The 57,671-nt window shown below is 58.7% G+C and carries 49 protein-coding genes and 1 pseudogene (1 of these 50 running past the window's edge); 37 read left to right on the top strand and 13 right to left on the bottom strand.

Annotated features, from left to right (window positions below; genetic code table 11):
* The 3 genes from ACEW8N_RS12325 to ACEW8N_RS12315 all read left to right on the top strand — a co-directional run.
* Window positions 1-1,087, top strand: partial view of a PilW family protein gene (locus ACEW8N_RS12325; protein WP_373500127.1) — the 3' portion only. It extends 134 nt beyond the left edge of the window; only the last 1,087 of its 1,221 coding nucleotides appear in the window; its start codon lies beyond the left edge, outside the window; its stop codon occupies window positions 1,085-1,087.
* Between the two features lie 103 nt (window positions 1,088-1,190).
* Entirely contained in the window at window positions 1,191-1,835 is a 645-nt protein-coding gene (locus tag ACEW8N_RS12320) for a pilus assembly PilX N-terminal domain-containing protein (protein ID WP_373500126.1), read from the top strand.
* A gap of 71 nt (window positions 1,836-1,906) precedes the next feature.
* Window positions 1,907-5,620, top strand: a complete 3,714-nt coding sequence (locus ACEW8N_RS12315; protein ID WP_373500125.1) for a pilus assembly protein — start codon at window positions 1,907-1,909, stop codon at window positions 5,618-5,620.
* A 334-nt stretch (window positions 5,621-5,954) separates the two neighbouring features.
* Here the strand turns inward: ACEW8N_RS12315 and ACEW8N_RS12310 are convergent, their stop codons facing one another.
* From ACEW8N_RS12310 to ACEW8N_RS12290, 5 genes are all read right to left on the bottom strand, one after another.
* The gene (locus ACEW8N_RS12310; protein WP_373500124.1) at window positions 5,955-6,989 is read right to left on the bottom strand and encodes a LysM peptidoglycan-binding domain-containing protein; all 1,035 of its coding nucleotides are present in this window, start codon (window positions 6,987-6,989) and stop codon (window positions 5,955-5,957) included.
* 348 nt (window positions 6,990-7,337) lie between these two features.
* Window positions 7,338-8,987 carry a chaperonin GroEL gene (gene groL, locus ACEW8N_RS12305; RefSeq protein WP_373500123.1) on the bottom strand — a complete coding sequence of 550 codons (1,650 nt, stop codon included), beginning with the start codon at window positions 8,985-8,987 and terminating at the stop codon, window positions 7,338-7,340.
* Window positions 8,988-9,047: 60 nt separating this feature from the next.
* Window positions 9,048-9,335, bottom strand: a complete 288-nt coding sequence (gene groES / locus ACEW8N_RS12300; protein WP_373500122.1) for a co-chaperone GroES — start codon at window positions 9,333-9,335, stop codon at window positions 9,048-9,050.
* Window positions 9,336-9,582: 247 nt separating this feature from the next.
* Window positions 9,583-9,867: an FmdB family zinc ribbon protein gene (locus ACEW8N_RS12295; protein ID WP_373500121.1), complete on the bottom strand. Its 285-nt coding sequence runs from the start codon at window positions 9,865-9,867 to the stop codon at window positions 9,583-9,585.
* A 144-nt stretch (window positions 9,868-10,011) separates the two neighbouring features.
* The gene (locus ACEW8N_RS12290; RefSeq protein ID WP_373500120.1) at window positions 10,012-10,590 is read right to left on the bottom strand and encodes a hypothetical protein; all 579 of its coding nucleotides are present in this window, start codon (window positions 10,588-10,590) and stop codon (window positions 10,012-10,014) included.
* Between the two features lie 107 nt (window positions 10,591-10,697).
* Here ACEW8N_RS12290 and ACEW8N_RS12285 point away from each other — a divergent pair, with 107 nt between their 5' ends.
* Window positions 10,698-10,796 carry a 30S ribosomal protein bS22 gene (locus ACEW8N_RS12285; RefSeq protein ID WP_073474648.1) on the top strand — a complete coding sequence of 33 codons (99 nt, stop codon included), beginning with the start codon at window positions 10,698-10,700 and terminating at the stop codon, window positions 10,794-10,796.
* Between the two features lie 68 nt (window positions 10,797-10,864).
* Here ACEW8N_RS12285 and hflC read toward each other — a convergent pair whose 3' ends face one another.
* The 3 genes from hflC to ACEW8N_RS12270 all read right to left on the bottom strand — a co-directional run bounded on the left by hflC (window position 10,865) and on the right by ACEW8N_RS12270 (window position 13,989).
* Window positions 10,865-11,827: a protease modulator HflC gene (gene hflC / locus ACEW8N_RS12280; RefSeq protein WP_373500119.1), complete on the bottom strand. Its 963-nt coding sequence runs from the start codon at window positions 11,825-11,827 to the stop codon at window positions 10,865-10,867.
* A complete protein-coding gene (gene hflK / locus ACEW8N_RS12275) occupies window positions 11,824-12,843 on the bottom strand; it encodes an FtsH protease activity modulator HflK (protein WP_373500118.1) in 1,020 nt (339 codons plus the stop codon). The genes hflC and hflK overlap by 4 nt, the downstream gene beginning before the upstream one ends.
* A gap of 84 nt (window positions 12,844-12,927) precedes the next feature.
* Complete coding sequence (locus ACEW8N_RS12270; RefSeq protein WP_373500117.1) at window positions 12,928-13,989, bottom strand: tRNA 4-thiouridine(8) synthase ThiI; 1,062 nt, start codon at window positions 13,987-13,989, stop codon at window positions 12,928-12,930.
* 82 nt (window positions 13,990-14,071) lie between these two features.
* On the opposite strand from ACEW8N_RS12270, the gene nth reads away from it, so the two are divergent.
* The 16 genes from nth to mgtE all read left to right on the top strand — a co-directional run bounded on the left by nth (window position 14,072) and on the right by mgtE (window position 29,717).
* The gene (nth, locus tag ACEW8N_RS12265) at window positions 14,072-14,707 is read left to right on the top strand and encodes an endonuclease III (protein WP_373500116.1); all 636 of its coding nucleotides are present in this window, start codon (window positions 14,072-14,074) and stop codon (window positions 14,705-14,707) included.
* Between the two features lie 104 nt (window positions 14,708-14,811).
* Window positions 14,812-15,771 carry a Smr/MutS family protein gene (locus ACEW8N_RS12260; protein ID WP_373500115.1) on the top strand — a complete coding sequence of 320 codons (960 nt, stop codon included), beginning with the start codon at window positions 14,812-14,814 and terminating at the stop codon, window positions 15,769-15,771.
* A gap of 11 nt (window positions 15,772-15,782) precedes the next feature.
* Window positions 15,783-16,622: an alpha/beta fold hydrolase gene (locus ACEW8N_RS12255; RefSeq protein WP_373500114.1), complete on the top strand. Its 840-nt coding sequence runs from the start codon at window positions 15,783-15,785 to the stop codon at window positions 16,620-16,622.
* 187 nt (window positions 16,623-16,809) lie between these two features.
* Window positions 16,810-17,631, top strand: a complete 822-nt coding sequence (locus ACEW8N_RS12250) for a phosphate ABC transporter substrate-binding protein (protein WP_373500113.1) — start codon at window positions 16,810-16,812, stop codon at window positions 17,629-17,631.
* A gap of 93 nt (window positions 17,632-17,724) precedes the next feature.
* A complete protein-coding gene (pstC, locus tag ACEW8N_RS12245; protein WP_373500112.1) occupies window positions 17,725-18,618 on the top strand; it encodes a phosphate ABC transporter permease subunit PstC in 894 nt (297 codons plus the stop codon).
* A 34-nt stretch (window positions 18,619-18,652) separates the two neighbouring features.
* Window positions 18,653-19,609, top strand: a complete 957-nt coding sequence (gene pstA, locus ACEW8N_RS12240; protein ID WP_373500111.1) for a phosphate ABC transporter permease PstA — start codon at window positions 18,653-18,655, stop codon at window positions 19,607-19,609.
* A gap of 92 nt (window positions 19,610-19,701) precedes the next feature.
* Window positions 19,702-20,463: a phosphate ABC transporter ATP-binding protein PstB gene (gene pstB, locus ACEW8N_RS12235; RefSeq protein WP_373500110.1), complete on the top strand. Its 762-nt coding sequence runs from the start codon at window positions 19,702-19,704 to the stop codon at window positions 20,461-20,463.
* 15 nt (window positions 20,464-20,478) lie between these two features.
* Window positions 20,479-21,138: a phosphate signaling complex protein PhoU gene (gene phoU / locus ACEW8N_RS12230; RefSeq protein ID WP_373500109.1), complete on the top strand. Its 660-nt coding sequence runs from the start codon at window positions 20,479-20,481 to the stop codon at window positions 21,136-21,138.
* A gap of 98 nt (window positions 21,139-21,236) precedes the next feature.
* Window positions 21,237-21,800, top strand: coding sequence for a GAK system XXXCH domain-containing protein (locus ACEW8N_RS12225; RefSeq protein WP_373500108.1), 564 nt, complete (start codon window positions 21,237-21,239; stop codon window positions 21,798-21,800).
* 31 nt (window positions 21,801-21,831) lie between these two features.
* Complete coding sequence (locus tag ACEW8N_RS12220) at window positions 21,832-22,995, top strand: hypothetical protein (RefSeq protein ID WP_373500107.1); 1,164 nt, start codon at window positions 21,832-21,834, stop codon at window positions 22,993-22,995.
* A gap of 92 nt (window positions 22,996-23,087) precedes the next feature.
* A complete protein-coding gene (locus tag ACEW8N_RS12215; RefSeq protein WP_373500106.1) occupies window positions 23,088-23,357 on the top strand; it encodes an amphi-Trp domain-containing protein in 270 nt (89 codons plus the stop codon).
* 9 nt (window positions 23,358-23,366) lie between these two features.
* The gene (locus ACEW8N_RS12210) at window positions 23,367-25,001 is read left to right on the top strand and encodes a PhoU domain-containing protein (protein WP_373500105.1); all 1,635 of its coding nucleotides are present in this window, start codon (window positions 23,367-23,369) and stop codon (window positions 24,999-25,001) included.
* Between the two features lie 103 nt (window positions 25,002-25,104).
* Entirely contained in the window at window positions 25,105-25,974 is an 870-nt protein-coding gene (locus ACEW8N_RS12205) for a GAK system ATP-grasp enzyme (RefSeq protein ID WP_373500104.1), read from the top strand.
* A 5-nt stretch (window positions 25,975-25,979) separates the two neighbouring features.
* Window positions 25,980-27,074 (top strand): HprK-related kinase B, encoded by a 1,095-nt coding sequence (locus ACEW8N_RS12200; RefSeq protein ID WP_373500103.1) that lies wholly within the window; start codon window positions 25,980-25,982, stop codon window positions 27,072-27,074.
* Between the two features lie 29 nt (window positions 27,075-27,103).
* Complete coding sequence (locus ACEW8N_RS12195; protein ID WP_373500102.1) at window positions 27,104-28,297, top strand: GAK system CofD-like protein; 1,194 nt, start codon at window positions 27,104-27,106, stop codon at window positions 28,295-28,297.
* Between the two features lie 67 nt (window positions 28,298-28,364).
* Window positions 28,365-29,717, top strand: a complete 1,353-nt coding sequence (gene mgtE / locus ACEW8N_RS12190; RefSeq protein ID WP_373500101.1) for a magnesium transporter — start codon at window positions 28,365-28,367, stop codon at window positions 29,715-29,717.
* 88 nt (window positions 29,718-29,805) lie between these two features.
* Here mgtE and ACEW8N_RS12185 read toward each other — a convergent pair whose 3' ends face one another.
* Together ACEW8N_RS12185 and ACEW8N_RS12180 are read right to left on the bottom strand one after the other, a co-directional pair.
* A complete protein-coding gene (locus tag ACEW8N_RS12185) occupies window positions 29,806-30,135 on the bottom strand; it encodes an amphi-Trp domain-containing protein (RefSeq protein ID WP_373500100.1) in 330 nt (109 codons plus the stop codon).
* A gap of 31 nt (window positions 30,136-30,166) precedes the next feature.
* Window positions 30,167-30,466, bottom strand: a complete 300-nt coding sequence (locus ACEW8N_RS12180; RefSeq protein WP_373500099.1) for a hypothetical protein — start codon at window positions 30,464-30,466, stop codon at window positions 30,167-30,169.
* A 235-nt stretch (window positions 30,467-30,701) separates the two neighbouring features.
* Between ACEW8N_RS12180 and ACEW8N_RS12175 the strand changes: the two genes are divergently transcribed.
* The 6 genes from ACEW8N_RS12175 to ACEW8N_RS12150 all read left to right on the top strand — a co-directional run bounded on the left by ACEW8N_RS12175 (window position 30,702) and on the right by ACEW8N_RS12150 (window position 37,194).
* Window positions 30,702-31,409 carry a PAS domain S-box protein gene (locus tag ACEW8N_RS12175; RefSeq protein WP_373500098.1) on the top strand — a complete coding sequence of 236 codons (708 nt, stop codon included), beginning with the start codon at window positions 30,702-30,704 and terminating at the stop codon, window positions 31,407-31,409.
* 38 nt (window positions 31,410-31,447) lie between these two features.
* Complete coding sequence (locus ACEW8N_RS12170) at window positions 31,448-32,362, top strand: hypothetical protein (RefSeq protein WP_373500097.1); 915 nt, start codon at window positions 31,448-31,450, stop codon at window positions 32,360-32,362.
* A gap of 144 nt (window positions 32,363-32,506) precedes the next feature.
* On the top strand, window positions 32,507-32,683 hold the full coding sequence (locus ACEW8N_RS12165; protein WP_373500096.1) for a hypothetical protein: 177 nt from the start codon (window positions 32,507-32,509) through the stop codon (window positions 32,681-32,683).
* Window positions 32,684-32,925: 242 nt separating this feature from the next.
* The gene (locus ACEW8N_RS12160; protein WP_373500095.1) at window positions 32,926-35,379 is read left to right on the top strand and encodes a glycosyltransferase; all 2,454 of its coding nucleotides are present in this window, start codon (window positions 32,926-32,928) and stop codon (window positions 35,377-35,379) included.
* Window positions 35,376-36,662 (top strand): radical SAM protein, encoded by a 1,287-nt coding sequence (locus tag ACEW8N_RS12155; protein ID WP_373500094.1) that lies wholly within the window; start codon window positions 35,376-35,378, stop codon window positions 36,660-36,662. Before ACEW8N_RS12160 ends, ACEW8N_RS12155 begins: the two co-directional genes overlap by 4 nt.
* Before the next feature lie 73 nt (window positions 36,663-36,735).
* Window positions 36,736-37,194 (top strand): DUF2062 domain-containing protein, encoded by a 459-nt coding sequence (locus ACEW8N_RS12150; protein ID WP_373500093.1) that lies wholly within the window; start codon window positions 36,736-36,738, stop codon window positions 37,192-37,194.
* A 9-nt stretch (window positions 37,195-37,203) separates the two neighbouring features.
* Here the strand turns inward: ACEW8N_RS12150 and ACEW8N_RS12145 are convergent, their stop codons facing one another.
* Entirely contained in the window at window positions 37,204-39,567 is a 2,364-nt protein-coding gene (locus tag ACEW8N_RS12145) for a response regulator (protein WP_373500092.1), read from the bottom strand.
* Window positions 39,568-39,829: 262 nt separating this feature from the next.
* Between ACEW8N_RS12145 and ACEW8N_RS12140 the strand changes: the two genes are divergently transcribed.
* The 10 genes from ACEW8N_RS12140 (at window position 39,830) to ACEW8N_RS12095 (ending at window position 54,257) form a co-directional block, all read left to right on the top strand.
* On the top strand, window positions 39,830-41,269 hold the full coding sequence (locus ACEW8N_RS12140) for a serine/threonine protein kinase (protein ID WP_373500091.1): 1,440 nt from the start codon (window positions 39,830-39,832) through the stop codon (window positions 41,267-41,269).
* Between the two features lie 24 nt (window positions 41,270-41,293).
* Window positions 41,294-43,549 (top strand): hypothetical protein, encoded by a 2,256-nt coding sequence (locus tag ACEW8N_RS12135; protein WP_373500090.1) that lies wholly within the window; start codon window positions 41,294-41,296, stop codon window positions 43,547-43,549.
* A gap of 137 nt (window positions 43,550-43,686) precedes the next feature.
* Window positions 43,687-44,172, top strand: a complete 486-nt coding sequence (locus ACEW8N_RS12130; RefSeq protein ID WP_373500089.1) for a metallophosphoesterase family protein — start codon at window positions 43,687-43,689, stop codon at window positions 44,170-44,172.
* 8 nt (window positions 44,173-44,180) lie between these two features.
* Window positions 44,181-44,882: a PTS sugar transporter subunit IIA gene (locus ACEW8N_RS12125; RefSeq protein ID WP_373500088.1), complete on the top strand. Its 702-nt coding sequence runs from the start codon at window positions 44,181-44,183 to the stop codon at window positions 44,880-44,882.
* A 68-nt stretch (window positions 44,883-44,950) separates the two neighbouring features.
* A complete protein-coding gene (locus ACEW8N_RS12120) occupies window positions 44,951-46,612 on the top strand; it encodes a chloride channel protein (RefSeq protein ID WP_373500087.1) in 1,662 nt (553 codons plus the stop codon).
* A gap of 66 nt (window positions 46,613-46,678) precedes the next feature.
* Complete coding sequence (locus ACEW8N_RS12115; protein WP_373500086.1) at window positions 46,679-47,104, top strand: hypothetical protein; 426 nt, start codon at window positions 46,679-46,681, stop codon at window positions 47,102-47,104.
* Complete coding sequence (locus ACEW8N_RS12110; protein ID WP_373500085.1) at window positions 47,101-48,411, top strand: KGGVGR-motif variant AAA ATPase; 1,311 nt, start codon at window positions 47,101-47,103, stop codon at window positions 48,409-48,411. The genes ACEW8N_RS12115 and ACEW8N_RS12110 overlap by 4 nt, the downstream gene beginning before the upstream one ends.
* The gene (locus tag ACEW8N_RS12105; protein WP_373500084.1) at window positions 48,408-49,862 is read left to right on the top strand and encodes a hypothetical protein; all 1,455 of its coding nucleotides are present in this window, start codon (window positions 48,408-48,410) and stop codon (window positions 49,860-49,862) included. The genes ACEW8N_RS12110 and ACEW8N_RS12105 overlap by 4 nt, the downstream gene beginning before the upstream one ends.
* Before the next feature lie 135 nt (window positions 49,863-49,997).
* Window positions 49,998-52,739: a hypothetical protein gene (locus ACEW8N_RS12100; protein ID WP_373500083.1), complete on the top strand. Its 2,742-nt coding sequence runs from the start codon at window positions 49,998-50,000 to the stop codon at window positions 52,737-52,739.
* A gap of 9 nt (window positions 52,740-52,748) precedes the next feature.
* The gene (locus tag ACEW8N_RS12095) at window positions 52,749-54,257 is read left to right on the top strand and encodes an alpha-amylase family glycosyl hydrolase (RefSeq protein WP_373500082.1); all 1,509 of its coding nucleotides are present in this window, start codon (window positions 52,749-52,751) and stop codon (window positions 54,255-54,257) included.
* Window positions 54,258-54,294: 37 nt separating this feature from the next.
* On the opposite strand, the gene ACEW8N_RS12090 is transcribed toward ACEW8N_RS12095, so the two are convergent.
* Window positions 54,295-55,644, bottom strand: coding sequence for a glycoside hydrolase family 15 protein (locus ACEW8N_RS12090; protein WP_373500081.1), 1,350 nt, complete (start codon window positions 55,642-55,644; stop codon window positions 54,295-54,297).
* Window positions 55,645-55,767: 123 nt separating this feature from the next.
* Window positions 55,768-56,823 (bottom strand): ribosome small subunit-dependent GTPase A, encoded by a 1,056-nt coding sequence (gene rsgA, locus ACEW8N_RS12085; RefSeq protein WP_373500080.1) that lies wholly within the window; start codon window positions 56,821-56,823, stop codon window positions 55,768-55,770.
* Window positions 56,824-57,458: 635 nt separating this feature from the next.
* On the opposite strand from rsgA, the pseudogene ACEW8N_RS12080 reads away from it, so the two are divergent.
* Window positions 57,459-57,671 (top strand): annotated as a pseudogene (locus ACEW8N_RS12080) (IS1380 family transposase); the annotation flags it as partial.

Genomic DNA, 57,671 nt, shown 5'->3' with positions numbered 1-57,671 from the left:
GGATGTCGCCGCTATGCAGCAGGACCTTCGCATCGCCAAATCCTTCATTGAAAGGGATGTGCGCATGGCCGGGGCCGGGTTTGCGGATTATCCACGACTATCGGATATTGCAGCGGAGAACTTTTTGGTTCTGGATTTCGAGAATAACGGCGGTGCGGGCGAAAGTGATACGCTGACTGTACGTTATTTCGTTCCAATACCCGATCCATGCGGAACGCCTCCCTCCGGGGAAGTATCCTGCTCCGCATTGCCGGAATTGACGCTTAAAAATTTGCTGAGTGACGGGAGCGAAACGACCGATCCTATCGATGTTGATTCAACCACCCTGTTTGTCAATGAGGATTTAGCGTCGACGGCGCCGAATTTCAACCTTTGGAACGGATCCTGCTATTGTCGGGGAGGTGAGCAGAACGGGACTTCAGGGACGCCGATCATCGGCGTGATCATCCATCCCGACGCTGATCGGGCCGACAGGATTGCCATCACAAGTGTCGATTCGGGGGCAGGCAGTTTCACCAATACGCCGCTGAACGGTTCCTCGACGAATAGTTATCCAGCCGGAAGCAAGATAAAATTTTTCGACTCGGGACCCATATCGGAAATTCATTATTTTCTTCAGGACGGCATATTGATGCGGACTTTTGATCCGAATATCTCTACCGGCGGGGGGGAGACGACCGATCCCGTGGCCGAACACATTGAAGACCTGCAGTTCGCATTCGGGCTGGACAACGATGACGACAATGTGGTGGATGAGTGGATCGACGGCTCGGACGACACCGACCTGAATGCCGACGATTTGACGGACGCCAACAAGGCCATGGTCCGGGCCATCCGCATCAGCGTCCTGGGTCGGACCGACCGGGCCCGCAAGGAACTGGAGGCGAACGGCCGCCCCGCCGTCGAGGATCACCTTGCCGCAGACGGAACGGACTATTTCCGCCGCAGGCTCTCCCAGGTCACGGTCGAGGTTCGGAATATGACTCTGGAATCCCCCGAGGACGCCACGGGAGGCGGCGGGGGGGAAGATACGGAAGACGACGATGCGGACGACGACAGTGCGGAGGGTGACGACACGGAGGAATGATTTTTCGGAACGGCGATAGAAAATGCGCCCGAAGCGCCTGCGATGAAACGGGAACGGTGGTACGGGCGTTCCATTCACCAAAACAACTCAGGGGAGACAGGATATGAAGCCATATCGACAGTCATTCATGCGCATCGGATGCTCCGAAGACGGCTCCGCCCTGGTGGTCACCATGCTGCTCTTGGTGGTGCTCACCATCATCGGCGTGGCGGCCACCAATACATCGGTGCTCGAAATTCTCACCAGCAACTCGAACAAAAAGAAACAGGCGGCCTTCTACGCGGCGGAATCGGGCATTCAGCACGGGAAAAAACTGCTGGGTCAGATGATCGACGACCACAATGCCGACCCGGACGCCAACGCCGGCAAGACGGTGGATAGCTGGGCTTTTCTGTTTGACGGCTCCAGCACCCTGGCGGATGTTTCGGATCCCATTTATCCGGGAGAGAAATATCTTCTTAATAACAACACCTTTGGGGATCACACCTACACGGTAACGGTCTTCGACAACCAGTCAACCACGGACGGGGTCGTCTTCCTCCGGTCTGTCGCGAGCGGTCCGGACGGCGGTTTTTCCGGCGTGGAGATCAGCGTTTCGGGTCAGTACACGACGGAAGAGAGCAAAAAGCCCGTCCACACCTACACGGCCCAGCAGAACTTCGGGCCGGACAAGGCCAACAAGGGCGTCGATCTCGAAGGTATCGACTCGGGAGATCTGGCCCAGACGCAGCTCGACCAGGGGATTTAGCGGAATGAACCCACCAGGGGCCTTTTCATTTCCCGACCATGAACATTGAACACTGTTATGGAGAAGAAAACATGAGCGTGAAAAACACAGCGCCATTCCACAGGGGATTGATCCTGTTGGTCGCCGCCGTCATCCTCTGCCTGGCTTCCGCCGGGTCCGCAGTTGCGGACGGGGATACGGTGATCGCCGGGTGCGCACTGCCGGTGACCTCGCCGGATTACAGCGAGGGGTTCGTCCTGGAGGATTTTGATGTGACGGGGATCATCCTGAACGACAACGGCGACCTGCAACTAGACACCCAGAGCAAGCAGCTCGATCCCTCCAATATTGAGATTCCCATCGACCAGGAGGTCTCCGTGACCTTCCTGTATGAGGGCGCAGGCTTTACCCACAGCCGGTTCGGCTGGATGTACGAGACTGATGTGACCGGAACCGGCGGTCCGGATGTCACCAAGATCCGCTGGCTCTATACACGAATCAACGACAACGACAATGACGGCGCCCTCGATTTCCCCGCGGAGGTGGATGCCAATGGCGACGGCGCAGTCAACGCCAAGGACAACAAGAAATTCCTCGTCGATGCGGAAGGGAAGCCGATCGTGTTCAAGGCGGGATCAAAGCTGGTTTTTGTCCTCGATTCCCGCCTGATGTACGGCACGGCGAATCCCGCCTGCAGCAATGCCTGGTGCGGCGGCCTGTTTTATACCAAACAGGATTGGAATGAAAATCTCGGTGAGTACGGGAACTGCGCAACCACATATGGCGGCGTAAGCCGGATCGTCAGGTTGTATCAAAACGGAAACGAAGGGAACACCAACTGCTACAACTATTTTGCGGACTGCTCAGCGGCGGGCGCGGCCTGTCATACGCAGGGATGGATGGACCAGGCCGCCATCGACCGTCTGAAGGCCCTTTACGGATATGAATTTCGGGATCCCGCGACCGGTGACCCCGCGGGTTTCAACGAGGTCGAGCTGCAGATGGTCGCGGGCCGTCCGTCCATTCATGCCATCCTGGGGGCGCCCAATAACACGCCCAATGCCTGGATATTGGGGTTTGACGACACCAAGCTGGACGGGACATCGACCAACGACTTCGACTTCAACGACTTGGTTTTCCTCATCGAGCGCATAACCGGCGGGATGGCAAGCCTCAAGCAGACCAAGACCATCAGCCCGGCCGATGACGACGCCTTCTATACCCGGATCGAATTCGAGGTCGAAGACGCCATGCCCTGTCCAGGGGTCACCGGCATCGATTACTTTTATTCCGTCAACTACGAAAAGGATGCCGAAGGCAATTATCTGCTCGATGAGGTCGGCGCGAAAAAACCTATCTGGTACAAGATCGGCACCGAGGAAAACCCATGGGTCACCGTTTACAGCTTCACCGACGAAGACGGCGGTCCGAGCCTGACGGAGGGCGAGCCGAATATCAGCCAGAGCGAGAACCTCGCCGGTACCTGGAAAGCCGGCTATCCGGCCTATACCTACCGCAAGGCCGAGATCGACCTGGTGGCCGGAAACAATGTCGGTCGGGACCTGCTGTGGAAAGCGGAGCTCCGGAGCGAAAGCGAACTGTGCGCTCCCGTGGTCCTCGACGTGAAGCTCAATGGGACGGTGGCCCGGCATGCCTTCTTCTCCCGCTCCTCGCCCATCATCCAGACGAATCTCATCTACTCGGGAAGTTACGAAACCCCCGATCCGCTGGATAACGCCTGGATGAGCGATCCCGAGCTGCGGGGGCATCTGAAGGCCGTTCAGATCTACGACCCGGACACCCTCGAGACAACTTTAGGCACCGACGGCGCCAACGTCAAATGGGATGCCGGCCAGGTGCTGAAGAACAGAGACCTGACGTCCGATCCCCGGACGATCTATTTCCCGAACATGACGGCAGCCGTCCATACCGTCACCATCACGGACGGCGTGGACGGGACAACCAAGGATTTCACCGGGACCATCGAGAACTATCCCGTCCTGGACGGAACCTTCGTCGTCGGCGCCCAGACGGAGGACGAGGAGGGGATCATCCGGTCCGAGACGCTGAAGGATGTCTATACCAACGATGTCCTGGACACAGAGACCCCCGGCGCCAGCGGAAAAGTCAACCGGTTTACCGGGGCGTACGAGATTCATTTCAGCCATCCGCCCAAGGCGGATACCGGGATCGTCCTGACCTACACCTCCTATGAGACCACCGTCGGGACGCCGGAGATCCTGGGCACCGGCAACGCAAAGGTGACGGATGCCCTCCTGAACATCGGCGGAACGGGAATCAACAAGGAAAAGTTGATCAAATGGGTCCTCGGGTTCAAGGACGACGGCACCGAGCGGACCTGGCCCCTGGGGCCCGTCGACCACTCGGCCGCCGCCGTTATGACCCCGCCCGGGATCCCTGCATGGTATTATGTGGAAGAATTTTCAAGCGACCTGAAAAGCTCATTTTACGATCCCGATCCGAACAACACCTCGACCTTTGCGGCGACCCATAAGAATCGGAAGGTGACGGTATTCGTCGGGTCCCTCGACGGGATGCTCCACGCCTTCGACGGCGGAACGTTCAGTTGGGAAGACAATAAGAAGACCACGCAGAAGGAGGAGCGGGGGCACTTCGTCTGGTCCGGAGAGGCATCGTCGACGGCCCAGTACGGCACGGGGGAAGAACTCTGGGCGTATATCCCCGGCAACCTGGTCTCGAAAATGAAAAACAACTACTCCAAGCAGGATTTGAGCAAGGCCCTGGTGGATGCCTCCCCCGCCATATCCGACGTTTACATCGGGGGGTCCTGGCGGACGGTCCTGATTTTCGCCCAGGGGAGCGGCGGACACATGATCACCTGCCTGGATGTGACCGAGCCCGAGCTGCCGACGCTGCTCTGGGAATTCGGCGACCCCGGCCTGTTCCGCAGCCAGTCATCTCCTTCCATCGGCATGGTCAAGGATTCCGGGGGCGGCGCCAAGTGGGTCTCCTTCTGGGTCTCCGGCTATACCGACCCCGGCGAGCATCCCGGCGTCTATATGGTGGATGTGGCGGACGGCACGCTCGTGGGCGGCGCGAAAATGACCCTGGACGCCGCGGGTTCGGAGGGCATGGGCGGCATCGGCAGCGGGCAGCCCGCCCTCGTCGATTCGGACGGCGACGGATTTGCCGACCGCTTCTATGTGGGCACCGACAAGGGCTATATGTACCGCGTCGATATCTCCAACATCGCGAGTCCCTCGGACAGCGTGATCAACGGCAGCGAACGGGATGCCGAAAGAGGCATCTACGGATCCCCGGCAGTAGTGGTGGAGGAGGACGGCGTGCGGATCCTCTTCGGCACGGGGGGAGACGCCGCGACGGATGACAGCTTCAGCTATAAATTCTATGCCTACCTGGATACCAAAGATGGGGCGAGCCTCGACTGGTCTTATACCCTGGACGCCCAGGAACGGGTATACACCTCTGCATTCGTCGCGGCGGGCCAGGTCTATTTCGGCACGACCACGGCAACCTCGGAGGACCCCTGCGCCGCCGGCGGCGACAACACCGGGAACCTGTATGCCTTCAGTACAAAGCTGGAGACGCCCGACAGCACGCCGGCCCCGTTGAGTAAAATCCCCCTGCCGACCGGGAGCGGGCGGGTTTCGCCCATCGTTGATGACGAGCATGTCTACATCAAAACCACCAACGGCCTGCTGAAGTCCTATGGCGGGGCGGGTTACAACAACGCCGCCGCAGGGGTGGCCTCGGAGGATTGGGGGTCGAAGGTCTTCATGCGGTCCTGGCGGGAGATTTTTTAATCACCGGTTGCGGCTGAAAGGCCGCGCAATGCAACCCAAGGGCTCGGACACCGTCCGGGCCCTTGCTGTTCCGGGCGGATGCGTATCGGCGCGCATGATGCCGAAAGATGGCGGGTCGCTGCGGACCCCGGACCCCGGCGCGACGGATGCCATGCCTCTGGGGGAAGGGCGTCGATGTCATAGGGGAGACCCTGCGCCGGACGCCGCCGCCATTGGCGGGGGTCGGGCGGGGAGGGGTAGATCGAGGGAGCGGCGGATCGCTGAAGAGAACAACTGCCCGGAGAGGAGCTCTCCGGGCATGGCGCATGGGGTGGCGGGTGATGCGCCGGTGAGGCTAGTTCCCCGGAAAATCGACGGTGAGGCCGGACTGAAGGCTTCTCTCGGAATAGGTGATAAGGCAGGTCGCGGTCGTGGGGCGGGTCAGCAATACCAGAACCTTGCCCACCTCGATGGGAACGACGATGTCACTTGCTTTCTCCTTTCCGGAGCCATTGGGGGGGGAGACGCGCTCCACCTCGAAGATGCTGTATTCCTGGCCGGTGCGAACACCGTCCTGTTCCCCCTTGTCGATAAAGGCGATATCGTGTTCCCCCATGATGTAGGTACGCTCCTCGGAGGTGATGATCCTGGCGGAAAGCCCGGGCGTGCCGTCGGTGAGAGGAATGTCCGCGGTGCGCTCCTCACGGTCCATGAGCTGATCGCCGATGCGAATAACCCGAAAGGATTGTGTCACGATGCCGACGGTATAGCCGTCCATCTTCTCGGTGATTTCAACGGTACCGGTGATCAGGTGCTGGATCCCCAAAAGGGTTTCCTTCTCACGGTCGTAGATGGGGACCGAAGGCCGGAAGATGCTCAACAGATCGCCTGGCACCAAAGGCTTTTCGCCGGATTCATGAATATAGACGACGTCGTCCATGCTGATCATTTCCTTGTCGTCACGGACCTTGAAAATGACGCCCTTGGATTTTTCGGGGTCTTTCTGGATAAAGCCGATGCGGTTGATCAGGGGGTAATGATAATACCGGAGGGCGGCGATCTGCGGGGGCTCCGCAGGTGCTCCAGGCAGTGACAGGACTTCAGGCGCCTCTTTCCAGCCAAAGAGCCGCAGGCGTTGTCCGGGGAAGATGAGGTGGGGGTTCAGGATGGGGATCTGGCTGTTGACCGACCAGATCTCCGGCCAGTACCAGGGAGACTGGAGAAAAAAATTTGAAATATCCCATAAAGTGTCTCCCTTCTGAACAACATAATAGGTTCCGGTCTCATCCTGAACGATGTTTTTTTCGTCTGCCGCGTTGATTGCAACCGGCGAGAATGACCAAAGCAGCATGAGCATCAGGGTCATTTTGATTTTCCATTTTTTTTTCATCACCTTGCTCCTTGATTGTCTTTGACGGGTAATAACACCTGGATAACCTTATAACACATATTATAGATGCTTACACAGCTTGGAGGATGTTTGTCAAGCAACCATTTCATTTTTTTTGCATGGCGGGAGGGGGTCCGGTTTCACGGCGGATGTTGAGCGGTGCCCGCGGAAACCCCGGACCTTGGCGGGAGGATTTCAGGGATTTTTTACAGAGCGCGCCGGAGGGGAGCGCCTGAATTTCCGCAGGGGTTGGAAACCTCGGGGAGCGGAAGGGGCGGCAAAAAAAAAGCCCCTGCGCCGAATCCTGACGCAGGGGCCTATCTCTATCGGTTCATGCGGTGGGGAGGATTACATCATGCCGCCCATGCCGCCCATGCCGCCCATGCCGCCGCCGGGCATGCCGCCGCCGGGCATGTCGCTCTTTTCCTCAGGCTTGTCGGCCACCATCGCTTCGGTGGTCAACATCAGGGAGGCAACGCTGCCGGCGTTCTGAAGCGCGAAGCGGGTGACCTTGGTCGGATCGATGACGCCCGCCTCGATCAGGTCTTCATAAGTGCCGGTTGCGGCGTTGAAGCCCATTGCGCCGGCGCTGTTCTTGACCTTGTCGATCACCACGGAGCCTTCAAAACCGGCATTGTTGGCGATCTGGCGCAGGGGTTCTTCGATGGCGCGCATCACAACCTTGACCCCCAGCTTCTCTTCGGCCTTGACATCGAGTTTCGCCAGGGCATCCAGGCAACGGACCAGCGCGACGCCGCCGCCCGGGACAATGCCTTCTTCAACCGCGGCGCGGGTGGCGTTCAGGGCATCCTCGACACGGGCCTTCTTCTCTTTCATTTCGGTCTCGGTCGCGGCGCCCACGTTGATGACGGCCACGCCGCCGATCAGTTTGGCCAGACGCTCCTGCAGTTTTTCGCGGTCGTAGTCGGAGGTGGTCTCATCGATCTGGGCGCGGATCTGCTTGACCCGGCCTTCCAGGGCGCCTCGGGCGCCTGCGCCGTCGACGATGGTGGTGTTGTCTTTGTCGATGCTGATGCGTTTGGCTTTGCCAAGATCGGCTACGGTGATATTCTCAAGTTTGACCCCGATATCCTCGGAGACGACCTGCCCGCCGGTCAGGATGGCGATATCTTCCAGCATCGCTTTTCTGCGGTCCCCGAATCCCGGCGCCTTGACTGCGGCGACCTGCAGGGTTCCCCTCAGTTTGTTGACGACCAGGGTGGCCAGCGCTTCGCCGTCGACATCCTCGGCGATGATGAGCAGCGGACGCCCCATTTTGGCGACCTGCTCGAGAACCGGCAGAAGATCCTTCATGTTGCTGATCTTCTTCTCATTGATCAGGATGAAGGGTTCGTCGAGGGATACGACCATTTTTTCGGAATCGGTGACAAAGTAGGGGGAAAGGTAGCCCCGGTCGAACTGCATGCCCTCCACCACGTCCAGGGTGGTTTCCATGCTCTTGGCCTCTTCAACGGTGATGACGCCTTCTTTTCCGACCTTGTTCATCGCCTCGGCAATGATATTCCCGATGGTTTCGTCGTTGTTGGCCGAGATGGTGCCGACCTGGGCGATTTCACGCTGATCCTTGGTCGGTTTGCTCATATTGTGAAGTTCCTTGACGGCGGCTTCAACGGCCTTGTCGATGCCTCGCTTGATGGACATGGGGTTGTTGCCTGCGGCCACAAGCTTCTGTCCTTCTTCGTAGATCGCCCGAGCCAGAACCGTTGCCGTGGTGGTGCCGTCACCCGCCATATCGCTGGTTTTGCTGGCGACTTCCTTCACCATCTGGGCGCCCATGTTCTCGAACCGGTTTTCCAGCTCGATTTCCTTGGCGACGGTCACGCCGTCTTTGGTGACGGTGGGGGAACCCCAGGATTTGTCGATGACGACATTTCGGCCCTTGGGTCCAAGTGTCACCACAACGGCGTCGGCAAGCGTCTTCACCCCTTTGAGCATCGCTTCCCGGGCTTTCATGTCATATTTGATCTCTTTGGCCATCTTTCAACTACCTCCGTATGCTTAAATAAGTCTCTTTTGTGTTGTTTTTGGTGTGCCGGATTATTCGATGATGCCCAGAACATCGTCTTCGCGCATGATCAGGTATTCTTCACCGTCCACCTTGACTTCCGTACCGGAATATTTTCCAAAAAGCACCCGATCCCCCACCTTGAGCTCGATGGCGATTCGTTTGCCGTCTTCGCCGATCTTGCCGTTGCCAACAGCAATCACCTTGCCTTCAGCGGGTTTTTCTTTGGCCGTGTCCGGAATGATGATTCCGCCCTTGGTCTTGTTTTCTTCCTCAACACGCTGAACCAGAATTCGATCCTGCAAGGGTTTCAACTTCATTGTTCATTCTCCTTTGGGTTTGGTCGTGGATTTAATATTAGTTAGGGATAATAGTATATTACAGAACCTGTAACAAAGCCCGACTCGCTTTCCTCAATTTTTGATGAAAACGATAATCACGCATTTTTTTTTGTAAAGAAAGATTCGAAAAATTTAAAGTGCGCCTGGATACCCGTCCGCCGCTACCCCCGCGGCCTGCGTTTCATCGCCTGATCCCTGAAGCGGGCGGCTGAAAGACCGCTCCATTTCAGGCGGACGTATCCGAAGAAGACGCCTTGGATGCATCGGACGCGGATGATTTGGCTTCACTTGTCTGGGGCTTGGGTGCTTCCGATTTGGCGTCGGACTTGGCCTTCTGCGCGTAATCCGTAACGTACCATCCGGAACCCTTGAGATGGAAGGTGCTGCTGGAAATCAATTTTTGAAGTCTCCCTGAACAGTGCCCACACGTGGCTAAAGGATCTTCAGATATTTTCTGCAAAACCTCCTCGACCTTTCCACATTGTTCGCACTTGTACTCGTAAATCGGCATTTCGTCGTGGCCTCCTCTTTTCTTGTTGCTCCAAAAAAGTTCCCGAAAAACACTTTGTTGCGCTGAAGCATGCCAAATATAGAGCACGTTTGGGGGATGTCAAGATTGCGGCATTTTTTTTCGGAGGGGCCAAAAAACAGGGGATCATCGAAGCATGTCCACCGGATCGCAATTCCCGCACCACCGGCGATAAAAGCGTAAGACCTCTTTTTTGCCGGGAACCTGAAGGTCCTCCAGAATTTCGCGGGTGTGCTGGTGGACGCGGATCTCTTCGGCCATCTTTTCATCATGGGAAGCATCAAAGCTCTGGAGGAATCTGCAGAATCGGACGATGTGGATCAGTTCGTGGGTTACGATATAGAGGCAGAAGGGGAACAGCGTGAGGCCGGCGGATTGCCCGATTGCCCTCAGAATGGCATGGTCCTGAAGGCAGATCTTATAGAAATCGTAGGTCGACGAGCCCAGGGCGGTGTCATCGCGCTTGGCTTCGTAACGGATGACCTGGGCAAATGGCCCCTCGACGATTTCATCCTCATGGAGGTGTTTCAGGGTCTTGATGTCGTAGCGCAACCGCTGCCACTGGGAGGCGGACATCTTATAATGATTGCTCACGAGATCCTCGGCCGTGGATACGGTATCGTTGACGAGCCGGAGCTCGTCCTGGTTGAACATGGCCAGGTGGCTTCGATCCACGGGCTGCTTCAGGGAAGACGTTTCCGTCATTGACTGGCTTCCAAATTAGCTGATAAAGTTGTGGACATCCGGTATGAATAAATGATAACAAAAATCGTTTAGCGTAAAAAAATACTGATGGAACAGGGGGTGATCTGTTGGGCAGTGTCATTAAAAAGCGTAGAAAGAAAATGCGAAAACATAAACATAGAAAACTGTTGGCTCGTACGCGACATCAGCGGAGAAAAGGCAAATAAACCCAGCCTTCGCCTGGCGGTAAGAATGGAAAAAGCACCCGACGTACGCCAGGTGCTTTTTCCATTTTTCAGGGGTGAGCCGGGTCGAGGTATCGCTTCAGGTATTTCAGGAAGTCGGAGTCCGTCGACATGATGATGGAGCTGTTCTGTTCCAGAGCAGTGCCGTAAACCTCCAGTGTCTGAACGAAAGAATAAAAATCGGGATCGATGCCGAATGCATCCGCATAGAGCTTGGTGGCCTCGGCATCCGCCCCTCCTTTGATTTCTTCCGCGGTCTTGTAGGCTTCGGAGGTGATCCGCTTCAGTTCCCGCTCCTTTTGACCCCGAATCTTCTGCGCCTCTCCCGTTCCCTCCGAGCGAATCTTCTCGGCAATCTGTTTTCGCTCGGCGATCATGCGGTTGTATACCGAATTTCTTACCGTATCCACATAGTCGATCCGCTTGATCTGGACGTCAACCAGCTCGATGCCGAATTGATCGACCTTGGGCTGTGCCTGCTTCAGGATGCCCTCGATCAGCTTTTTGCGGCCGATGGTGATCTCGGTCTGCTGTCGCTGTTTGCTCGCCTCCGCCCCCTGTTCCTGCCAGCCCGAATCCAGAGATGACAGCGGGCGGTTGCTCGTCCGCACCGCCTCGATCAGCCTGTAGGAGGTGATGGCGTTTCGGACGGCCGGGTCGATGATGTCGTTAAGCCGGCCGTTGGCGTTGAAAACGTCGGTGACGGACTGGAGAAATTTGATGGGATCGACGATCTTCCATCTCGCAAAGGAATCCACCCAGATGTAGGTTTTTTCCTTGGTGGGGATCTGTCCCGGATCGCCGTCCCACTGCATCAGGAGCTTCGGGAAGGAATTGGCCTGATCGACAAACGGCATCTTGAACTTCAGGCCGGGGGTGGTCTTGGCTTCGCCGATGATCTTGCCGAACCGGGTAATCACGACCTGTTCGCTCTCATCGACCACATAGGCGGAAGTGAACGCAATCATGGCGACCACCGCCACTGCCGCGATAATCAGATTTCTGGAGTTCATTTTACACCCCCGTCCTGTTTTCCTAAATTCAGCAAGGGAAGAACGTTCTTCTGGTCGTCATCCACGATGTATTTGTGTTCGAGTTTGGGGTAGAGTTCATTGATGGTTTCCAGGTAGAGCCGCCGGCGGGTGACATCCTTGGCCTTGGCATATTCTTCGTACAGCGCCGTGAACCGGGACGCGTCGCCCTTGGCCCGGTTGACTCGGTCCAGCGAGTATCCTTCGGCCGCCCGGATGGTTCTTTCCGCTTCGCCCTTGGCCGCCGGAATGGCCTTGTTGTAATCCTCCTTGGCCTGGTAGATCATCTGCTCCTTTTCCTGGGTCGCCTGGTTCACTTCGTTGAGGGAGGGCTGGACAGGCTCGGGAACGTCGGTTCTCTTCATCTCGACGGTGACGACCTGAATGCCCGTCTCGGCCTGGTCCAATTCCCGCTGGAGGGCCTCCTGGGAGGCAATGGCGATTTCATCCCGCTTGCTGATGATGTCGTCGATGCTCCGGTCGCCGACGACGAGACGCATGGAGGATTCGGACAGGTCCCGAAGGAGCTGCTGCACGTCCCTCACCTTGAACAGATAGTTGTAGGGATCTTTGATTCGGTACTGGACGATCCACGGAACGACGGCAACGTTCAGATCGCCGGTCAGCATGTGGCTGGCGGTGCTGGGGTCGCCACTGAATCGCGGCACTGCCGCCGATGCGCCTCCCCCGAATTCTTCGGTCTTGACCATCCGGACGTTGACCTTCCGCACTGTTTCGATGCCCATGGGCAGCTTGAACTGAAGCCCCGGCTGCGTGGTGCGGACGTAGCGGCCGAAGCGCTGAATCACGCCGACCTCGCTCGGTTTGACCGTGTAGAACATGGTCGATGCCAGGAAAAGAACCAGCCCGACGACAATGATCACCGGGCCGCCCGGAATTTTGATCGTGTTGAGTTTTTTCAGCAGGTCATCCATTTTTGGAGCGCCGTCGCCCCGTCGCTGCTGCTGCTCTTTGAGTTTTTCCCAGTCCCAGCTCATCTGATGGTTTACCTTTTGGGGTTGAATGGTTGTAATGAAAATGCGTTCATGACAGGGTTAATGGGTTAAGTACCATTAATTAAATTAAGGAATCAGGCCTATCAAGTCAAGCAAAAACGATTTGGGAGAGGAGAAGGCTCCCCCGGCCTCTGTTATGATCCATGGGCGCATTTCATCCTGCGGAAGGCCCTCGCAGCGCAATGTTTCGGCGCCTTCGGGGCGGATGACGTTTACCTCCTGGGCGGCGTGCCGGGGGGCACTGCTGTAGCCGATACATATGGATGCCGCAGCCAGAACCTCGTCTCTCGACGCGGGGCCGCACACCAGCACGACGGGCCCGGGGATGTGAACCGTCCGGATCAGCGTATCCTTGTCCGGGTCGTAGCGTCGAATGATGGCCTCATTGTCCTTCTGGTCCCGGCCGGTGACGATCTTGGTGCGGGGGCTGATGCGGAGGTGACGCCCATGCTTGAGAAGGTGAAGTTCGGCCTCCGTGCAGGTTTCCGCGTGGTCGAAGAGGTCCTGGAGGCGCGCGCAGTAGTTCTTTTCCGTCAGCAGACATCCGCCCGCCGGATTGGGGTAATCGGAGACATTGAACCGTTTGGCCAGGGCGATCTGGGGTTTCCGGGACCGGCCGGCAATGCCGTGGAGGGCCTCCCGGCGGATCCACCCGTTTATTTCGGGAATGGTTTCAGGGAGCCGCTGGGCGCTGAGGGGGCGCAGGATATATCCCTCGAAACCCGACTTTTTTTCGACGTATCGCAAGGAGGAGCGGGTCTGGGACATGGGGCGCTGACCCACGACCTCCCCGCTGAACAGAAAATCGAAACCGGCCGCCTGCAACATCTCTCCGGCCAATTGGAACATCAGGGCATGACAATCGAGGCAGGGATTCATATGTTGACCGTAACCGCATCGGGGGTCTCTGAGCATCTCCACATAGATCGGGGTGATGTTTCTGACCGTCAGGGGGATGCCCGTTGACTCGGAGGCTTTCCGTGCCTTGTCGGATGAGAAGAACGGGGTTTCGAAGCTGACCCAGGCCACGTCGATTCCCTGTTCCCGCAACACCAGGGCGGACAGGATGCTGTCCAGGCCGCCCGAGGAGAGGCCCAGTGCCCGGACTTTTTTTTGATGAAAAACCATGATACAGAAACCTTCCCGTGTCGATCAGACGCGCCCCCGCAAGGCGATTTGGCGATACCTTAAACAAGATTTTGAAAATATAATGAAAAACAAACAGCAAATCCTGCGGATATGTGAAATCCTAAGGAGCGCATATCCCGATGTCAAGACGCAGCTTCTGCACAGGAATCCATATGAGCTGCTGATTTCGACCATTTTGTCGGCCCAGTGCACCGACCGGCAGGTCAATGCCGTGACGCCGGCCCTGTTCACCGCCTTCCCGACCCCGGCGGCCCTGGCCGAGGCGCCTGTCCGCAAAATCGAAGGGTTTATCCGTTCCACGGGGTTTTTCCACAACAAGGCGAAGAACATCAAGGCCTGCGCCGCCGACCTTGCGACGCGGCACGGCGGCGTCGTCCCCGACCGCCTCGAAGCGCTCACGGCATTGCCCGGCGTGGGGCGAAAGACGGCCAACGTGGTGCGCAGCGCGGCCTTCGGACAGCGCGCGGTGGTCGTGGATACCCATGTGAAGCGGATTTCCCGCCGCCTCGGCCTGACCCGTCAGGAAGATCCGGTCAAGATCGAGTTTGAGCTGATGGAGACGGTCCCGGAAGCGGAGTGGAACGATCTGGGATTGCGCATGATCTATTTCGGGCGGCAGATCTGCCGGGCCAGAAAGCCGGACTGCCCCAACTGCCCCCTCTTCGATCTGTGCGATTATCCGGAGAAGACCGTTTGAGCCTGTCCGCCCGGCGGAGCCCTCGTCCGGGAAGAGCGACGGCATGGGGCATGCACCCTTTGCCTGCTTGGACGGACCCCTAACCCTGCAGAAATATCAGGCACATGTTTTCGATACTGAAAAGATTGTTTCGACGGCGGCGTCCGGAGGATCCCCGGAGCGCGCCCCATGAAGAGGCGCCCGTCCGTCCGGAAAAGGTCGAAGTCCGGCCGGTACCCCCGGCAGAAGAAGCCGACGCACTGTGCGAACCGGATGTGCCGCCACTCGGCGGCGCGCCGGAGCCGGGGCCTGCCCCCGGACGGCAGCCCGGGAAGCCCCCCGAAAACAGGCCAAAAGGGCGCAGCCTGCCGTCCTCCCGCAATCGCCACGGCATCCCCGTTTTCAAGCGGGACGCCGATATCCCCGCGCTGTTTGACATCCGGCGGGAAGTAAAGCCGGACGAGGCGGGAGACCCGCCCCGCGTCCCGCCGAAAGCGGCGCCCTCCCTCCGAAAGGGCCGGCGGATGCGGAACAGGCACGGCATCCCCCTGTTCGGAGAGAACACGGACTTCTCGATCCATTTCAAGGAGGCGCCGCCAAAGGCCCCGGAAGCTCGCGCGGGCGGGGGGAAGGGCGGGGAGGGCGGGAAGATGGATGGCGCCCGGCCGGAGCTTCGAAGCGACGACTTCAGGGACCTGCTGGAGTCTTCCCTCGCCGATAAAACCACGGAATTCCTTCTCCGTGAAAAAAACGGCGATTCGGCCGCCCGGATTTGCCTGACCCCGGAGCAGGCGATCCGAGGATATCCGCCTCCCCAGGAGGAACTCGACCTCCACGGCAAAACGTCCCAGGAGGCGATTGACGGCACCCGGGCGTTTGTGGAGAGATCGCGGTATCGGGGAAAGCGGACGCTTCTTATCATCGTTGGAAAAGGGCTCCACTCCGAGGGAAAGGCCATTTTACCGGATGTGGTTGAGGCGGAGTTGGTCCGCCTGAGGCAGGAGGGGAAGGTGCTGACCCACCGATGGGAACGGGGCGCCAAGCGGAAAAGCGGCGCCATTGTCGCCTACCTGAGTCCCATGTGACGGGGGGCTCGATGAACTGGGTCATGGAACACCGGCTCACGCCGGTGGGCGGCCGGCGGCTGGAAACGGTCCGGGTCCGCGTCAAATCCCCCCGGGGGCTGATCTTTGTGCCGCCGCTGATCGGTGGGGACGCGGCCCAGCAGGTCCGCTATTTCCGCCGGCTGATCCGCATGGGGTATGATTTCCTCTCGTTCAGCTATCCGGGGCATGGCCGCTCGACGGACCGTTTTTCCCACGCCGCGGCAGTGAGGAGCACGAAGGCGCTGCTCAGGCAGGTGGACCGGGAGAACCGAAGCGACGGTCTGCCCATGGCGGGGATCGCATGCTGTTACGGGGCCATACCGCTCATTTTCGGAAACAGCCGACTCGAATCCCCGCTGAAAAAGCTGGTGCTCATCAACGCCGTTTTCGACCTGAGCGCCAGGGCCGCCCTGACCTCTTTTTTGAGATACTGCCGTGAGATCCACGGCCGGCGAGGGGGCCTCCCGCCGTTCCGGGGGCTTCTCCAGCGTTACCTCGACTTCATGTTCCCCAACGTTCAGAAGAACCGGCATGCCTTCGGAAGTCTGCACCGACGCCGCATCCGCCTGTTCAGGACCTTCATGGACGTCCTGTTCTTAGAGCCGCTTGCGGCGGTCCGTCAGCACCGAACCCGGGCGCTTTGCCTGTACGGCCGGGAGGACAACATCCTGAGGCTTTACGGCGCAGGATATCCGGCATCCTACGAGGAGACGGTCCGGCGGATTTTCCCCGATGTGGCCTTCCAGCCCCTGCCCGGGGACCATTTTCTCTCCTGTCCCCGCACGCGCGACGAGACCCTGCTGCAGATCCGGTCCTTTTTCGAGCGTTAGCGGTTTCCGCCGACGTTTTTGCCAACTTTTAACACGTTCCTAACACGAATCTAACAAAAGGGCTTTACCATAGGTACGTTTGGATGGACGTGAATACGTTCATTCTGCAACCTCAGAAAACGATCCTTGTTCAACATCAAACGGGTGGCTCACCCAAGAAAAGCAACGGTTGGAGGAACAATCAAAAATGAAGAAGCAAAGCGGTCTGCTGGCCACGGTGTTGGGAATTGCGATGGTGTTTACCGTATCCGCAGCAACGGCGGGAAACATCGTCATGAAGGGCTCGACAACGGTGCTTCCCATCGCTCAGGAAGTTGCCGAAGCCTACATGAAGGAGAATCCGGACACCAAGATCACCCTCTCCGGCGGCGGTTCGGGTGACGGCATCAAGGCGATCATCGACGGCACCACCGATGTCGGCAACTCCTCCCGGTTCATCAAGGACAAGGAGGTGGCCTCCGCCCTTGAAAAGGGCGCCTACCCCGTGCCATTCGGCATCGCCTATGACTGCATCATCCCGGTCGTGCACCCGAGCAATTCGGTCGCCGACCTGACCCTGGCCCAACTGAAGGACCTCTACCAGGGCAAGATCCGCAATTGGAAAGAGATTGGCGGCCCCGACAAGGAGGTCGTGGTCATCTCCAGGGACACCTCCTCCGGAACCTATGAGGTGTGGGAGGAGAAGGTCATGAACAAGGAGCGGATCTATCCCGGCGCCCTGCTCCAGGCCTCCAACGGCGCGGTGGCGACGGGCGTCGCCAAGAACCCCAACGCCCTCGGATACATCGGGATCGGCTACCTGAACGACCAGGTCAAGCCCTTGACGGTGAACGGCATCGAGGGCACCAAAGAAACGACGCTGAACGGAAAATTCCCCATTTCCCGCGCGCTGTTCATGTTCACCCGCGGCTGGCCCACGGGGGAAACCGCCAAGTTCCTCAACTATGTCATGCACCCTGAAAAAGGTCAGAAGTTTGTTGAAAAGAGCGGCTACGTCCCCCTGTATTAAGATCCCATCCCAGAAGCCTTGTCCCCCATGATAAGGTCCGGAAGGGGCAGCTTCCGCGCTGCCCCTTTGCGCGTTTTGCCAAAGGATTTTCTTATGAAAACCAAGCGACAATCGGCTGAAAAGGTCATGCACCGGTTTTTCTTCTGCGTCGCAGGCGCCTCCATCGCCATCCTGTTGTTCATCATGGTCTTTCTCTTCATGGAAGGGCTGCCCATTTTCAAGATCGTGTCCGTAAGGGATTTCCTCTTCGGGCATTACTGGTATCCCACGTCCGATCCGGCCGACTTCGGCATCTTCCCGCTGATCATCGCATCCCTTTCCGTAACGGCGCTTTCGTCGGTGATCGCCATTCCCCTGGGGGTCATGACCGCCGTCTATCTGGCCGAGCTGGCCTCCAGGCGGGTGGCTGAAATCGTCAAGCCCATGGTCGAGCTTCTGGCGGCCCTGCCTTCCGTGGTCATCGGATTTTTCGGCATGGTGGTCGTGGCGCCTTTTCTTCAGAATGTCTTTGGGATCCCCACCGGCCTGAACCTGTTCAACTCCGCGATGATGCTGGCGTTCATGTCGATCCCCACCATCTGCAGCCTGTCCGAGGACGCCATCTACAGCGTTCCCTCCGTTCTCAAGGAAGGCTCCCTCGCCCTGGGCGCAACGCACTGGGAGACCATCCTGCGCGTCATCCTGCCGGCGTCCATATCCGGCATCAGCACCGCGGTCATTCTGGGGATGTCCCGGGCCATCGGCGAAACCATGGTGGTGCTCATGGTGGCCGGCGGCGCGGGGATGATCCCCGAATCGATCTTCAGCCCGGTGCGTCCCCTGCCCGCCAGCATCGCGGCGGAAATGGCGGAGGCCCCGTTTCGAAGCGACCATTACCATGCCCTGTTTGCCATCGGTATCGTTCTGTTTGTCTTCACGCTCCTGTTCAACCTGGTTGCCGATCAGATCGCTCACCGGTATCGCCAGGTGGGAGAGGCCTCTCTTTAGGGCGTTAATAGAGCAGCCATAGGAAATGGATAACATGGACATTACCAAGGATGAGTATGCCGAAAAACCGCTGAGCTTCGAAGACCCCGTGCGGAAGCGCGGGGAGGTATCGGTCATTCAGCGGGCCGTCGAAGCCGGATACCATCGGCGGAAGCGGATTGAAAAAGTGATCTTTGCCGGATTCAGGGGGGCGGCATTCATCAACGGCCTGGCCCTCTTCATCATCCTGTTTTTCATGTTGAAAAACGGCATCAGCGCCATCACCTGGGGATTCCTGACCGAGGTTCCGCGGGAGTCCATGACCCAGGGCGGCATTCTGCCATGCATCGTGGGCACGGCCCTCCTGGCCATAGGCGCCGTGGTCATCGCTCTGCCCGTCGGTGTGGCCTCGGCCGTCTACCTCAACGAGTACGCCACGCCCGGGCTCATCATTCGGATCATCCGCCTGGGCATCAACAACCTGGCCGGCATACCCTCGGTGGTCTTCGGACTTTTCGGCCTGGCCTTCTTTGTGATCTACCTGAAGATGGGCGTGAGCCTCGTCTCGGGATGCCTGACCCTGGCCGCCCTGAGCCTGCCCGTGATCATCGGCTCGACGGAGGAGGCCCTGAAGGCGGTGCCGGATACCTACCGCGAGGCCTCCCTGGGGCTCGGCGCCACCAAGTGGCAGACCATCTACCGCGTGGTGCTGCCGGCCTCGCTGCCGGGGATTCTCACGGGGGCCATCCTGGGCCTCAGCCGTGCCGCCGGTGAAACCGCGCCCATCATGTTCACGGCGGCGGTCTTCTACACCCCGGATCTGCCGGGATCGATCTTTGACGAGATCATGGCCCTGCCCTATCATATCTACGTGCTGGCAACGGCGGGAACCCATATCGAACAGACCCGGCACCTGCAGTACGGAACGGCCCTGGTCCTGATCGCCCTGGTGCTGGGCATGAACATGATCGCCATCGTGTGGCGCAGCCGCATGCGCAAAAAACTCAAATAATCCGGACGACGGATGATCCATCACAGGCGGAAGGTGCGGCGGGATGGCCAGGTCCGTCGGATGCGGGGCCGATGTGAAAAGGAAGCATTGCGATGTCTCCCAAGCTTAAGATAACGTCCAAGGAGTTGAATTTCTATTACGGGGATTTTCAGGCCCTCCATCAAGTGAACCTGAACTTTCAGGAATGTCAGGTGACCGCTCTCATCGGACCGTCCGGATGCGGGAAAAGCACCTTTTTACGTTGCCTCAACCGGATGAACGACCTCATCTCCATCAGCCGGGTTGAGGGAAAGATCATGCTCGACGATGCGGATATCTACGACCCGTCATTGGACGTGGTCATGCTCCGCCGACGGGTGGGAATGGTCTTTCAGAAGCCCAACCCCTTTCCCAAGAGCATCTTTGAGAATGCGGCCTACGGGCTCAGGGTCAACGGCATCCGGGACAAGGCCTTTCTCCAGAACCGGGTCGAGGAGAGCCTGAAGCGCGCCGCCCTGTGGGACGAGGTCAAAGACCGTCTCGACGACACCGCCCTGGGGCTTTCCGGCGGGCAGCAGCAGCGGCTCTGTATCGCAAGGGCCCTGGCCGTGGAGCCGGAGGTGCTCTTAATGGACGAACCGGCATCGGCCCTGGATCCCATTGCCACCCAGAAGATCGAGGACCTCATCCACGAGCTGAAGGCGCTCTATACGATCATCATCGTCACCCACAGCATGCAGCAGGCGGCACGGGTATCGGACATGACCGCTTTCTTTTACATGGGCAAACTGATCGAGGTCGGCGAGACGGATGCCATGTTCACCCGGCCGAAATTGAAACAAACCGAAGATTACATTACCGGCCGATTTGGTTGATGAAAAGGACGCGACATGCCCAAACATTTTCAGAAAGAATTGGAAAAATTGAAAAAGCGGGTACTGGGTCTCGGGGCTCAGGTGGAAGACCGCGTACGTCTGGCGGGAAGAGCCATCGAGTCCCGGGAAATATTCGATGCGGAACGGATCATCAAGTCGGATTACCTCATCGACGACGAGGAGGTCGAGATCGAGGAGGAGTGCCTCAAGATTCTGGCCCTGTACCAGCCGGTGGCGGTGGATCTCCGGTTTCTCGTCGCCACCATCAAGATCAACAGCGATCTGGAGAGAATCGCCGACGAGGCGACAAATATCGCCCATCGCCTGAAAAAGATCATGGAGTGCCACAACGGTTCCAAGATCCATTATGACTACAGCGACCAGGTCAATCGGGTCCGGGCCATGCTGAACAAGAGTCTGGATGCCATGATCAATCTGGATGTGGACCTGGCCTTCAAGGTGCTCCTTCTGGATGACGAGGTGGACGAGATCCATCACGAAATGTACCGGCGGGTCAAACAGGATATGCTCGCGGAGCCCGCCAATGTAGAATACCTCATGAACACGTTCCTGATCTCGCGGCATCTGGAGCGGATCGGCGACCATGTCACCAATATCGCCGAAGAGGTGATCTACCTGGTGGAAGGGGAGATCATCCGCCACAAGGACTATTGAGCTGAACCCCCAAGCGGATCCGGCCTGAAAGCGACGTGACGCATGCGGCGAATCGATGACCGCCCTACCAAGCACGGAAATAAACAGGAGGCAGACCGATGAGCGGTGATAAACTCTATCTCGAAGACCTGACTCAAGCCCAACTGGCAAATTTCTTCAGGAACCTGGCCGACCGGCTTTCCGGCGCGGCGCAGGATGCGGACGATTCTTCGGCCGCCGACTCGGTCGCGGCCCCGAATCCGGGCGAATTCAAGAAGCTTAAAATCAGCATCAAGGGGGATGCCGGCGGGTTCTCCCTGAAATGGAAATCGAAGGCGATGATCCGACGCGCCGATGCCGAAGGTGAGGGGATTGCCGCCCCGGCGGATGAACGCGAGGTCAAGTACAAAACGCTGAAAAAGCGGATGAAGGCGAATTTCAAGGCCGTTACCGAAAGCCTTGGGGCCGATGTGATGCCCGGCGAGGCGGCGGTGGCGGCCTTCCTTGAGGACTCCAGACTCATGACGACCTTTCCCGACAAGGGCGCCGAATTCTACGCCGATTACGAGAGGGCCTGCACGGATTTTTCCAGGGCCTTCGCGGCGGGTGACCTGGGCGCCTGCAAGGCAGCCGGCGTCACCCTCAATCAGCTCAAGAAAGACTGCCACGGCCGCTATAAATAACATATCGATATTAATTGGAAACCCATAAAACATGAAAAGAGCCGAATGCAAGCAGCGCGTGGAACCGATCTCGCTCATCCCCAACAATATCCCTGAGGAGATCACCGAGGAGGACCGGAAGTTTTTTTCAGAGGTGGTCTCCGTCGATCTGGATGACGCCCAGAGGGCACGCATCCTGAACCCTGAAATGACGTTTCCGAACCAGAAGGCGGTCCTCGCCGTGCACTGGCACCCCGAACATGTACCCCTCTCCCTCATCAACCGGCGGATCGACGCCATGTTTCCGGGCCGGGAACAGGAACTCATCATCCCGACCCAGCACAACGAACTGATGAGCTACGGCGATTACACGGGTGTCGAGGTGGACTGCTATTCCGCCGGCTTCAACCAGAAGGTTCAGCTCCTCCTCCATTTTGAAAACAGCCGCCTGTCCGAAGCCGGCGTTCTCAGGGGAATGCTCGACCACACCTTCAAATACCGGTCCTCCCAGCTTTTCGATTTTATCCACAGCATCACGAAGCCGGACGAGGAGCGGCTTTCCATGGCGGCCCGTCAGACCGGGGCGAGTGATGCCGTCATCTGCTTTGTGCAGGCCTACGTCAGGAAGATCGAAGCCCTGCTTGAGGAGCAGATCTCCCACATTTCTCCCCTGTCCATCAAAAACAAGTTGTTGAGAAACTTTTTCGACCGCCTGAGATCCACCTGCGGCGACGGTGTGATCGACCGGTGCCAGACCTTCCTCACCGAGGTCAAGCGGCTCGTCAAGCTGAGCTTCCCCAGCCACTATTTTTTCCGGACATCCGAGATTATCGAAGAGGCCCGTCACCTCAACGCCGGAATCGTGATCCCCCATCCTGAACAGTTCTGGCCGGTGCTGCTGGCGGGGTACGATGTGGACGGGGTCGAGGTCTGGAACCCCCAGTCCCACCGGTACACCGATTTTCTGGTGTCGGTCCTGAACGAAAAAAACCGCCTGGCGGGGCCTACCCGCAGACCCCTCCTGGTGTTCATGGGGGACGACACCCACATGGGCGAAAAGACCCGGAACATCATCGATCAGGATCCCGCAAAACGATCGCGGGAAATCGGGTATCAGCCGGCCTGGGAGGATTTGAATATCGGTAAAACGCTGATCAAAGCAGGCTGGAGCAGGGAGTCGGTCATCACCGAATACAAGGCCCGCCTGTCCGGATAATCCCATAGCCCCTGTTCCGCCGGGCGGCCCGTGCGTCGCGCGCCCGCATGGGCCGTGTCGAGAACCCCTTGAATCGCTTTAGAAAGGAGCACATGTCTGAAAAACAGGAATTCGAGCATGAATCCGTTCAAGACAACCAGACCGTCGGCCAGTACCTCAAGGCCCTCATCGACGGATTTGAAAGCGGAAAGGTCGTTTTCATCTCCGAGAAGCGGCAACTGGTGATGCAGCCCAACAATCTCCTGGAATTTTCCATCAAGGCCAGGAGGAAAGGCGAGAAGAGCAAGATCGTCCTCAAGTTTTCGTGGAAAGACACCCACGCGGCGCCCGAACCCCCGGGGCGGCTCAAGATTACCCCATAGGGTCGCGGCATGGAGATCATCAAGGACAATTTCAGGTTCCTGGCCATCGAAGCCGAGAGCCAGGTGAAGCTGACCTATGGTCTGCTCACGAAATTCGACGTCCGTGTTCTGGAGAAGATCGCCTCCAAGGACGATTACATCGACAATCTCAAGACCACCATTGAGAACGAATGTTTTTCATCGATTCACTCCTCCAAGAAAGAACTGGACCAGAAAGACCTGAACGATATCCGGGCCCTGCATGTCATGTCCGTCAACCTGGAGCGGATCGCCGATTACTGCGTCAATATCGGCCGCCAGACCCGGTATCTCTCGAGTATTGACGTGCTCGCCCAGTACGATTACAAAAGCATGTTTTCAGAGATCCAGAAGGCGCTCACGCAGATCTCCCGGGTCTTTGCCGCCAAGGACCTGAGCGGCGCGCTGGCCATCTGCCGGAGCGAGTTCCACCTGGATGCGCTCTACAAGCAGAATTTCGACCGCATCATGGCCGATCTGGAGACCGGGCGGAAGGCGGGGGACCTCGTGACGGCCATCTTCATCTTCCGCTACCTGGAGCGCATCGGGGATTCGCTCCTCAATATCGGCGAGGCCCTGATCTTTTCCATCATCGGCGACCGGATCAAGATCCGCCAGGTGGAAGCCCTGGAAAAGACCCTGTCGGAATCCGGATTCGAGGGAAACCTCTGGGATATCGATTTCAGCTCCATCTGGGGGTCGCGGTCCGGCTGCCGCATCAGCCGGGTCGGCCGGAAAAAGCCGTCGGGGTTCAAGTCCCAGGGAATCTTCAAGGAAGGGGATATCAAGAAGATCAAGGGGGAGTACGAAAACATCCGAAAATGGGATGAGATCCTGCCGGGGCTGGCCCCCGGGGTTTTCGGCTACTACGAGAAGACGGTCACCGCATCCATGCTGGTGGAATTCCTCTCGGGCTGCACCCTGGAGCAGGTCATCCTCACGGAAAAATCCGACATCATTCGAAACGTCATCTTCATCTTCGAGCAGACCGTGGGCGATGTCTGGCGGCGCACCCTGCAAAAGGGGGCGTTTCAGACCGACTATATGGAACAGCTCCAATCGAGGCTGGAGGCCGTCCACCGGGTCCACCCCGAACATGAACGGCCCTTCAGGGCGATCGGAAGCCTTGACATCCCCGCCACGGTCGATCTCATCGCGGCGTGCGCCAGGATCGAGCGGGGCGTGCCCGCGCCGTTCACCGTCTTCATCCACGGGGATTTCAACACCAACAACATCGTATACAACCACGAGGAGCAGAAAATCAATTACATCGATCTCTACCGCTCGAAGCAGGCGGATTATATTCAGGATGTATCGGTTTTTCTGGTCTCCAATTTCAGGCTGCCGGTATTCGATGTGGAGCTGAGGGAACGGCTCAATACCGTTTCACTCTATTTCCACGAGTTTTTTTCGGATTTCGCGGAAAAAAACACCGATCCCACCTTCGAGGTCCGGCTGGCCCTGGCGCTGGCCCGGTCGTTTTACACCTCCACCCGCTTTGAGATGGAGCCGGAATTCGCAAGGGAGATGGCCCTGCGCGCCCACTATCTCATGGAGCGCGTTGCTGCCCACGAGGGGCGCCCCTGGGAGGCGTTTCGTCTCCCCCAGGATGTCTTGTTCTATTAGCCATGCGGAACAGCGTATCCCGGGCGAAGGCAAAGCCTGTTGGGACGATTCATCCGGCCGGCGTGCGATACGCCATGAAAACTGAAAACAGAGGAGTTAGGACATGCCAAGAATTGGTGTTGTTGGAACCATCGACGGATGGTCTTCGGAAACCCTGGCGGATACCCTTGCCGAAAAAACCGGCTACCGTCTCCTGATCGACCTCGAGAGGGTCTCCCTGGACCTTTCGTCGGGAAGCGCATGGTACGAGGGGACGGATCTGTCCCGGCTCGACGCCCTGATGATCAAGAAGGTCGGCTCCCGCTATTCCCCGGCCCTGATGGACCGTCTCGAGATTCTCCGGTTTCTCCATGAACGGGGGCTCCCGATGTATTCCAACCCCTACCGCATCATGCGGGTCCTGGACCGTTTGAGCTGCACCGTCACCCTCAAAAACGGCGGCATCCCCATGCCGGATACCACCATCACCGAGGACCCGGACGCGGCGGAGCGGGCGGTCGAGGGGTATGGGGAGGCCGTCTTCAAACCCCTGTACACCTCCAAGGCCCGGGGGATGACGGTCATCCGGGCGGGCAAGGGCGCCCGGGAACGGATCGACGCTTTCAGCGCGCAATTCGGCATCATGTACATTCAGAAGAAACTTGACCTGGGCGGGCAGGATCTCGGGGTGACCTTCCTCGGGGGGGAATACCTGACCACCTACGCGCGGTGCGGTGACGGGTCATCCTGGAACACCACGACCCACTCCGGGGGTCAGTATCAAGCCTATGCGCCGTCCCGGGAGACCGTCGCCCTGGCCAAAAAGGCCCAGGACCTTTTCGGTCTCGATTTTACCTGCGTGGACGTGGCCGAAACCCCGGAAGGCCCCGTGATTTTCGAGGTTTCGGCCTTCGGCGGCTTTCGGGGGATTCAGACAGCCGGGGGCCTGGACGCGGCCCGGCTTTATGTCGACTATGTGCTGGAAAGGATGTAATGCGCATGTGGCCAAAAATAAATACCCGCAAGGGCATTGTCGAACACCTGAAGGAAACCTGGCCGGCCGGACATGACCTCGATCTGTTTTTTGGCGGGTGCGCGGTCCGGGTGCGCGCCAACGACCTCCGCGTCATTGAGGCGCTCGACGCATATTACAGCAATTTCGTCGGGAAGTCCGACCCCCCCGACATCCTCGTTTCCGTTCACGAGTCCCCCGCGCTGGAACTTCCCTTTGATTTCATGGTGAAGGCACCGGATCCCGGAAAAACCAAGATCAAGGAGGAGTTTCTGGATCTGCCGGACGGCCGCATCGTCCGAAAACGGCTGACGGGAATGATCTTTGTCTTCGGCGACGGGGATCACGCGGCGGTGGGGCCATGTCTCGCCAACCTCAATCAGGTCGTCAATTTCATCAACAACCGGTATATTGAATGGCTCCTCTGCAAAGGTTGTCTTCTGGGGCATGCGGCCGGCATCATCTGGCAGGGGAAGGGGCTTGCCCTGGCCGGATTTTCCGGGGCCGGCAAGTCGACGCTGGCGCTCCATATCATGACCCGCGGCGCCGCTTTCGTGAGCAACGACCGGCTCATGGTCGAAGCGCGCCGGGACGCGCTCGTCATGTACGGCGTGGCCAAGCTGCCGAGGATCAATCCGGGGACCATCCTGAACAATCCCAGCCTCATGGGTATCCTGAGCGATGAGGAGCAGGAAACGTTTCAATCCCTTTCCAAGGAGGAGCTCTGGGAGCTCGAGCACAAATTCGATGCGCCCATCGACGAGTGTTTCGGGTCGGATCTGTTTATCCTGAATGCGCCCATGGTTGCCCTGGCCATCCTGAACTGGACCCCGAACGGCGCGCCGACGACGGTCCAAAAGGTCGACATGGCAACGCGTCCGGATCTCCTGCCGGCGTTCATGAAATCGACCGGTCTTTTTTTTGTGCCTGGACAGGACTGCCGCATGCCGGAACCGTCCGCGGAGAACTACGCATCCTGCCTCTCCCGCTGCGACGTATTGGAATTCAGCGGCGGCGTAGACTTTCACAAGGCCGCCGAGGCCTGCCTGGCGTTTCTGGATACCGGGCGGATCGGCGTGTGATCATGAGATTTGAAGGAATTCCCTAAGACATGTTCATCAAGGTCACCCGTGATATCCGGCTGCCGGATCCGGTCAAGATAGAAAGATACCGGCACCGACCGGAACTCGGCCCCGGGATCCTTTTTTTCAGCGGGGGGAGCGCGCTTCGGGACACCTGCGCCGAGCTCATTCAATACACCCACAACTCCATCCACGTGATCACCCCCTTCGATTCCGGCGGAAGCTCGGCCAAGCTCCGGGAGGCATTTCAGATGCCCGCCATCGGCGATGTGCGCAACCGCCTCCTGGCCCTGGCCGACCGGAGCCTTCACGGGTATCCGGAGATTTTCAGGCTGTTCGCCTGCCGGTTTCCCCCTGACGGCGATCAGGAGGGGCTGAGGGCGGAGATGGAGGAGATGATCGGCGGGCGCCATCCCTTGGTGGCCGGGATCCCAGATCCCATGCGGAAGATCATCCGCCACTACCTTCAGCTTTTCAAGGAATTCATGCCCCCGGATTTCGACCTGAGAAAAGCGAGCATCGGCAACCTCATTTTGACGGCGGGATACCTCGACAGCCGGCGCAATTTCGACACCATCATTTTTATATTTTCGAAGCTGGTCCAGGTGAGGGGGGTGGTGCGGCCGGTGGTCAACAAATATCTCCACCTGGCGGCGGCCATGGAAGACGGCCGAAGGATCGTCGGCCAGCACCTGATGACGGGCAAGGAGGCGTCACCCATCGCCTCGCGGATCACGGACCTGTGGCTTGCCTCGGACCGAAAAAAGCCGGAGCCGGTCGACGTCCCGATCCGGCGGAAGATGGCGTCGCTGATTGAGGGAGCCGACCTGATCTGCTACCCCATGGGCAGCTTCTATTCGAGCCTGATCGCGAACCTGCTGCCCCGGGGCGTGGGCCGGGCCGTGAGCCGGAACACCGGCCCCAAGGTGTTCATCCCCAGCACCGGCGGGGGCGATCCGGAAACCTTCGGCATGGGAATCACGGACCAGGTGCGGTGCCTGACGTCGTTCCTGAGAAGGGATGATCCGGACGCCGATTCATGCAGGAATGTCCTCGATTTTGTGCTGGTAGACCTTGCGCGCGGGAACTACAGGGGGGAGATCGACCGAAAGACGTTGACCCGGATGGGTATCGAGGTTATTGATACCCCGTTGGTGAGCGATCGTTCCCATCCGCTCATTGATGAAAGGCTTCTGGTCCCGGTGCTGTTGTCCCTGGCCTGATCGGTGGGATTTTCGGTGGGGTTTTTGGTCGTGCTGGACGTTGGATATACCGAACTGGAGAGATTTCATGTCTCAGGATAAGAATAAGATCCTCATTGAGAGCATCAAGCGGCTGTTGCGACGGAATGCCATTGCCCACCTGCGGAAGATCGTCAATAAAACCCATGCCGCGGACTTGTCCGACATGTTTCCCCTGCTGACGGTGCGTCAGCAGCATCGGCTGTTCGATCTCATCGATGATGTCGAAAAAAAGGGCATCCTCTTCAGCGAGCTTGACGAAACCACCTTTCTTGCGTTTGTCGATCAGATGAATGTGGATGACATTGTGCCGGTTCTGGAGGCCATGCCCAGCGACGACGTGGCCGACCTCTTAGGCCATCTTCAGGAGGAGAAAACCGACGCCATCCTGAAAAAGATGAAGCGGGAAGGCCAGGAGGAACTGGAGAGCCTCCTGAAATACGGCGACGACACCGCCGGCGGCATCATGGTCCCCGATTTCATCGCCCTCCGGGAGGATGCGACCGCCGGCGAGGCCATCCATCTCTTCCAGAAGGATTACAAGGACGTGGAGATGCCCTTTTACCTCTACGTCGTGGACGAATACGGCAAGCTGGTGGGCGTAAGCTCCCTGCGCCAGCTTGTGGTGGTCTCCCCCGAAACCCCCCTCAGGGCGTTCATGTCCACCGACGTCCTCTCGGTCCGGACCGACATGGACCAGGAGGAGGTGGCCAAGCTGGTGGCCCGGTACGACATCCTGGCCGTTCCGGTGGTGGACGACACCAATACCCTGGTGGGGATCATCACGGTGGACGATGTCATCGACATCATCAAGGAGGAGGCCGACGAGGACATGCTCAAAATGGCCGGTATCGGCACCGAATTCATCGAATCCAAGTCGGTGTTCAAGAATACCCGGATCCGCATGCCGTGGCTTCTGGCAAGCTGCTTCGGCGGCCTTGCCGCGACCTTCATCATCGCCAGCTTCGGAGACACTCTGCAGAAGGTGGCGGCCCTGGCCGCGTTCATCCCCGTGATCAATGGCATGGGGGGGAATATCGGCACCCAGTCCTCCACCATCGTTGTGCGCGGCATCTCCACGGGGTCTTTGGACGTCCGGAAGATCTGGGCGGTAGTCTTTAAGGAGCTGTCCATCGGGTTTCTTCTGGGGATTTTTTACGGAACCCTCATCGGTGTTTTCGCTCAGATCCGGTTCAGCACGTTCAAGCTTGCGCTTGCCGTGGGGTCGGCCGTCGTCTGTTCCATGTCGGTGGCGGCCCTGGTGGGCTCCATGGCTCCCATGGTTTTTGCGCGAATGAACGTAGACCCGGCCGTGGCCACCGGACCCTTCGTAACCACGGCCATAGACATCATCGCCGTATTTTTTTATTTCCAGATTTCATCGATTCTGCTGGGGCTTTAGGACCGCGCCGGCCCGTGGGGCCTGTCTGCCGGAGAATGGGTTTTTCAATTCAGAAACAGGGGCGCGCGGGCTTAAATCCTCAAGGCGGTCAGTCGTCGGACCCGGTCTCGCCCGTGTCGCTTTCCTCGGGCGTCGGGGCGATCATTTCCGGTTCCTGGCTGGAAATCTTGATGGCGGGGGCCTCTTTCTTTTTGGGCTCGACCGTTCGCCAGCAGAGCTCAATGGAGAGCTTCTGCTTGTCCTTCTTCATTTCGGCCTCCATCTCCAGATCGATCAGGTTTCCGGGCCTGAGGGTGACGAATTCCTCCCCTTTTTCGAAGCAGATGGTTCCCTCCTCAAAGCTCGCGGCAAGGTCTTTCAGGATTTTCGTGGCGGTGGCCAGTTCCATGGTCTGTTTGATCTTGATTTCGTTCTTCATGGTGTTCTCCTCTTTTGGGTGGGTTGTTTTTTTATTCATCCTCAACGTCATCGGCCCCATCTGAGCCGGCGGCGGAAGGTTCATGGTCATCCGTTTCTTCGGAGGTGATCACGAGCGGATCGGCGATCCCTTTTTTTTTCATGATCTCGTATATTTTTTTTTCGGCTTTCTTCAGAAATTTTTCCAAGGCCCTGTTGACGGCCGTATCGGCGTCCAGCCTTTTTCCGATGGTTCTCGCATTTTTTTTAAGATCATCCAATCGGTTGGCCAGATCGACCTCTATGTTGAAAATGACGCGCTTGGTTTCAATCTCTTCCTTGAAAATGCTCATGCAATGTTCCTTGTTATATAAACGTACAAAAAGTGTACAAAATTTTGTCCGAATATATATGATAAATAATGCTTGTCAATAAAAAAAATAAAATATAGTATGTTCAACTGAATTTTGTATTGATTCCATTGATGATGCACAAAAATAAACTGTTTAAATTATAAAAAAGTTGGTTTGTTCATAGTGGTGTGTTCTTGTATCGGAAGGGTTTTCTGAGCAAAATTGAGGAGTAGTAATGACGGCACTCATGCACAAAACGAAGCGTGAATTGGTTGAGTTTATCCAGGAGATCGAAGGAAATCTCGGCCAGATTGAGGAGCGGAAAACGCAGCTTGAGGGCGAAAAGAGCCGTCTTGAGGCGGCAATGGCCGGGATGCGGAAAGACCGCGCGGACCTCGAGACAGAAGTGGAGGCCCTCCATGGAAAGATCGACCGGCTGAAAATAGAGAACGAGGCGTTAATAAAGAAGGCGGCCATGCTCCAGGAGAAGAACGCCGTCATGGCCCGCGAAAACGGCGAAACGGCGTCGGTCCGGGGGGAACTGGAGAAGGCCCTCGCGGAAATGAGCAACCGCCTTGAAACCGGTGAATCCCGGTATCGCGCCCAATACGAATTGTTTCGGAGTTTTGTGGACGACGACCTGAAAAAAATCCTGCTAATCGATACGGCCTATACGATCGTTTACATCAACCGCGCCGTTCGCCCGGTCCTGGGGATCGCTGATACTGACCCGGTTTCGGGACGGCGCTTTTTTGATTTCATGACTTTCAAGGACGCGATAAAGGTCAAGGAAAAGATCGACAAGGCCTTTTTGGAGGGGGAGACGGAAAAGGTCAAAAACGTCAAGTTTCGCTGTGAAGACGGCATGGTCAGGGAATTCAAGCTGAAAATGAGCCGTGTCAGATATCAGGAACGCCCCTCGGTCAAGATCGTCTTCAAGTAGGTATATTTTTCAGTCAACTCGGAAACTGTTTTTATTCGATGAAATTCGATTATTCATGGGAGGCCATCCTCAGGCCGGGCGCCTCGAATCAATATTTTCACATCCAGGAAGGCAACGGGCCGGGTCGGCCGCCCTTTTGCCGTCGGACTTCGGGGTACAGCCCGGTCAATGCCTGGTGGCTCTCCGAGATTTCGCGCCTGATCTACGTCAGGGAGGCGGATGAGACCGGCGGCATCGACACCGGCCGGAATCGAAACGAAATCCTGTCCGGGGTCAACCTTCGGGAATACTGCTTCTTCAACAATAACGGGATTCAATGCGCCCTTGTCACCACATCCGAAAATGCCTGCGATCCTTTCGGCGTCCTGGTGTTTCGGGGGACCAGCGCCTTCGAAACATGGCTTTCGAACCTCAACACCCTCCAGACTGATTGGGGCGCCGGCGGCTTGGTGCACTCCGGATTCAAGAATGAGTTTTTCAAGATATGGGAGAGGGTGGATGAATGCCTGTCGGGGTTTCCCCCGGATTTTCCCCTTTTCTATACCGGGCACAGCCTGGGCGGGGCGATGGCGACCCTTGCCGCCTCCCTGCGGCCGCCGTCGGGCCTGTACACCTTTGGATCCCCGAGGGTGGGGGACGCTGCTTTTGTCCAATCCCTCCGGGAGGTGCCGATTTTCCGGGTGGTGAACAACCGGGATTTGGTGACCCTCCTGCCGCCTTCCCGGATTCCCTTCGATTTCTGTCATGCGGGCGAACGCTGCCATTACCCGGGCGGCGGTTTGCCGGAAAGCGGACTGTCGATGGAAAACGGCATTTCAGCGCCGCCCGTGCAGCGGAGCAGGTTGGCTGCCCTGAAGCGGCGCCTTGCGGGGCCGCCTGAATTTTTGTCCGATCATGCGCCGGTCAATTACAGCCTCAGGCTGCAGCAGGAAATTTTCCTGCAGTCGGCGTGAGCGGGTCGTCGCCCGGGCGCTGGCGGTCCGCTGACCCCTGGTTTACTCATCTTTTTTTATAGATTCTGATGGATGTTTAACACGCCCCTAACATGCCTTCATTACATTAAGAAGAACAAACCCACCTGTAACAGGGGAACTGGCATGAAAGGCCTTGTATTGACCATCGCAGCCGCGGCCGTTGTGGCCGTCCTGATCTGGAAGCGCATGCGGACCGCCGCGATCGGCCCGAATGCGCTGCTCCTTCTAAGGGCTTATCAGTCCATCGGCGCCACCTCGCCCGAACCGCTTCCGGACGTCATCACCGAGACGCCAAAATGATTTCTTGATGCCGGAGGGAGGTATCCCAGGCGGGGCTCGGCCTCTCATTCGCACCCCGGCGCCCTCCTGGAAAAGAATCCGGCGGCGGTGCATTCTCACATGGTTTCCGTCGCCGAGGCCACCTCTTCTTGTCGATTTTATGGTTTTCTAACCCCCGCTTCATCCCCGTCTAACATCTTGCCGCTACTGATCCCGCAGATTGTTCATAAGCCCCCAGCCATTCAACAGAGGAAAGCGAAAAGATGAAAATCGATCTGCACGTACATTCCAGGTTTTCAAGAAGGCCAACCCAGTGGATACTTCAAAAGATCGGCTGCCCGGAGAGCTTTACCGAACCGCTTCAGGTGTATCGGATCGCAAAGCACCGGGGAATGTCCATGGTCACGATCACGGACCACAACACCATTGACGGCGCCATGGAAATCGCTCACCTGCCGGACGTTTTCATCAGCGAGGAGATCACCGCCTATTTTCCCGAAGACGGCTGCAAGGTCCATATTCTGGCCCTGGATATCACCGAGGCCCAGCACCTGGAGATCGGGAAGGTCCGCAGGAACATCTATGACCTTGCGGCCTACCTGAACCAGGCGGGGATTCTCCATGTGCTGGCCCACCCGGTTTACGCCGTCAATGACCGGCTGAGCCTGGGACACTTCGAACGGATGCTCCTCCTCTTCCAGAACTTCGAACTCAACGGCGCGCGCAACGATCGGCAGAACCAGAACCTGAAAAGCGTCCTCATGTCGCTGACGTCCGAGGATATGGATCGGCTCGCAGAAAAACACGGGATTTCGCCGGCCGTTGAAATGCCGTGGCGGAAAAACATCGTCGGCGGCTCGGACGACCACAGCGGCCTCAACATCGCCCGGACCTACACCCGGATTCCCGGGGCCGCGACGGTCGAGGAGCTTTCCTCAGGCATCCGGCGCGGCCGCGCGGAGGTCGCGAGCCATGCCTCCAGCCCCCGGACCATGGCCCATAACCTCTACGGGATCGCCTACCAGTTTTACCGGAACAAATTCAGCCTCTCGCGGCATACGGGAAAGGACCGTCTCCTTCGGTTCCTGGAAAATTCCTTGAATTGCGAAACGGAACCCGAAAGCGGCTTGATGCGCAGGATCGTTTATTTCCTGAATTACCGAAAGCAGAGCCGGGCCCGGAGCGGCATGCCCGATACCCTGTTGGGGCTGATCCGCGGGGAGACGGACCGGCTGCTCACGGAGCATCCTGAAATCATGGAAGCGGCCCGGGAGAGCGGCGCCTCCCCCTGGGAACAGGAACGGAACTGGTTCGATTTTGTCAACCGGATCTCCAACGAGGTCTTGTCGAGCGCGGCGAACCGGCTCCTCGATCACCTTTCGGGCGGAAACGTGTTCAGTGTTTTCGGTACCCTGGGCTCTGCCGGAGGACTCTACTTCCTTCTTGCGCCGTATTTTGTGGCCTTTGCCCAGTTCACCAAGGACAGGACCGTCAACCGTTCGATCCTGGAACGCTTCGGCAGGGATGCGGGCCTGGTTCGCCAGGAGGTGAGGGTCGCCCATTTCACCGATACCTTCTACGATGTGAACGGCGTGGCCCAGACCCTTCAGCAGCAGGTCGACGCGGCCCTCAGGAACCACAAGCACCTCACGGTCATCACCTGCCACGACGACCACCTCGCCCCGGAGGCCGGCGTGCGCAATTTCAAGCCCATCGGTGTCTATGAAATCCCGGAATACCCGGAGCAGAAGGTCTATTATCCGCCGTTTCTGGAGATGCTCAACTACTGCTACGAAGCGGGGATCACCCACATCCAGGCGGCGACGCCCGGACCCATCGGTCTGGCGGCCCTGGCCATCGCCTCCATCCTCAAGCTTCCCATAAACGGGACCTATCATACCGCCTTTCCCCAATACGCAAAGTACCTCACCGGGGACGCCATGATCGAGGAGCTGACCTGGCGCTACATGCTCTGGTATTACGATCATATGGACCTGATTTACGTCTCGTCCGGAAGCTCGGCCGAGGAGCTTGCGGCAAAAGGCATCCGCGCCGAAAAAATCCGGATGATTCCCCGGGGCATCGACACCGAAGCCTTCCATCCTTCCCGGCGAAACGGCCTCATGAAAAAGCGTTACGGCATCACGGCACCGGTCAAGATCCTCTATGTCGGGCGCGTCTCCCGGGAGAAGAACCTGCTGCGCCTGGCCGAAGCCTTCAAGCGCCTTGCGCGGGTGACGCCGGACGTCCACCTGGTGGTGGTGGGAGACGGGCCTTACCTGGAAGAGATGCGGCAAACCATGGCGGACTGTCCGTGCACCTTCACGGGATATTTGAAGGGCGATGACCTTGCGGATACCTACGCATCCGGAGACCTCTTCGTCTTCCCCAGCACCACGGACACCTTTGGGAACGTGGTTCTCGAAGCCCAGGCATCCGGCCTGCCCATCATCGTCACCGACCAGGGCGGGCCATGCGAAAACATGGTGCCGAATGTCACCGGCCTGGTGGTTCCGGGCGATGACCCTGACAGGCTCCTCGATGCCATGCAGCGGCTGGCATGCGACCGGGAGATGCGTGTCCGCATGGGGAGGGCCGCCCGGGAATACATGGAGGAAAGGTCCTTTGAAAACGCGTTCGTCAGGCAGTGGAAGATATATGAAGAAATGGAGGCCGGAGCGCCGCAAGCAGCGGCAGCAGCGGGAGGATGGCGATGACCGCCTGGCTTTCCGCGGGTCGGAACGCCGCCGGATTGCTCCGGGGCAGGGTTCCCGGACAGCTCGTGATCCAACTGACGGACCGGTGCAATGCGACCTGCCCCCAGTGCGGCATGCGGGTGACGGAGCGGTTCGACCGCTCGCGCCTGTCCATGGACGACCTCCGCAGAATGATCGACGCTGCGGCGCAAAAAGGAATTCAGGCACTCTCCTTCACCGGCGGAGAGCCCATGCTGCTGTTCGAGGACCTGGCCGAATTGATCCGGTATGCGGGAGCCGCCGGCATCCCCTATATCCGCACGGGCACCAACGGCTGCTGCTTCATGCACAGCCTTCGGCCGGATTTCAGGTCCCGGATCGCCCGGATTGCCCACACCCTTGCCGACACGCCCCTCCGCAACTTCTGGATCAGCATCGATTCCGCCGTTGCGGGCGTCCATGAAGCCATGCGGGGATTTCCCGGGGTGGTGGAAGGGATCGCCCGGGCCCTTCCTCTGTTTCACGCCGCGGGGATTTATCCATCCCTCAACCTGGGAATCAACCGGAACATCGTTCACGACACCATGGGGTTGTCGCCGGCAGCGGCCCATCCCACCCGTGAAGCCTACCTGGATGAATTCTATCACCGGTTTCGGCAGGGATTCCGGGAGTTCTACCGGTTTGCCGCGGAGATGGGCTTCACCATCGTCAACAGTTGCTATCCCATGAGCATCGACGATGCGGACAGGGGTGAAGCGGATTTGAACGCGGTATACGGAGCCAGTTCCATCGATCCGGTCATTCGATTTTCCAGGGATGAGAAAGCCCGGCTCTTCAAGGCCCTCTTCGAAACCATCCCGGAGTTCCGGTCCAAAATCCGCATCTTCTCCCCCCGGGCGTCCGTGTATGCCCTTTACAGGCAGTATGGGGGCGGTTCGGATCTCCCCCCATATCCCTGTCGGGGCGGCATGGATTTCTTCTATATCAATGCCCGCGACGGCGACACCTATCCCTGCGGCTACCGGGGGGCCGAGAACCTGGGGAAGTTCTGGGACCTTGACCTGTCGTCCCGGAGAAACGGCGATCGTTGCGTGGCGTGCGACTGGGAATGCTTCCGGGACCCCTCGGTGCTTTTCGGCCCGATACTCGAGGCCGCCTCACGGCCCCAGGCCCTGATCAGGAGGGTGTTGAAGGATGGAAAATGCGGAACCCTTTGGGGGGAAGACCTCAAGTACTACCGTGCCTGCGACTTTTTTGACGGCCGAAAGCCGCCCGATTACGATCGATTGGGCCGGTTTCGATGACGGCTGCGGCCTCGGGCGGCGGGTGACCCGGGCCGAAGATATTCCGCCCAGGTCGAAAAAAAGGCGGCTGTCTATGGTTTTCACGGGTGTCTGCCGCCGGTTTCTGTCGCTTACGGGCGGCCCGAGGGAGATCTCGCTGGGGTTTGCCCTGGGACTCTTCGTGGGGATGTCGCCGTTCATGATGTGCCACACGGTCACGGCGGTCTTCATCGCGTCTCTGCTCAAATGGAACAAGATCGCCGCGGCCGCCGGGGTCGTCATCACCAACCCGCTGACCGCGCCCTTTTTTTACGCCATGACCTACAAGGTCGGGGCCGCGGTGCTGCCCGGCGGAACCTCCCATCTGGTCATGCCCGCTGAATTCGGCGTCGACGCCTTGATGGCGCTGCTCAAAAACGGCCCGGAGATTCTCTGGATACTGACGGTCGGGGGGATTGTGACCGGCATTCCCATCGCCCTTGCCGGATATGTCTTCGCCTACCGTCTGATCCAGATCTACCGCAAAAGGCGTTCCATCCGGCCAGGCCCGTGAGGAGCCCCGTCAGGGGATCTCGTCCCCCGCGAGCACGCCGGTGATTGTTTCCCGCAGAGAGGTGAGCTGATAGGGCTTCTGGATGAAGGCGTCGGGCTTGACGGTCTTGAAGCGCTGGGCCACGAGGTCTTCCGTGTAGCCGCTGGACAGGATGATCTTGAGATCGGGGGAGATGCCCAGGAGTTCATGGAAGGTTTTCTCGCCGTCCAGGCGGGGCATGGCGAGATCGAGGATGACGAGATCGATTTCCCGGCTGTTTTCCTGGAACAACCGGAGCGCCTCGAGCCCGTCCCTGGCGGTCAACACGTGAAATCCAAGGGATTTCAGCATTTCCGTTCCAATGGTCAGGATGATCTCCTCGTCATCCACCAGGAGAACCGTCCCTTGGAGGGTCATCCCCGGCGTCTCTGGTGAGGACGGGGCAGGCCGGGTGTCGGCTCGGCCCGCCTCGATCGCGGGAAAGAGCAGGGTTACCGATGTGCCCCGGCCCGCCGCGCTTTCAATGGAGACGGCGCCCCGGTGCCCCCGGGCAACCCCGAGAACGGTGGAAAGCCCCAACCCCCGTCCCGTGAATTTGGTGGTGAAAAACGGATCGAACGCCCTGGCGTGGGTTTCCGGGGTCATGCCGCTCCCCGTATCGGTAATCCTCAGAAAAGCATACACCCCCTCCGGGAGATCGTCGTCTTGAAAGGGGGGCTGAAAGGCGCCGCGGCTGCAATGGGTCGTTCCGACGGAGAGCGTGATCTTTCCAAGGCGATCGCCCAGCGACTCCGCGGCGTTGGCAACGATGTTGAGGATCGCCTGGTTGATCTGTGCGGCATCCCCTTTGATGAATACCGGCTCGTCCCGCCCCAGGAATTCGATGTCCGCCTTGTCCGTGATCGAGACCTCCAAAAGGCTGATCAGCCCCTCCACCAGCCTGGCCAGGTTGATGGTATGGGAGGTGATCTGGCCCTTTCCGGCGTAGGTCAGCATCAGGCTGCTCAGCTCCGATGCCCGCTCGGCCGCCTTTTTCGCCGCCTCGATGTTGTGCATGGGGGGAACCCCGGGATCGAGGGACATGGCGGCCATCTCGATGTTGCCCATGATGCCCATGAGAAGGTTGTTGAAATTATGGGCGATACTTCCGGCCATAAGGTTCAGCCCCTCGAATTTCTGGATCTGGGATTCCAGGTGGAGCCGCTCGTTCTCCATCTGTTTCTGGCGGGTGACGTCACGGACGACGCAGATGCTGATCTTTTTGCCCAGGAGGTTTTTGACCGTCTCCGAGCTGACCATAACATCGATGACGCTGCCGTTTTTCTTGCGGAACCGGCAAGGGAAATCCGTGGCGCTCTGGCGGCCGAAGACCGGGATGTTTTCTGAATCCGGCGGGTCCAGGGATTCCGGGGCAAGCATGAAATAGGCGTCCCGGCCCAGGACGGCCTCCCGCTCGTAGCCCATCTCGAAAAGCCATTTCCAGTTCACGTCGCAGAATCGCCCCTCCTGGTCGATGGAGTGCATCATCACGGGGGAATTGTCGTAGATGAACCGGTATTTTGCCTCGCTGCTCAGCAGCTCCCGGGTCCGCTCCTCCAGAATATCCTCGACATGGAGCAGCGCCCGCTCGCGGCAGGCATTCTCGCACAGGGTGATGAGGTACTGGGGGTCGAAGGGTTTCCTGACATAGGCGGCGGCGCCCCGCTGCATCCAGCCGACGGCAAGCTCGGGCCGGGGGTCGTGGGTGATCATGATGAAGACCCCCTGGGGATGGATCCGCCGCAGCTCCCGCAGGAGCTGGTCTCCCGAGGTGTCGGGGAGCTGGTACTCCAGGATGATGATTTCCGCGGCGTGTTCCCGAAGGCATTTCACGGCCTCGAGTCCGCTGTACGCGATGGTGGCATAATAGCCGCCGTATTCAAAAGATGATTTGAGCCGCTGGCAGCCCGTCGTATCCGGGTCCACGATCAGGACCTGGGTTTTGATCCTGGAGAAGCGTCCGTTGAGAAGGTATTGGACCTGCCGGAGAAAGGCCGTCGATTTGATGGGCGCGGCCAGAAACGCGTCGGCGCCCAGCCTCGCGGTGATCTGCCGGACGTCCTCTCCGGAGAAGGTCGCGGACACCACCAGGATCGGTATCGCGTTGAAGGCGGCGTATTCCATGGAGCGAAGGAGCCTGCAAAACCGCCAGCCGTCGATCCCGGGCATGTGAAGATCGGTGATGATGAGTTGCGGCGGCGCCTCCGGGTCCATCCATTTCAGGGCTTCGGCCGCGGCTTCGAAGGCGGCCACGGTAAAGTTTTCCTGCTCCAGCATGCTGGACAGAATCCGCAATTGTATGACATCATCGTTTACCACAACGATGGCAGGGGATGCCATATCACGGTCGGTCATATACGTTCCTTGTGTGTCTGGGAAAGATGAGCGGGTGCAATGGGGGTGTCCTTCTGTCTCTGCCATGGGGGGATTATGTAAATCCGACGCATGCCTGGAAAAAAAACGCCGTGCGGTCAGTCTCTTGACGAAACGATATGCCACAATCGGATTGAGAACAAGCAAAAAAGTTACTATATTTTTTTTGTTATTGATCAAAGATCGATATTATCGTTATAATTTAATTTATGGAGCCTGACGCTCTTCGGGAAAAACGAAACGCATGAAAAAAATAGGAAGATATATCGCCCGGGGGCAGTTGGGCCGCGGCGGCATGGGCCGGGTGTACAAGGTCGAGATGCCGGTTACGGGCAGGATTGTTGCACTGAAACTGCTCATGCCGAATCCGCTCCTCGTCGACATGATGGGCATGGAACGGATTCGGGAGATGTTTATCCGGGAAGCCGTCACCATGGCCAATCTGAGGCACCCCTGCCTTCCCGAGGTGTGGGATTTTGACGAGGCCGACGGCATGCCCTTCTACACCATGGATTACTATTGCAGCAACTTGGGCACCATGATCGGGGAGGGCTATGAAATGGAAAAGCCCTCACGCCGCATCCCGACGGAAAAGGCGGTGCATTATGCCCGCCAGATCCTGGAAGGCCTGGCATGCCTCCATTATGCCGGTGTCATTCACAGGGACATCAAGCCGTTCAATATCCTGATCACCGACCATGACACCGTCAAGATCTGCGATTTCGGGCTCTCCAGGCTGAAGGGAGACACCTTCAAGGGGCCTGAAAACCTCAAGGTGGGGACACCCTGGTATGCGCCGCCGGAACAGGAGAAGGACCCGGATGCCGTCGATTTCAGCGCAGACCTCTTTCCGGTGGGGGTGATGCTCTACCGGATGCTGACCGGAATGCTCCCCATGAGCGATCCCGAACCGCCGAGCCGGATCAACCCGGATCTGGATGAGTCCTGGGACCGGGTTATCCTGACCGCCATCGAATCTTCCCCCGAAAAGCGGTTCCGGCGGGCCGGGGAGATGCTGGCGGCATTGGCGGAGATCCATGCCGGGTGGGTCCTGAAGCAGGAGGGGATCTGCCGTTCTCCGGACCTGACGGGCGGGGGCGCGGAAAGCGGCGGCCCGACGACGGCGGGCGGCGCCGCGGCCCCTGTAAAGGATGCGCCGAGAATCTCTCCGCTCAAGGTTTCTCCCAAAAACGCACGGGCGGTTTTCGGGCTGGACGACCTCTGGCGGCCGGAGACATACGCAACCGGCGACTTTGCAGTCCGGGGGGAGGTCGTGGTCGACCTGGCCGCCGGGCTCCAGTGGGAGCGGTCCGGATCGGAATATCCCCTGACCCGGGACCGGGCGCTTGACTACGTCCGAAGCCTCAATGCACGCGCATTTGCGGGCCGGACGGACTGGCGGCTGCCCACGGTGGCCGAACTCATGACGCTCCTCGTGAAAACACCCCACGGGGCGGATCTCTGCATCCCCAGGGTATTTGATGGAACCCAGCGCCGGCTCTGGAGCTGCGATGCAAGTTCCCACATCGCGGCGTGGTATGTCAGCCTGGATCTCGGGTTTGTCGCCTGGCATGACCATACGGCCTATTTCCACGTCAGGGCCGTTTGCGGCCGTGCGCCGAGGGCGTCGGGCGAAGCCGGGCGCCCGTTGACGGTCTTCCACGGGCCTTCCATTCATTTTTGACGCATTTGCATCAGGCGGAGAACATTGCAGAAGAAACCATCATCCTCCAGCACGATCGATCTGGGCGCCCGCACCCTGGATCTGTCTCTGAACCGGCTCAAGACCGGCGTCGACAACATCCGGAATGATGTCTATTTCAGCGCCGAGTTCTGCAAGGCCGTCCGCAACTTCATTTTCCAGGTCATGGTGAAACAGACCCAAACGGAGGAAGCCCTGAACATTGAGAAGCAATCGAGCTTCTCCAGGGGTCGGGAGCAGTTCAGGCGGCAATATCGGGAAATATCTTTATATGCCATCAGCCGCGCAAAATCGGAGCGTGAAACCCAGATCGACAGCCTGCTGCAGATTTCGGTGATCAAGCTGCTTCTCGACAGCCTTTCGGCCCAGTTTGACAATTTTCTGGGGCGCCTCAAGGATATCATCCGGGGATACGAGCTCTCGAACAATCGGGATGAGGCGGTGGACCTCGAAAAGAAAATGTTCGCCCTGCAGGAAAACCGGGAAAAATCCATTCATATGACCGGCCGGGAGATCTTTCTGGTTTTGAAAGAAGTCAACCAGAGGGATTTGAACGAGATGCGCCGCATCAATTTCGGGGAGCGGACGGTGGTTCCCGACGCGGTCTTCGCCAATCCCATGCTCTTCGGGGAGGATCCTTTCGACGATTATTTCACCCTCAAGCATTACGAGATCATGTTCGGGCACCGGCCGGAGGACCCGGACCGCTACGAGGCACTGCTCTCCACCTTCGGGAAAATCCTGGTCGACATCCGCGAAAAACGGCATTCCGGTTCGCCTCATCCTGCGGATCCCGGGGAACCGCCCCCCGAGGACGGGTGGCTGAAAAAGGAGGAACAGATTGATCTCCTGTTCAACTGCTTCCAGACCGCCTACCGATGCCGGTCAGCCATGAAATCCGGCCATGGCGAGGATGCCCGCCCCCTGAAAAAGCTGGCCGCTGAACAGAAGGCCAGGCTCTCGGTGCTTTGCCGGGAACTCGGCAGAAAGGGCGTGACGGAAAAGATCCTTGCCGTCTATGAGATGCAGCCCGTCTATCTCGACTTCTGCCCGCCGCTGGTGCCCCAGTTGATCGCCCAGTTTCTCATCGACCGGAGGGTGAGAAAAAACGTCTCCATCCGGCTGCGGCAGTTGGGAAAGCTTTATGAAAAACCGTTTTCGATGAAAACGCTCCATCAGATCCGCTGGAGGATCTGGTGGATGCGCGTGAAGCGGGAATACGGGTACATTATCCGATTTCTCAAAAATTTTGTTCAATTCCACAGGGATTACCAGCATTACGCCGTTATCCGGAAGGCGATGGCGCAGATCAATCTCACGGCCGAGGCGAAGATCGTCAACCTCTCCCGGGTGAACAACACCCTCCACGAATTTCTGCTCCCCCATGAGCGGCGTTTCCAGGAGAAGCCCATCGCAAGCCATGTCATCCTCAAGGCGGATGTTCGCGGATCCACGACCATCACCCACCGGATGATGTCGCGCGACTTGAATCCGGCATCGTATTTCAGCCTCAACTTTTTCGACCCCATCACGGAGATCCTTCCGGATTATGGCGCGGAGAAGGTCTTTGTCGAAGGGGACGCCATCATCCTCTCGATTTTCGAGCGCGAGGATGATCCGGTCGGCCGATACAGCGTGGCCCGGGCGTGCGGCCTGGCCGCCAGCATCCTGTCCATCGTCAGGAACTGCAACCTGAGAAACGAAAAGTACCGGCTCCCGAATATCGAACTGGGCATCGGCATCACCTACGCCCCCGGCCGGCCCGCCTTTCTGTTCGACGGCGATCAGCGCATCATGATCTCCGCAGCCATCAACATCGCGGACCGTCTTTCGGGATGCTCCAAGCCCCTGAAACAGGCGCTCTTCCAAAAAAGCGTGCCGTTCAACCTGTACGTGTTCCAATCGGTTTCGGATGAAGCGGTCGTGCGGACGGAGGACGATATCTTTCTGCGGTTTAACGTCAACGGCATCGAGCTGAGCGAGGCCGGCTTCCAGAAATTGCAGGAGGAGATCCAACTGCGGCCGTTCACCGTAAACACAGCCACGGCCAGCGAGCGGTCCCGGATGAAATTCCATACGGCGAAATTTCCGCTGATCAACGGCGAATACCAGCGCCTGGTGATCCGCGAGGCCCCCATCGTCAAGATCGACGCGGAGCAGTTCAGCCCAAGGGGGGTTTCTCGGAGGAAGTACTACGAGATATGCACCAACCCCAAGCTGCGGGCCGTCGCGGAGAGCCTTCCGTCGGAAGCGTCCCTCTGACGGCCGTCCGGGTGGAAAAACCTTCCGTCCCCCGCCGCGGGGCCTTGCATCGATAGTTAACGGCATTAATTTTATGGACTATGCAAACAGAAGCCTTTCATCCGAAGGGCCGGGAGGGGAGACGGGGCCGTATCGTCATGATTGCGCTGAAAGAAAAAGACAGCTACCGGGTGGGTGTGTTATCGGATACCCATGGGATGCTTCGGGATTGTGTCTACCCGCCCTTTGAAACGGTGGATCTCATCATCCACGCCGGGGACGTGGGCCGGGAGGAGGTGCTCCGGGAGCTGAAAAAGATGGCGCCGGTCATCGCGGTGCGGGGGAACACGGACGGCCGATGGGCCGAGGATGTACTTCCGCTCCTCGAGATGGTTTCCGTCGGGGGAGTCATGCTGGCGGTGCTCCACGATCTCAACGATCTCGATATGGACCCCCGGGTCGCCGGCGTGGATGCCGTGATCAGCGGCCATACCCATCAACCGCTGATCGAAACCCGAAACGGCGTGCTGTACCTGAATCCGGGCAGCATCGGCCCGCGCCGCTTCGATTACCCCGTATCCGCGGCGCTTCTCGAAATCAACGGCGTGACCCTGGCGCCCCGGATCCTCACCTTCACCCCGTGACGGCACCTATGAAACTGACCATCAACGACGTCGCCAGAAGCCTGGATCTTCCCCTGTCCACGGTGGAGCGGTGGATCCGCCAGGGGCGGATCCCCATGGTGCGGAGCGGCCACACCTGCAGTTTCGACCGTTCGGCCCTTGAAAAATGGGCAAAAGCGCATAACCTCGTTTTTTCAGACCAGGATGTCTTTTCGGAACGCGATTCCGGTTCGTCCGAGTCCCCCGAAAACGAAACGCTTCTCTCGGCGATGAAGGCGGGCGGCGTCCTTTACGGCGTCCGCGGCGGCACGGCGGAGGATGTGCTGACGTCGGCGGTGGACGCCATGGCGGGGTTTTCGCCGGAGGAGAGAGCAAAGATCCTGGAGAGGCTCCTGGATCGGGAGCGTCTGACATCCACGGGGATCGGGAAAGGCATCGCCATCCCCCATCCCCGTACGCCTTTTTGCCGGGAAGGCAGCCGGTCCGTGGTCGTCACCTGCTTCCTCGATGCGCCGATCCCTTACCGGGCCGTGGACAACCGGCCGGTTTTCGTGTTGTTCGTCCTGTTGAGCCCCACCTCCCGGCAGCATCTTCAGATTCTGTCCCGATTGTCGTTCTGTGTGCGGGACGACGCCTTTGTCGCCTTTCTCAAGGGCGCCCCTGAAACCTATGCCCTCCTGGCACGGATCGACGCCTTCGAGCGGACGCTGGACCAGAAGGGGCTGGTGTAGGGCGCTCCATGCGGCTGGTCCCTTTTCGCCGTCCGGGGAAATGGCGCATCTTTCGGTTGGACGACCGGATGCTGCTCATTCTCATGGGCATCGTCGTCGGCACGTGCAGCGGTCTGGCCGCCATGGCCCTGAGCCGCGCACTCACCGCCCTCCTCGACCATACCGCGCCTTTCCGCCATCTCTGGTGGGGGGTCGCCCTGCCGGCCGGCGGGGCGATGCTCTCCTCCCTCTTCATGAACAAGATCGTCAAGGAAGGCGCGGGACACGGCGTCCCCGAGGTCATCTACAGCGTCTCCCGGTACGGCGGCCTGCTCCGCTTCCGATCGAGCTTTTCCCGCCTGATCTCAAGCTGCCTCACCATCGGCAGCGGCGGTTCGGCCGGTCCCGAGGCCCCGGTCGTCATGAGCGGCGCCGCCATCGGCTCCAGGATCGCCGGTCTTCTCTCCTTCAATGAGCGCCAGCGGATCACCCTGGTGGGCTGCGGCGCCGCGGGCGCGATCGCATCGATCTTCAACGCCCCCATCACCGGCATGGTATTTACCGTGGAGGTGATCCTGGGGGAATGGACCGCGCGCAACATCATCCCCATCGCCATCGCGTCGGTGGCCGGCGCCGAGATCTCCCGGGTTCTCCAGGGCAACCGGAGCCTTTTTGAGCACCTCCGGTTCGAGGTCGGGTTTCCCGACACCCTGGCCAGCTTCGGCTTGGCGCTGCTCTGCGCCCTGGCCGCCATCCTCCTGACCCATGGCCTCCGGAGCATGCACCGCCGGTCGGCGCGGGTGCCCCTGCCGGTATGGGTCCGGGCCGCCATCGGCGGCGGGGTGGTCGGCGTCATCGGCATCTTTTTCCCGGTGGCCCTGGGGGAGGGATACCATGCCATCCAGGAGATGATCGACGGGGTCTACACGCCGGGGCTGCTGTTGGCGGCGGCGGGGATGCTGGCGAAGATCGCCGCCACCGCTTTCACCCTGGGGTGGGGGGGCTCCGGCGGCATTTTCGCGCCGGCCCTGGTGATCGGAAGCCTGGCGGGGCTGACCTTTCACCGGGCGCTCACCGCCGTCTGGCCGTCCGTTCCGTGGGTCAACGAGGGGTGCTTCGCGCTCCTGGGGATGGCGGGCCTCATCAGCGGCATGCTCCAGGCCCCCCTGACCGCCATCTTCCTCATCATCGAAATCACCGGCGGTTACGGGGTGATCCTGCCCCTCATCATCGTGTCCACCATCGCCTCATCGGCCTGCCAGGTGATCGAACCGGCCTCCTTTTACCTCAAGGAGCTGGTGGACAAGGGGCAGCTTCTCCGGCCCGGGACCGACGGGCGGGTGCTCTCGGACCTGAGCATCCTTGAACTTCTGGAGAAGGACTGCATCCCCGTCGCGCCGGACATGCTGCTTCGGGACTTCATCGAGATCGTCAAGCGCTCCCGGCGGAATTATTTCCCGGTGGAGGATGCCGAAACCGGCCGCTTCGTAGGGATGATCCACCTGGACGATATCCGCCCCTACCTGTTCAACCCGGGCATGTACGACGCCGTGGTTCTGGAGCAGATCCTCAATACGGAGACCGAGGTGGTTCACCTGGACGAGGACCTGACCGACGTGCTCCAGCGCATGGACGAAAAGCATCTCTTCAGCCTGCCGGTTATTTCCAACCGGCGGTTTGTCGGCATGATCTCCAAGGCGACGCTTTTGGACCGGTACCGCCAGGAGCTGCGGGTACAGACCTGCCGGTAGCCCCGGCTGTTGGAAAAACTTCAAATCAAACGGGTGACAAACGCTTGGGTATGGAGGGGAAAAGCGATGCCGACGGATTACCGGGACGCCGCAGATCGTCATTTCGACGATGCAAACCATCTCTTGACGGTAAAGCGCCCGGCCAATGCGGATCATATTTTCGGTTTGGCCGCCGAATGCGCGCTCAAGGCGGTCATGTTGGGGTTGGGGATGCAAATGCATACCAAGAAACGGGATAAGCCGGAAGATCCTTATGCCGTGCACATCAACCAGTTGTGGGGCCAGTTTCACACATTTGCCCAAGGCCGAAACGGCGCCAAATATGCGGCGGTCATAGATCCGATCTCGAATCCCTTTCACGACTGGGACGTAAACCGACGCTATTGTCATCGGTCAGATATTACGAATATTATGCTTCAAAATCACAAGAACGGGGCCGAGAAGACCAAACTTGTTCTAAGTCAGGCCATACTCGATGGAGTGGTGTCATGAATACGAAAACCATGCTTTTTGCACAGGCGCTGACAGCGGCGATAGAAAAGGTGAAACAAGCCGGCAACATCAGCAAGGAGATCACCCTGGTGCGTGATCTTCGGGGTCGAATCCGCGTATTGCTGCCTATAGGCGAAGATGATTATAAGGATAAAAAAGATGCAATCGTGGCCCTTGGTGCCGACTTGAGCATGATTCTCGGTAATTACGGTTTCCCACCGGAAACGATGGTGTTGTACAGCAAAAATCTTGCTGTTGCTGATTCTGAACTCAATGATCGTGTTGTTCTTTATCAGGGGAAAGGCATGACGATTCATCTGCTCGATCGGCAGATTATTGGACAGGACTGGCTCAAAGACTCCTACAATCGCACAACATCTAACCCCCGGGCTGCGTTTTTCGGTATCAAAGGCGGTGTAGGCCGATCAACCGCTCTTGTCATTTGGGCATGGAGACTTGCCAAGCAGGGAAAGAAGGTCTTGATCTTCGACCTGGATCTGGAGAGCCCGGGAGTGAGCAGCACGATCTTGCCGAAGGAGTTATTGTCGGATTTCGGCATCGTGGACTGGTTCGTCGAAGACGGAGTCGGCCAAGCCGCGTTTATCGAACGCGAGATGATTGCGATCAGTCCCGTCGCCCGCGAACTGTCGGGTGAAATTCGAATTGTTCCCGCTTTCGGCCGTAAAACGGATGAATATCTGCCAAAGCTGGCTCGATGCTATGCGGATACAGCCAGCGCGAATAATGCGTCCTGGGGCAATCGCCTGGAACGTATGGTGACGTTATTCGAGGAATCAGAAAGGCCTGATATTGTTATCCTGGACAGCCGAGCCGGTATCCACGACATTGCCGCCACAGTGATCACCCGCATGGACGCTCAATCCTTTCTTTTTGCCGTGGACAGTTCCCAGACATGGAAAGCCTATTCTTTTTTATTTAGCCACTGGAAGCGGCATCCCGGGTTGGCTTCCATACGTGAAAAGCTTCAGATCGTCGCCTCCATGGTTCCGGAAACAGACCGGGACGAATATTTAAAGCGATTCCGAGAACATTCCTGGGATCTTTTCCGCGATTATCTCTACGATGAAGCGGCTGCAACTGCTGAAGACGCCTTCAATTTCGATCTCAACAATGAGGAAGCACCCCATTATCCCCTGCCTGTATTTTGGCATCGGGCATTGCAGGAGTTTAATCCCGCGGCATCATCGACTGGTATAGGGGAGAAAACCGCCGTTGAAGCGCTGGGAATATTCATGGATGCGGCGGACCGGTTGGTGATGCCGACTGACGAGGAGAGTGGCTTATGACGAGTGACTACAAGTTTCCTCATCAGCTAAGAGAGGTTATCGTCAACGCGCTCCCGGAAGATACCTCCCGTCACGGTAATGAACCCGAACTGCGTTTTACCTACCTTCCTGCAACCCATGCCAAGGCGCTGCGGCCGGAAAGTATGCTCGTGGTCGGGATTCGAGGTTCCGGCAAAAGCTTCTGGTGGTCTGCGCTTCAGAAACCTGAACACCGTGAAACCGTCGGCAAAGACATCGGATTGAACCGGAATACAAAAGTTTCCACTGGGTTTGGAGAGAGACCACAACCGGACGATTATCCCGGAAAAGACACGCTTACCCGTTTGCTGGTGGAATTCGAAGCACGCTCCATATGGCGGACAGTAGTTTTAAAACAGATCGGTGGTGGACGTCTTCCGGAGGAGTTCAACTCACTGAACAGATGGAAAGACCGGATCGGTTGGCTGAAAGAGAATCCGGAACCGGTGGAACAGTTTTTCTACCAAGTTGATAACGAATTGGAATCACGACAAACCTATCATCTGGTTCTCTTCGATGCCCTCGACCGCACCGCAGACGACTGGAAGACGATGAATCAACTGATCCGCGGGCTTCTGCAGACTGTGCTGGATTTTCGTTCATCCCACCGAATCCGGCTGAAAATGTTTGTACGGCCGGATCAGATTGAAGACCCGGAAGTCGCGGCATTTCCGGATTCCTCAAAAATGCTGTCGCAGAAAACGGAACTCTATTGGCCCAGGATCGAACTGTATGGTCTTTTATGGCAGCATCTGGCCAATGAGGCAACGCTTGGTATTTTTCGAGAGGGATGTGAGAAATTGACCTCCGTGAAATGGCGCAATACTGAAGGGGTCTGGGTGGTTCCGGAGAAATTGCGTACGGATGAAAGTATGCAGCGAAGGGTGTTTCATGCCATGACCGGCCCCTGGATGGGGCGGGACCGAAGGCGTGGATTCCCGTACACATGGCTCCCGAACCATCTCGGTGACACCAGAAATCAAGTCAGTCCGCGAAGCTTTCTTGCGGCTCTTCGTCACGCCGCCTCTGAGAAGGAAAGATCAGAGCAGCCATTCGCGCTTCACTATGAAAACATCAAGCGAGGTGTGCAGGAGGCATCGAAAATTCGTGTCAGGGAGATGCAGGAAGACTACCCGTGGGTTCAGACGCTCTTTGAGCCCTTGTCTGGAATCTCGGTCCCTTGCCATGCCGACGAAATCAAGCGGATTTGGAAAGAACACAATGTATTGAATGGCCTCGAACATAGTATTGCAGCGGCTGCCGTTCGTCTGCCTCCGGAACATATCCATGTCGGATCCGAGGGGGTTTTAGCGGATTTGGCAAGCCTTGGCTTGATCGAGCGGCTCTCCGCCGATCGGATCAATATTCCCGATGTTTACCGGGTCGGCTATGGCATCGGCCGCCGCGGCGGTGTGAAACCGGCGGCGCGATAAGCATGGAGAGCTCGATGAATACGACCAAAGTCCTATATGAAAATCTCTAAAATAAAGATAGAAGTCTATCAGTACTCGCAGCATGAAGGGAACCGTTGAGGGACGCATGGCGAACCCATAAGAAAGGTGAAACGTATGAAAAAGAATAATTTCGTGGACGTCACCGAGCAGAAGCGGCTGAATGAGGCCCGGGAAGCGGGAATCCCTTGGAAAAAATGGGGGCCCTACCTGAGCGAGCGCCAGTGGGGAACGGTGCGCGAGGACTACAGCGAGGACGGAAACGCCTGGGATTATTTCACCCATGACCAGTCGCGCTCGCGGGCCTACCGGTGGGGTGAGGACGGACTGGGGGGCATCTGCGACGACCGGCAGCGGCTGTGCTTTGCCCTCGCGCTCTGGAACGAGCGCGATCCCATCCTGAAGGAGCGCCTGTTCGGGCTCACCAACAGCGAGGCGAACCACGGCGAGGACGTGAAGGAGTATTACTTCTACCTCGACAGTACGCCCACCCACTCGTACATGAAGTACCTCTACAAGTATCCCCAGGGGGAGTATCCCTACCGCGATTTGATCGAGAGGAACCGCGAGCGGTCGCGGGAAGAGTTCGAGTATGAGCTGCTCGATACCGGGATCTTCGACGACGACCGGTATTTCGATGTTTTCGTCGAGTATGCGAAGGAGGGCCCGGAAGAGATCCTGGTGCGCATCACCGTGTACAACCGCGGGCCGGAAGCGGCGCGGCTGCGGGTCTTGCCGACGCTCTGGTTCCGGAACACCTGGTCGTGGGGGGAGGACGATAAAAAGCCGTCCCTGCGCCAGGCGGCGCCGGGCGTTATCCAGACGTCACACCCGGAGCTGGGCGAGTATTGGCTCTACTGCGACGGCGCCCCGGAGCTGGTCTTCACCGAGAACGAGAGCAATGCCCAGCGTCTGTGGAATCAGCCCAGCGCTTCTTCCTATGTCAAGGATGCTTTCCACACGTACATCATCGAGGGACGGGGCGAAGCGGTGAATCCCGCCAGGGCTGGGACCAAGGCCGCGGCCCACTATGCCCTCGACGTGCCCGGCGGCGGCAGCAAGACGGTCTGCCTGCGGCTCGCGGCCGCTTCCTCGGACGATGCCTTCAAGGGCTTCGACGGGGTCTTCAAGAGTCGGGTCGCGGACGCGGACGAATTCTACCAGAGGATCACGCCGCAATCGCTCTCCGAAGACGAGCGCCGGGTGCACCGCCAGGCACTGGCGGGCATGCTCTGGAGCAAGCAGTTCTATTACTTCGACCTGGAGCAGTGGCTGATCGAGCACAAGAGCCATCCGCTGCTCGACGCTGCCCCGCACAGCATGCGGAACATGGAATGGTTCCACATGCTGAACGCCGACATCATCTCCATGCCCGACAAGTGGGAGTATCCGTGGTATGCGGCCTGGGACCTGGCCTTCCACACGACCGCCCTGGCCCTGGTGGATTTTGACTTTGCCAAGGAGCAGCTTCTGCTGATGCTGCGCAATCTCTATTTCCACCCCAACGGCCAGATTCCGGCCTACGAATGGAACTTCAGCGACGTGAATCCCCCGGTGCACGCCTGGGCCACGCTCTACCTGTTCAAAATGGAGCAGTCGCTGGGCCGGGCGGACCTGCGGTTCCTGGAGCGGTCCTTTCAGGGGTTGATGCAGAACTTCAACTGGTGGGTGAACCGGAAGGACCCCGCCGGGCGAAACGTCTTCGCCGGCGGTTTTCTGGGGCTGGATAACATCGGCGTCTTCGACCGCAGCGCGCAGCTTCCGACGGGCGGGTCGCTGGAGCAGGCGGACGGCACCGCCTGGATGGCGTTCTACTGCCAGTGCATGCTCGAGATCGCCCTGATCCTGACCGAACACGACCCGATCTACGAGGAGTTTGCCTTCAAGTTCATCCAGCATTTCATGTGGATTTCCTACGCCATGGATCGCATCGGCGTCCATCACGACGAGATGTGGGATGAAGAGGACGGCTTTTTCTACGATCTGCTGCGCCTGCCGGACGGCCAGGCCATGCGGTTGAAGGTACGGTCGCTGGTGGGGCTGCTGCCGCTCTGCGCATCCACCGTGTTCGAGGGAGATTACCTGACGCGCTATCCGAAACTGGCGGAGATGATCGCCCTGTTCCGCAAACGGCATCCCGAGCTGGTATCCCAGGTGGCTCCGACCGACGAGGGGTTCATCGGCTACAAGGACCGGCGACTGCTGTCGATCCTCAACAAAAAGAAGCTCACTCGGGTGCTCGGGTACATGCTCGACGAGAATGAGTTTCTGGGGCCCCACGGGATCCGTTCCCTCTCGCGGGTTCACCTGGAGCATCCCTTCATTTTTTGGGTGGGTCATCAGGAGTATAAGGTGCAGTACCTGCCGGGTGAATCCAACACGGGGATGTTCGGCGGGAACTCCAACTGGCGGGGTCCGGTCTGGATGCCGGTCAATGCGCTGATCATCCGGGCGCTGTTGAACCTGTACCTGTTTTACGGCGACGAATTCAAGGTCGAGTGTCCGACCGGGTCCGGCCGGCACATGACGCTCTTCGAGGTGGCGCAGGAGCTCTCCCGCCGGCTGGCGGGCACGTTTCTGCGCGATGCCCAGGGGCGGCGGCCGGTTTATGGGGGGACGGCCAAGTTCCAGGACGACCCGCACTGGCGTGACCTGATCCTGTTTTATGAGTATTTCCAAGGGGACAACGGGGCGGGGCTCGGGGCCAGCCACCAGACGGGGTGGACCGGCCTGGTCGCCCTCCTCCTGGACGTGTTCGGGCGGATCGATCCCAAAACCGCCCTGGAGACCGAGCGAGGGAAAGCGATCACCCGGATCTTCCGGGAGCAGGTGGGCGGTGAACAGACCGGTGCAAAATAAGGAGGAACCATGGCCGATATTCGTTACCCTTCGCTTTACCAGATCAACACCCGTGTCCGGCTGACGGAACTGTCCCGGAAGCTGGGACGGGCTGCGACGCTGGATGACGTCCCCGACGCCGAATGCGATCGCCTGGCGGAACTGGGCTTTGACTGGATCTGGCTGCTGAGCGTCTGGCAGACCGGCCCTTCGGCACAGGCGATCTCGCGAGCGAATCCCGAATGGTGTCGTGAGTTCGCCGAAACCCTGCCGGATCTCAAGGACGAAGACATCGCCGGCTCCGGTTTCGCCATCCAAGGCTACACCCTTCATCGCGATCTGGGCGGGGCCGAGGCCCTTTCAGGGTTGCGGCAGCGGCTGGAAAAACGCGGACTGAAGCTGATGCTCGACTTTGTCCCGAACCACATGGCCCCGGATCACCCGTGGATCGACGAGCACCCGAATTACTTTGTCCATGGCAGCGAGGCGGATTTGGCAGGCTCCCCGCAGAATTACTGCCGCGTGCAGACGAAAAATGGGCCCTTGGTGCTGGCCTTCGGCCGGGACCCGTACTTTGACGGCTGGCCCGACACCTTGCAGCTCAACTACGGCAACCCGGAATTGCAGCAGGCGATGATCGGCGAGCTGGAGAGGATCGCCGGGCAATGCGACGGCGTGCGCTGCGATATGGCCATGCTGGTCCTGCCGGAGGTATTTGAACGGACATGGGGCGTCCGGACGCAGCCCTTCTGGCCCGCGGCAACACAGCGGGTGCGCGGGCGGTTTCCGGAATTCCGCTTCATGGCCGAGGTCTACTGGGATCTGGAATGGACGCTCCAGCAGCAGGGATTTGATTACACCTACGACAAACGGTTGTACGACCGCCTCCGCCACGGTCATGCCGGGCCGGTGCGCGACCATCTTCGCGCCGACCCGGATTTCCAGGACAAATCGGTCCGCTTCCTGGAAAACCACGACGAACCCCGGGCGGCCGCGACCTTCGCGCCGGAGGTGCATGAGGCCGCGGCCGTCGTCACCTGCTTCACCCCCGGCATGCGATTCTTCCACCAGGGGCAATTCGAGGGGCGGAGGAAACGCATCTCCCCCCATTTGGCCAGAGGGCCGGAGGAGCCGGTCGACCCGCGGCTGGAAGCCTTCTACGACCGGCTGCTGGCCGAGCTGCGTCAGCCGGTCGTGCGCGAAGGCCGGTGGCAATTGCTCGACTGCCGCCCCGCCTGGGACGGCAACTGGACCTCGGACGGCTTCATCGCCTTTTCCTGGACCGGGGAGGGCGGCGGAAAGCGCCTGGTTGCGGTCAACTACTCGGAGCACCAGAGCCAGTGCTACGTCGCCCTCCCCTGGACCGATCTCAAGGAGCAGACCTGGCGTTTGAGGGATCAGATGGGAGAGAGTGTCTACGAGCGGGATGGGGGCGATCTCGCCTCCCGGGGGCTCTACCTGGACATGCCGGCCTGGGCCTGCCATGTGTTCCGGTTGGAGGCACTCTCCCCGGCTGCGTCGGACCCGGAGGAGCGATAGCCGGCCGGCAGGGCTTTCGGGATGCCTTGATCTGAGATCAGTCTTGTGGAATCTTCTCGAGGCTCCTCGCCATCATCCCGAGGGCCGGCAGCAGGTTGGCCTGGGTCCACAGCAGGGGGGCGGCTTCGCTGGACTGAACTTCGGGCTTTCCGGACTCGACGATTTCAACATGATAGAGTTCCGGGCATTTGAACGGGCCGATGCGGATCTGGTCCGGACCGAACCCGCACCGGGCATTCTCTCCGGTGATCTGCCCCAGGGAGCGGTTCATGTGGAAGGTTTGCCGGTCGAGGTCTTCGATCCTTCGATACCGCTGGTATCTCCTGCCGTAAATGGCGGAAACGATGGGATCGAAGATGCACCACTGGGCCTCGGTGCCGGGGATGAAGCAGCGGTCCCGCGGGGCCGTATCGCCGCTGACCTCGCCGGTGCGATCCCAGGCCTTGACGTTTTTCCAGTAGTCCGCGCTCCAGAAGGAGTCTCCCGGATAGCGCTTGATGCCGAAGTCTCCCTGCAAGTGAGTGGTGATGTCTGCCAGGATCCGTTCGGCCGCGGCGCCCTCCGCCACTTCGAGAGGATGGATGAGAAAGAGGAGTGCTGCGTCGTATTCCCGCTTCTTGCGGGGATCCGGCTGAACGCATTCCAACGGCAGGATGGCCTCCAGATGGGTTTTCCCTGCGGCAAGCAGGGCGTCAACCCATCCGACAGGCAGCATGGATCGCAGGGCCGCCGGGGGCGCGGGGCCGGTGAGAAGTTTTTTCAACTCCCGCAGCCCGGCCACCACCGTGCCGATGCTGGAGGCCGAAATCCTGCGGACCTCTTCCCAGTGCCCGCTGTCTTCATCTTCCCAGTACCGAATGGCGGCAAAATACTGTGGAAATCGCGCGATCACTTCAGCCTCCCGGTCTCCGACCGGGACGTGGCCGCCTTGGGCGAGCCTGGAATACAGCCACAGGAAATAGCCCAGGGCGTCGTTCTGGGCATGGGGCCACGTCTCTTCGAGGTCGCACTCTGCTGCGCCGTCAAACCGGATGTGGGGGCGGTTCATCACGTCGGCCGCGGAAGCCGGGTCGGCAATAACGGCGTCAAACCGCGCCATCTGGCGCTCGAAATGCGCCACCAGGGCCCGGGCCGTGCGGGCCGCTGCCTGAAGGCAGCCGGTCTGCCATAGGGCATGGGCAACGTGGACGTTATCCCGAACCCAGACATTGGCATACCCGGTATGGCGGGTTTCGGGGGTGGTCAAGGCGGCGGGGAAGAGCCCGCCGGGGAGGGCCGGGAAGTGGAATACACGGTGCTGATCCAGCAGGTTGCGGATCCGGTCGATGTCCGCCGGTGTGTACCTTGCTTTAATCAGATCCCGGATTTGTTCGTTATGGATGATCATCGCGCACGCCGCTCCGAATCAGGGCAGGGCAACGCGGTTGACCGGCCTTGATATTGATTTGGTTTTCGATGCATGGGAGGGATAGCCGTGAGGCGGCTTCCCATCCCGATCGGTGAGGGTTTTTCAGTCCTTCATCCGTTTTTTAGCCGATTTGATGAAACGTCCGAAGGCTTTCTCCTTTTTTCGCTTTTCCAGGTAGGACATCCCGTAGAATTCCGACTCCTTCTTAAGCTTGATATAGCTGGAATAACGATCCCCGGACAATTCACCATTCTCGATCGCGGCCCGCACGGCACAACCGGGCTCATGTTCATGGGTGCAATTCGCATAGCGGCAGTTTGCGGAAAGTGCTACAAATGCTTCAAAACCCATTTCGACCCCATCGCCCGCGCCAACAATGCCCAACTCCCGCATCCCCGGTGTGTCAATCAGCATCGCGCCCCCGCTGAGAACAATGAGCTGCCGACGGGAGGTCGTATGGGTGCCCTCTCCCGTAAGGCTGACCGCTTTTGTGGCAAAGGTTTCCCGGCCGATAAGGCGGTTGAGGATCGTCGTCTTCCCGACACCTGATGAGCCCAGCAGACAGTAAGTCTTTCCCGGAGACAGCGTATGTTGAAACGCATCAAACCCGATCCCGGTGATGTTGCTCAGGGCGATCACTTTTGCTTTGATGACAGCGCTGATGATCGCAATCTTCTGATCCAATTCATCACGGGAGATCAAATCCGTTTTTGTGAGTATGGCAATCGGTTCAACATGTCCGTCGGCGGCCATGACGAGGTACCGATCCAGCCGGCGCGGATTGAAGTCGACATGGCAGGATTGAACGATATAAGCGGTATCTATGTTGGCTGCGATCATCTGGTAGTCGACATTTTCACCCGCGGTCTTGCGTCGCAGGAACGTCTTTCGCGGAAACACACGGTGGATGATGGCTGCCGTGCCATTGTTGTAATAGTTTGCCGTCACCCAATCTCCGACACATGGCAGATCGACGGTGCTTCCAATTTGATAAGCAAGCTTGCCTGTCAGCTCAGCCGGGACTTCTCTCGACTCATTTTTTATAAGGTACGAGCCGCGATCCACTGCGGAAATACGGGCAAAGCCGCATCCCTCCTGGCGGAACTCCGCGGAATGAGCTTCAAACCATTCGTCAAATCCCAGATCTCTTAGATTCATCTCGTCGTAATCACCTGAAATTTCGCGTGGTATCTATCATTTTCCCCCCGCCTGACGGGATGTTCCCGGAAAGCGGGCCTGGCGGATGAGTAAGGTCAAGTGGGCCGGGATCACGATGCCGAACGCCTGTTTTGATCAGCTCGGCTTGTTTCAAAAGGGGCCTCGTTCTGCCTGATCAGCCGAGCCGCGCGGCAGGTTACCAGTCCGTCCGGTGGCGTGGGAGGGGGTAGCCGTGAGGCTATTCCCTGTCCCGATGGGCTTTATTTTTTTCCCCGCTTTATTTGAGAGATGGCATCGTCCAAGGTTATGTCACCCAGCCAATTCTCACGCTCTTTTGTATAATCACCTCGGCCAAGCGAAAACTGATTCAAAAACCGAATTGTATCAACTACACCCATCTCTTTGAATAGACCCTATAGTTGCATAAATTTGAGAGGAAGAAAGGAAAAAGAAGCTTGCGGAGGCCCGAGAATAGTGGGTATAACTTGTTTACGACGACAACTTAAAACCAAATTCAGGAGGCCACCGCAAGTGAAATCCAGCAAATCACAAATTCATGCAAAGTTCCACAAAATTCCGATGATCCGGTTCGAGGATCAACAACTCACTTCCTTGTGATTGCTGGCCTTCAACGTGAAGGTTTTTCACGTCTGACCTTCGATTTCGATGGCTCTGTCCTGTCCACCAAGGGCCACGCAGAAGGCACGGCCGTCGGATTCAACAAAGCAAAAAAGGGCGCCCGAAGTTATTACCCTTTGTTCTGCACAGTGGCGCAGACCGGCCAATTTTTCGATGTGTACCATCGGCCGGGGAACGTCCATGACTCCAATGGGGCGCCCGAATTCATG

The sequence above is a fragment of the Desulfococcus sp. genome (assembly GCF_041737845.1).
In the GTDB taxonomy this organism is placed as follows: Bacteria; Desulfobacterota; Desulfobacteria; order Desulfobacterales; family Desulfococcaceae; genus Desulfococcus.
This window is presented reverse-complemented; position numbering and strand designations above follow the sequence as displayed.

Excerpts from the sequence above, each read along its gene's own strand:
- ACEW8N_RS12320 (WP_373500126.1), top strand. The coding sequence starts at position 1,191 with ATGAAGCCATATCGACAGTCATTCATGCGCATCGGATGCTCCGAAGAC.
- ACEW8N_RS12315 (WP_373500125.1), top strand. The coding sequence starts at position 1,907 with ATGAGCGTGAAAAACACAGCGCCATTCCACAGGGGATTGATCCTGTTG.
- ACEW8N_RS12310 (WP_373500124.1), bottom strand. The coding sequence starts at position 6,989 with ATGAAAAAAAAATGGAAAATCAAAATGACCCTGATGCTCATGCTGCTT.
- groL (WP_373500123.1), bottom strand. The coding sequence starts at position 8,987 with ATGGCCAAAGAGATCAAATATGACATGAAAGCCCGGGAAGCGATGCTC.
- groES (WP_373500122.1), bottom strand. The coding sequence starts at position 9,335 with ATGAAGTTGAAACCCTTGCAGGATCGAATTCTGGTTCAGCGTGTTGAG.
- ACEW8N_RS12295 (WP_373500121.1), bottom strand. The coding sequence starts at position 9,867 with ATGCCGATTTACGAGTACAAGTGCGAACAATGTGGAAAGGTCGAGGAG.
- ACEW8N_RS12290 (WP_373500120.1), bottom strand. The coding sequence starts at position 10,590 with ATGACGGAAACGTCTTCCCTGAAGCAGCCCGTGGATCGAAGCCACCTG.
- hflC (WP_373500119.1), bottom strand. The coding sequence starts at position 11,827 with ATGAACTCCAGAAATCTGATTATCGCGGCAGTGGCGGTGGTCGCCATG.
- hflK (WP_373500118.1), bottom strand. The coding sequence starts at position 12,843 with ATGAGCTGGGACTGGGAAAAACTCAAAGAGCAGCAGCAGCGACGGGGC.
- ACEW8N_RS12270 (WP_373500117.1), bottom strand. The coding sequence starts at position 13,989 with ATGGTTTTTCATCAAAAAAAAGTCCGGGCACTGGGCCTCTCCTCGGGC.
- nth (WP_373500116.1), top strand. The coding sequence starts at position 14,072 with ATGAAAAACAAACAGCAAATCCTGCGGATATGTGAAATCCTAAGGAGC.
- ACEW8N_RS12260 (WP_373500115.1), top strand. The coding sequence starts at position 14,812 with ATGTTTTCGATACTGAAAAGATTGTTTCGACGGCGGCGTCCGGAGGAT.
- ACEW8N_RS12255 (WP_373500114.1), top strand. The coding sequence starts at position 15,783 with ATGAACTGGGTCATGGAACACCGGCTCACGCCGGTGGGCGGCCGGCGG.
- ACEW8N_RS12250 (WP_373500113.1), top strand. The coding sequence starts at position 16,810 with ATGAAGAAGCAAAGCGGTCTGCTGGCCACGGTGTTGGGAATTGCGATG.
- pstC (WP_373500112.1), top strand. The coding sequence starts at position 17,725 with ATGAAAACCAAGCGACAATCGGCTGAAAAGGTCATGCACCGGTTTTTC.
- pstA (WP_373500111.1), top strand. The coding sequence starts at position 18,653 with ATGGACATTACCAAGGATGAGTATGCCGAAAAACCGCTGAGCTTCGAA.
- pstB (WP_373500110.1), top strand. The coding sequence starts at position 19,702 with ATGTCTCCCAAGCTTAAGATAACGTCCAAGGAGTTGAATTTCTATTAC.
- phoU (WP_373500109.1), top strand. The coding sequence starts at position 20,479 with ATGCCCAAACATTTTCAGAAAGAATTGGAAAAATTGAAAAAGCGGGTA.
- ACEW8N_RS12225 (WP_373500108.1), top strand. The coding sequence starts at position 21,237 with ATGAGCGGTGATAAACTCTATCTCGAAGACCTGACTCAAGCCCAACTG.
- ACEW8N_RS12220 (WP_373500107.1), top strand. The coding sequence starts at position 21,832 with ATGAAAAGAGCCGAATGCAAGCAGCGCGTGGAACCGATCTCGCTCATC.
- ACEW8N_RS12215 (WP_373500106.1), top strand. The coding sequence starts at position 23,088 with ATGTCTGAAAAACAGGAATTCGAGCATGAATCCGTTCAAGACAACCAG.
- ACEW8N_RS12210 (WP_373500105.1), top strand. The coding sequence starts at position 23,367 with ATGGAGATCATCAAGGACAATTTCAGGTTCCTGGCCATCGAAGCCGAG.
- ACEW8N_RS12205 (WP_373500104.1), top strand. The coding sequence starts at position 25,105 with ATGCCAAGAATTGGTGTTGTTGGAACCATCGACGGATGGTCTTCGGAA.
- ACEW8N_RS12200 (WP_373500103.1), top strand. The coding sequence starts at position 25,980 with ATGTGGCCAAAAATAAATACCCGCAAGGGCATTGTCGAACACCTGAAG.
- ACEW8N_RS12195 (WP_373500102.1), top strand. The coding sequence starts at position 27,104 with ATGTTCATCAAGGTCACCCGTGATATCCGGCTGCCGGATCCGGTCAAG.
- mgtE (WP_373500101.1), top strand. The coding sequence starts at position 28,365 with ATGTCTCAGGATAAGAATAAGATCCTCATTGAGAGCATCAAGCGGCTG.
- ACEW8N_RS12185 (WP_373500100.1), bottom strand. The coding sequence starts at position 30,135 with ATGAAGAACGAAATCAAGATCAAACAGACCATGGAACTGGCCACCGCC.
- ACEW8N_RS12180 (WP_373500099.1), bottom strand. The coding sequence starts at position 30,466 with ATGAGCATTTTCAAGGAAGAGATTGAAACCAAGCGCGTCATTTTCAAC.
- ACEW8N_RS12175 (WP_373500098.1), top strand. The coding sequence starts at position 30,702 with ATGACGGCACTCATGCACAAAACGAAGCGTGAATTGGTTGAGTTTATC.
- ACEW8N_RS12170 (WP_373500097.1), top strand. The coding sequence starts at position 31,448 with ATGAAATTCGATTATTCATGGGAGGCCATCCTCAGGCCGGGCGCCTCG.
- ACEW8N_RS12165 (WP_373500096.1), top strand. The coding sequence starts at position 32,507 with ATGAAAGGCCTTGTATTGACCATCGCAGCCGCGGCCGTTGTGGCCGTC.
- ACEW8N_RS12160 (WP_373500095.1), top strand. The coding sequence starts at position 32,926 with ATGAAAATCGATCTGCACGTACATTCCAGGTTTTCAAGAAGGCCAACC.
- ACEW8N_RS12155 (WP_373500094.1), top strand. The coding sequence starts at position 35,376 with ATGACCGCCTGGCTTTCCGCGGGTCGGAACGCCGCCGGATTGCTCCGG.
- ACEW8N_RS12150 (WP_373500093.1), top strand. The coding sequence starts at position 36,736 with ATGGTTTTCACGGGTGTCTGCCGCCGGTTTCTGTCGCTTACGGGCGGC.
- ACEW8N_RS12145 (WP_373500092.1), bottom strand. The coding sequence starts at position 39,567 with ATGACCGACCGTGATATGGCATCCCCTGCCATCGTTGTGGTAAACGAT.
- ACEW8N_RS12140 (WP_373500091.1), top strand. The coding sequence starts at position 39,830 with ATGAAAAAAATAGGAAGATATATCGCCCGGGGGCAGTTGGGCCGCGGC.
- ACEW8N_RS12130 (WP_373500089.1), top strand. The coding sequence starts at position 43,687 with ATGATTGCGCTGAAAGAAAAAGACAGCTACCGGGTGGGTGTGTTATCG.
- ACEW8N_RS12125 (WP_373500088.1), top strand. The coding sequence starts at position 44,181 with ATGAAACTGACCATCAACGACGTCGCCAGAAGCCTGGATCTTCCCCTG.
- ACEW8N_RS12120 (WP_373500087.1), top strand. The coding sequence starts at position 44,951 with ATGCTGCTCATTCTCATGGGCATCGTCGTCGGCACGTGCAGCGGTCTG.
- ACEW8N_RS12115 (WP_373500086.1), top strand. The coding sequence starts at position 46,679 with ATGCCGACGGATTACCGGGACGCCGCAGATCGTCATTTCGACGATGCA.
- ACEW8N_RS12110 (WP_373500085.1), top strand. The coding sequence starts at position 47,101 with ATGAATACGAAAACCATGCTTTTTGCACAGGCGCTGACAGCGGCGATA.
- ACEW8N_RS12105 (WP_373500084.1), top strand. The coding sequence starts at position 48,408 with ATGACGAGTGACTACAAGTTTCCTCATCAGCTAAGAGAGGTTATCGTC.
- ACEW8N_RS12100 (WP_373500083.1), top strand. The coding sequence starts at position 49,998 with ATGAAAAAGAATAATTTCGTGGACGTCACCGAGCAGAAGCGGCTGAAT.
- ACEW8N_RS12095 (WP_373500082.1), top strand. The coding sequence starts at position 52,749 with ATGGCCGATATTCGTTACCCTTCGCTTTACCAGATCAACACCCGTGTC.
- ACEW8N_RS12090 (WP_373500081.1), bottom strand. The coding sequence starts at position 55,644 with ATGATCATCCATAACGAACAAATCCGGGATCTGATTAAAGCAAGGTAC.
- rsgA (WP_373500080.1), bottom strand. The coding sequence starts at position 56,823 with ATGAATCTAAGAGATCTGGGATTTGACGAATGGTTTGAAGCTCATTCC.